Annotated in this window: 48 protein-coding genes; 26 read left to right on the top strand and 22 right to left on the bottom strand. The window is 54.3% G+C overall.

Annotation, left to right across the window (positions count from 1 at the left end):
* Positions 1 to 266: 266 nt before the first annotated feature.
* Positions 267 to 1541, bottom strand: coding sequence for a glycoside hydrolase family 10 protein (locus tag KXR87_RS19805; protein ID WP_437433928.1), 1275 nt, complete (start codon positions 1539 to 1541; stop codon positions 267 to 269).
* A gap of 292 nt (positions 1542 to 1833) precedes the next feature.
* On the opposite strand from KXR87_RS19805, the gene KXR87_RS19800 reads away from it, so the two are divergent.
* Positions 1834 to 2157, top strand: coding sequence for a hypothetical protein (locus KXR87_RS19800; protein ID WP_437433927.1), 324 nt, complete (start codon positions 1834 to 1836; stop codon positions 2155 to 2157).
* A gap of 95 nt (positions 2158 to 2252) precedes the next feature.
* Here KXR87_RS19800 and lysC read toward each other — a convergent pair whose 3' ends face one another.
* Positions 2253 to 3614 (bottom strand): lysine-sensitive aspartokinase 3, encoded by a 1362-nt coding sequence (gene lysC / locus KXR87_RS19795; RefSeq protein WP_437433926.1) that lies wholly within the window; start codon positions 3612 to 3614, stop codon positions 2253 to 2255.
* 616 nt (positions 3615 to 4230) lie between these two features.
* On the opposite strand from lysC, the gene KXR87_RS19790 reads away from it, so the two are divergent.
* The 6 genes from KXR87_RS19790 (at position 4231) to KXR87_RS19765 (ending at position 11775) form a co-directional block, all read left to right on the top strand.
* Entirely contained in the window at positions 4231 to 5616 is a 1386-nt protein-coding gene (locus KXR87_RS19790) for a diaminobutyrate--2-oxoglutarate transaminase (protein ID WP_437433925.1), read from the top strand.
* Between the two features lie 11 nt (positions 5617 to 5627).
* Entirely contained in the window at positions 5628 to 7091 is a 1464-nt protein-coding gene (locus KXR87_RS19785; protein ID WP_437433924.1) for a pyridoxal phosphate-dependent decarboxylase family protein, read from the top strand.
* Between the two features lie 635 nt (positions 7092 to 7726).
* The gene (locus tag KXR87_RS19780) at positions 7727 to 8725 is read left to right on the top strand and encodes an ABC transporter substrate-binding protein (protein ID WP_437433923.1); all 999 of its coding nucleotides are present in this window, start codon (positions 7727 to 7729) and stop codon (positions 8723 to 8725) included.
* On the top strand, positions 8725 to 9765 hold the full coding sequence (locus tag KXR87_RS19775) for a FecCD family ABC transporter permease (protein WP_437433922.1): 1041 nt from the start codon (positions 8725 to 8727) through the stop codon (positions 9763 to 9765). The genes KXR87_RS19780 and KXR87_RS19775 overlap by 1 nt, the downstream gene beginning before the upstream one ends.
* The gene (locus KXR87_RS19770; RefSeq protein WP_437433921.1) at positions 9762 to 10523 is read left to right on the top strand and encodes an ABC transporter ATP-binding protein; all 762 of its coding nucleotides are present in this window, start codon (positions 9762 to 9764) and stop codon (positions 10521 to 10523) included. Before KXR87_RS19775 ends, KXR87_RS19770 begins: the two co-directional genes overlap by 4 nt.
* Before the next feature lie 13 nt (positions 10524 to 10536).
* Entirely contained in the window at positions 10537 to 11775 is a 1239-nt protein-coding gene (locus tag KXR87_RS19765) for an MDR family MFS transporter (protein WP_437433920.1), read from the top strand.
* 4 nt (positions 11776 to 11779) lie between these two features.
* On the opposite strand, the gene KXR87_RS19760 is transcribed toward KXR87_RS19765, so the two are convergent.
* Complete coding sequence (locus tag KXR87_RS19760) at positions 11780 to 12061, bottom strand: VF530 family DNA-binding protein (protein ID WP_437433919.1); 282 nt, start codon at positions 12059 to 12061, stop codon at positions 11780 to 11782.
* A gap of 104 nt (positions 12062 to 12165) precedes the next feature.
* Complete coding sequence (locus tag KXR87_RS19755) at positions 12166 to 13077, bottom strand: LysR family transcriptional regulator (RefSeq protein WP_437433918.1); 912 nt, start codon at positions 13075 to 13077, stop codon at positions 12166 to 12168.
* A gap of 131 nt (positions 13078 to 13208) precedes the next feature.
* Between KXR87_RS19755 and KXR87_RS19750 the strand changes: the two genes are divergently transcribed.
* Both KXR87_RS19750 and KXR87_RS19745 read left to right on the top strand, forming a co-directional pair.
* Positions 13209 to 14630, top strand: coding sequence for an MFS transporter (locus KXR87_RS19750; RefSeq protein WP_437433917.1), 1422 nt, complete (start codon positions 13209 to 13211; stop codon positions 14628 to 14630).
* 22 nt (positions 14631 to 14652) lie between these two features.
* Positions 14653 to 15075: a GNAT family N-acetyltransferase gene (locus KXR87_RS19745; RefSeq protein ID WP_437433916.1), complete on the top strand. Its 423-nt coding sequence runs from the start codon at positions 14653 to 14655 to the stop codon at positions 15073 to 15075.
* A gap of 35 nt (positions 15076 to 15110) precedes the next feature.
* Here the strand turns inward: KXR87_RS19745 and KXR87_RS19740 are convergent, their stop codons facing one another.
* Positions 15111 to 16664: a diguanylate cyclase gene (locus KXR87_RS19740; RefSeq protein ID WP_437433915.1), complete on the bottom strand. Its 1554-nt coding sequence runs from the start codon at positions 16662 to 16664 to the stop codon at positions 15111 to 15113.
* 310 nt (positions 16665 to 16974) lie between these two features.
* On the bottom strand, positions 16975 to 18192 hold the full coding sequence (locus tag KXR87_RS19735) for a diguanylate phosphodiesterase (protein WP_437433914.1): 1218 nt from the start codon (positions 18190 to 18192) through the stop codon (positions 16975 to 16977).
* Between the two features lie 600 nt (positions 18193 to 18792).
* Here KXR87_RS19735 and KXR87_RS19730 point away from each other — a divergent pair.
* The 4 genes from KXR87_RS19730 to KXR87_RS19715 all read left to right on the top strand — a co-directional run bounded on the left by KXR87_RS19730 (position 18793) and on the right by KXR87_RS19715 (position 24585).
* Positions 18793 to 20331 (top strand): methyl-accepting chemotaxis protein, encoded by a 1539-nt coding sequence (locus KXR87_RS19730; RefSeq protein WP_437433913.1) that lies wholly within the window; start codon positions 18793 to 18795, stop codon positions 20329 to 20331.
* A gap of 208 nt (positions 20332 to 20539) precedes the next feature.
* Positions 20540 to 20674 (top strand): stationary-phase-induced ribosome-associated protein, encoded by a 135-nt coding sequence (gene sra, locus KXR87_RS19725; protein ID WP_437433912.1) that lies wholly within the window; start codon positions 20540 to 20542, stop codon positions 20672 to 20674.
* Positions 20675 to 20848: 174 nt separating this feature from the next.
* Positions 20849 to 22546 carry an NAD-dependent malic enzyme gene (locus KXR87_RS19720; RefSeq protein ID WP_437433911.1) on the top strand — a complete coding sequence of 566 codons (1698 nt, stop codon included), beginning with the start codon at positions 20849 to 20851 and terminating at the stop codon, positions 22544 to 22546.
* Positions 22547 to 22869: 323 nt separating this feature from the next.
* Positions 22870 to 24585, top strand: a complete 1716-nt coding sequence (locus KXR87_RS19715) for an ABC-F family ATP-binding cassette domain-containing protein (RefSeq protein ID WP_437433910.1) — start codon at positions 22870 to 22872, stop codon at positions 24583 to 24585.
* Positions 24586 to 24628: 43 nt separating this feature from the next.
* Here the strand turns inward: KXR87_RS19715 and KXR87_RS19710 are convergent, their stop codons facing one another.
* Positions 24629 to 25231 carry an inorganic diphosphatase gene (locus KXR87_RS19710; RefSeq protein WP_437433909.1) on the bottom strand — a complete coding sequence of 201 codons (603 nt, stop codon included), beginning with the start codon at positions 25229 to 25231 and terminating at the stop codon, positions 24629 to 24631.
* A gap of 122 nt (positions 25232 to 25353) precedes the next feature.
* Between KXR87_RS19710 and KXR87_RS19705 the strand changes: the two genes are divergently transcribed.
* Positions 25354 to 25791, top strand: coding sequence for a VOC family protein (locus KXR87_RS19705; protein ID WP_437433908.1), 438 nt, complete (start codon positions 25354 to 25356; stop codon positions 25789 to 25791).
* Between the two features lie 41 nt (positions 25792 to 25832).
* Here KXR87_RS19705 and araJ read toward each other — a convergent pair whose 3' ends face one another.
* Positions 25833 to 27008, bottom strand: a complete 1176-nt coding sequence (gene araJ, locus KXR87_RS19700) for an MFS transporter AraJ (protein ID WP_437433907.1) — start codon at positions 27006 to 27008, stop codon at positions 25833 to 25835.
* Positions 27009 to 27210: 202 nt separating this feature from the next.
* On the opposite strand from araJ, the gene ppk2 reads away from it, so the two are divergent.
* A complete protein-coding gene (ppk2, locus tag KXR87_RS19695) occupies positions 27211 to 28029 on the top strand; it encodes a polyphosphate kinase 2 (protein WP_437433906.1) in 819 nt (272 codons plus the stop codon).
* A gap of 65 nt (positions 28030 to 28094) precedes the next feature.
* Here ppk2 and fdnI read toward each other — a convergent pair whose 3' ends face one another.
* From fdnI to fdnG, 3 genes are read right to left on the bottom strand one after another with little or no spacing between them, the layout of a single operon-like run.
* Positions 28095 to 28748 carry a formate dehydrogenase-N subunit gamma gene (gene fdnI, locus KXR87_RS19690; RefSeq protein WP_437433905.1) on the bottom strand — a complete coding sequence of 218 codons (654 nt, stop codon included), beginning with the start codon at positions 28746 to 28748 and terminating at the stop codon, positions 28095 to 28097.
* The gene (gene fdxH, locus KXR87_RS19685; RefSeq protein WP_437433904.1) at positions 28741 to 29625 is read right to left on the bottom strand and encodes a formate dehydrogenase subunit beta; all 885 of its coding nucleotides are present in this window, start codon (positions 29623 to 29625) and stop codon (positions 28741 to 28743) included. Before fdxH ends, fdnI begins: the two co-directional genes overlap by 8 nt.
* Positions 29626 to 29636: 11 nt before the next feature.
* Positions 29637 to 32684: a formate dehydrogenase-N subunit alpha gene (gene fdnG, locus KXR87_RS19680; protein ID WP_437433903.1), complete on the bottom strand. Its 3048-nt coding sequence runs from the start codon at positions 32682 to 32684 to the stop codon at positions 29637 to 29639.
* Positions 32685 to 32910: 226 nt separating this feature from the next.
* On the opposite strand from fdnG, the gene parS reads away from it, so the two are divergent.
* Together parS and KXR87_RS19670 are read left to right on the top strand one after the other, a co-directional pair.
* Positions 32911 to 33357, top strand: coding sequence for a type II RES/Xre toxin-antitoxin system antitoxin (parS, locus tag KXR87_RS19675; protein WP_437433902.1), 447 nt, complete (start codon positions 32911 to 32913; stop codon positions 33355 to 33357).
* Positions 33357 to 33833: an RES family NAD+ phosphorylase gene (locus KXR87_RS19670; protein ID WP_437433901.1), complete on the top strand. Its 477-nt coding sequence runs from the start codon at positions 33357 to 33359 to the stop codon at positions 33831 to 33833. The genes parS and KXR87_RS19670 overlap by 1 nt, the downstream gene beginning before the upstream one ends.
* Here KXR87_RS19670 and KXR87_RS19665 read toward each other — a convergent pair.
* Positions 33817 to 35319, bottom strand: a complete 1503-nt coding sequence (locus KXR87_RS19665; RefSeq protein WP_437433900.1) for a SmvA family efflux MFS transporter — start codon at positions 35317 to 35319, stop codon at positions 33817 to 33819. The two genes, KXR87_RS19670 and KXR87_RS19665, sit on opposite strands and share 17 nt — an antisense overlap.
* A gap of 118 nt (positions 35320 to 35437) precedes the next feature.
* On the opposite strand from KXR87_RS19665, the gene KXR87_RS19660 reads away from it, so the two are divergent.
* The gene (locus KXR87_RS19660; RefSeq protein WP_437433899.1) at positions 35438 to 36028 is read left to right on the top strand and encodes a TetR family transcriptional regulator; all 591 of its coding nucleotides are present in this window, start codon (positions 35438 to 35440) and stop codon (positions 36026 to 36028) included.
* Here KXR87_RS19660 and KXR87_RS19655 read toward each other — a convergent pair.
* The 4 genes from KXR87_RS19655 to KXR87_RS19640 form a co-directional block, all read right to left on the bottom strand.
* Positions 36010 to 36852 (bottom strand): arylamine N-acetyltransferase, encoded by an 843-nt coding sequence (locus KXR87_RS19655; protein WP_437433898.1) that lies wholly within the window; start codon positions 36850 to 36852, stop codon positions 36010 to 36012. The genes KXR87_RS19660 and KXR87_RS19655 overlap by 19 nt on opposite strands.
* A gap of 75 nt (positions 36853 to 36927) precedes the next feature.
* Positions 36928 to 38583 carry an ABC transporter permease gene (locus KXR87_RS19650; protein WP_437433897.1) on the bottom strand — a complete coding sequence of 552 codons (1656 nt, stop codon included), beginning with the start codon at positions 38581 to 38583 and terminating at the stop codon, positions 36928 to 36930.
* Positions 38584 to 38625: 42 nt separating this feature from the next.
* The gene (locus KXR87_RS19645; protein WP_437433896.1) at positions 38626 to 39594 is read right to left on the bottom strand and encodes an ABC transporter substrate-binding protein; all 969 of its coding nucleotides are present in this window, start codon (positions 39592 to 39594) and stop codon (positions 38626 to 38628) included.
* Complete coding sequence (locus KXR87_RS19640; RefSeq protein WP_437433895.1) at positions 39591 to 40292, bottom strand: ABC transporter ATP-binding protein; 702 nt, start codon at positions 40290 to 40292, stop codon at positions 39591 to 39593. The genes KXR87_RS19645 and KXR87_RS19640 overlap by 4 nt, the downstream gene beginning before the upstream one ends.
* A gap of 244 nt (positions 40293 to 40536) precedes the next feature.
* Between KXR87_RS19640 and KXR87_RS19635 the strand changes: the two genes are divergently transcribed.
* Together KXR87_RS19635 and KXR87_RS19630 are read left to right on the top strand one after the other, a co-directional pair.
* Complete coding sequence (locus KXR87_RS19635; protein ID WP_437433894.1) at positions 40537 to 42330, top strand: diguanylate cyclase; 1794 nt, start codon at positions 40537 to 40539, stop codon at positions 42328 to 42330.
* A 43-nt stretch (positions 42331 to 42373) separates the two neighbouring features.
* Positions 42374 to 42946: a flavin reductase family protein gene (locus KXR87_RS19630; protein WP_437433893.1), complete on the top strand. Its 573-nt coding sequence runs from the start codon at positions 42374 to 42376 to the stop codon at positions 42944 to 42946.
* 103 nt (positions 42947 to 43049) lie between these two features.
* On the opposite strand, the gene pptA is transcribed toward KXR87_RS19630, so the two are convergent.
* From pptA to KXR87_RS19610, 4 genes are read right to left on the bottom strand one after another with little or no spacing between them, the layout of a single operon-like run.
* Positions 43050 to 43280, bottom strand: a complete 231-nt coding sequence (gene pptA / locus KXR87_RS19625; RefSeq protein WP_437433892.1) for a tautomerase PptA — start codon at positions 43278 to 43280, stop codon at positions 43050 to 43052.
* A gap of 55 nt (positions 43281 to 43335) precedes the next feature.
* Positions 43336 to 43953 (bottom strand): glutathione S-transferase family protein, encoded by a 618-nt coding sequence (locus KXR87_RS19620; RefSeq protein ID WP_437433891.1) that lies wholly within the window; start codon positions 43951 to 43953, stop codon positions 43336 to 43338.
* A gap of 25 nt (positions 43954 to 43978) precedes the next feature.
* Positions 43979 to 44512 (bottom strand): adenylate kinase, encoded by a 534-nt coding sequence (locus KXR87_RS19615; RefSeq protein ID WP_437433890.1) that lies wholly within the window; start codon positions 44510 to 44512, stop codon positions 43979 to 43981.
* Between the two features lie 3 nt (positions 44513 to 44515).
* The gene (locus KXR87_RS19610; RefSeq protein ID WP_437433889.1) at positions 44516 to 45529 is read right to left on the bottom strand and encodes a LacI family DNA-binding transcriptional regulator; all 1014 of its coding nucleotides are present in this window, start codon (positions 45527 to 45529) and stop codon (positions 44516 to 44518) included.
* Positions 45530 to 45851: 322 nt separating this feature from the next.
* Between KXR87_RS19610 and KXR87_RS19605 the strand changes: the two genes are divergently transcribed.
* From KXR87_RS19605 to KXR87_RS19585, 5 genes are all read left to right on the top strand, one after another.
* Positions 45852 to 47048 (top strand): L-talarate/galactarate dehydratase, encoded by a 1197-nt coding sequence (locus KXR87_RS19605; RefSeq protein WP_437433888.1) that lies wholly within the window; start codon positions 45852 to 45854, stop codon positions 47046 to 47048.
* A 433-nt stretch (positions 47049 to 47481) separates the two neighbouring features.
* Positions 47482 to 48792: an MFS transporter gene (locus KXR87_RS19600; RefSeq protein WP_437433930.1), complete on the top strand. Its 1311-nt coding sequence runs from the start codon at positions 47482 to 47484 to the stop codon at positions 48790 to 48792.
* Between the two features lie 375 nt (positions 48793 to 49167).
* Positions 49168 to 50664 carry an L-asparagine permease gene (ansP, locus tag KXR87_RS19595; RefSeq protein ID WP_437433887.1) on the top strand — a complete coding sequence of 499 codons (1497 nt, stop codon included), beginning with the start codon at positions 49168 to 49170 and terminating at the stop codon, positions 50662 to 50664.
* A 169-nt stretch (positions 50665 to 50833) separates the two neighbouring features.
* Positions 50834 to 51172, top strand: a complete 339-nt coding sequence (locus KXR87_RS19590; RefSeq protein ID WP_437433886.1) for a type II toxin-antitoxin system RelE/ParE family toxin — start codon at positions 50834 to 50836, stop codon at positions 51170 to 51172.
* Entirely contained in the window at positions 51165 to 51512 is a 348-nt protein-coding gene (locus tag KXR87_RS19585) for a DNA-binding protein (protein WP_437433929.1), read from the top strand. The genes KXR87_RS19590 and KXR87_RS19585 overlap by 8 nt, the downstream gene beginning before the upstream one ends.
* Positions 51513 to 51572: 60 nt before the next feature.
* On the opposite strand, the gene KXR87_RS19580 is transcribed toward KXR87_RS19585, so the two are convergent.
* A complete protein-coding gene (locus KXR87_RS19580) occupies positions 51573 to 52634 on the bottom strand; it encodes a YncE family protein (protein WP_437433885.1) in 1062 nt (353 codons plus the stop codon).
* Between the two features lie 257 nt (positions 52635 to 52891).
* Between KXR87_RS19580 and pqqU the strand changes: the two genes are divergently transcribed.
* Positions 52892 to 55000, top strand: coding sequence for a TonB-dependent receptor PqqU (gene pqqU / locus KXR87_RS19575; protein WP_437433884.1), 2109 nt, complete (start codon positions 52892 to 52894; stop codon positions 54998 to 55000).
* 675 nt (positions 55001 to 55675) lie between these two features.
* On the opposite strand, the gene KXR87_RS19570 is transcribed toward pqqU, so the two are convergent.
* Positions 55676 to 55898, bottom strand: a 223-nt coding sequence (locus KXR87_RS19570; RefSeq protein WP_437433883.1) for a hypothetical protein, incomplete at its 5' end; no start/stop codon positions are given.

Here is a 55898-nt window from a genome sequence, read left to right as displayed (position 1 = left end):
GGACGGCGAGTCAAACCGGCCGCAGGCTGAGGGCCGGGAGGTGAGCGCAGTGCGCAGCACCGGTTTCGGTGCGGGGCCGCGGGGATTGCAAAGGGGGCCGCGGTGGCCCCCTTTGCACGTTCACGGGTGACTGTTTCGGCATGTTCAGCTGGTCTGGAGGTGAACGTAACATACCTCAGCGCCGCCCGTTTCCCCTCACCCCGACCCTCTCCCCGGTGGGGCGAGGGGGAAAAGCGAGTCGCCGTCCGGCATCAGGAGGAGGGCGATTACTCACCCCACCGGTGCTTAAGGTAGCTGACCGCATCCCGCGTTTGCGGCTGATCCAGATAACCCTCTCTGAACAAAATGGTGCCGCTGATTTGCGGAATTGCGTCATTTAAATCCAGCTGTCTTTTCAGCTCCGGCACGCCGCCGCCCACCATCCAGTCAGGCTCATTTTTTGCTGCGAGACCGACTTTGTAGAGTGCTACGCCAATATAGAGTCGCGTTTTCGTCGGTTTTACCACCTCTGCCCACCATTTTGCGAGCACATCGTAACGGGCCGCATCGCGCGCAAATGGCCAGTAGATTTGAGGCGCAATGTAATCAAGCAACCCCTGTTGTACCCAGCGTCGGGTATCGGCGTAGGATTCATCGTAAGCCGCTGCCCCCCGCGTCTCAGACCCGGCCGGGTCGTGAGAGCGATTACGCCAGACGCCCGCCGGGCTTACGCCAAATTCCACGTTGGGATTGAGCTGTTTAATAGTGCGCGAGACCTGCTCAATCAGCAGTTGGGTATTATGTCGCCGCCAGTCAGCCTTAGAAACGAACCCCTGACCGTACTGCCTGAACGTCGTGCTGTCATTAAGCGCAGACCCTGCCGATTCGGTATAGAAATAGTCATCGAACTGCACACCATCGACAGGATAACGCGCCACTACTTCTGCAATGATGCTGGTTATCCAGTCGCGCGCTTCCGGGATGCCCGGATCAAGGACATAGCGATCGCCGGAGGTGCGGATCCAGTCGCGATGCAGAACAAAAACGCTTGCCGGATTCAGCGGCAGGGTACGGTTAAGCTCCGCCGCAGTGGAGGGTTTGATATTGGTGGAAACCCGGTACGGGTTAAACCAGGCATGTACGCGAATGCCGCGTTTGTGGGCTTCGTCCAGCATGAATTGCAGAGGATCATATCCCGGATCCATACCGATGGTGCCCGTCAACATATCTGACCAAGGCAGGATCTTCGACGGCCAGAGCGCCGTGCCGTCAGGTTTCACCTGAAAAAAGACCGTGTTGATGCCAAGGCTTTTCAGCTTATCGAGCTTCGCGATCAGCGCTGCCTGCTGAAGGCGAATACGCACGTCCGGGCTGCTCCCATTCACCGAATTTAACGGCGGCCAGTCAAGACGGGAGACCGTGGTTAACCATATCCCGCGCATCGGCTCTCTGTTCTGCTGCGATTTATCCGCAACAGGATGCGTGCTAACCGGAGGCAGTGGCGTAACAAGCGAGACAGGGGCTTTCGGAGTGCAACTGGCGAGTAAAAAGGCCGCTGCCATGTACGCACAACTTTTTTTCAGTTTCGTTAGCGGATAAAAACGACGCGAGCGGTTAATGGGATACTCCAGTTTTTCGTTTTCGGGTTGTCGCCTGGAGGCTCATTTTCGGCTTATTCAGGGGTAAGTCAATGATGTAAAGGCTGCATATATTATGAAGACCACCCGTCCGTTCCCGCGCTTTACGAAGGTCCATACAAAGTACCTACGTAAATTCGTAGGTCACCCAGGCTTGCACACCACTGAAATGTGGCCCTAAATGGTGCGTTTGAATCAATCCCAACAAGGAGATGTTATGAAGAAGCACACACGTCTTGCCCTCGCACTTATTTTCACCGTTCTGCCAGGTGTGGCCTTTGCAGGTGAGGCGCATGTCTGTAAGTCTGATACCGTTTCGCAAGCTTCCGGCAACGCCGCGCTTTCAGATAGTATCGTGTTCACCTGTGGCGCAGGTGTGTCGGGGACTATCCCGCAACTAGCCAAGTCTGGCTGGCAGATTGTTCAGGTACTGGAGCAGGCTGATACCTCCTCCCTGCGAGCCGCAATGCAGCCCGGAAAAGTCCCTTCCAACCCGGAAGAGTTAATGAAAGCTTACTGGCAGTTAGTCATTCAAAAATAGAGGGCAGGCGGCACACCCAGGCAAGGCTTAAAGAAGGAAGCAGGTATCAACGCATCGGCGGGCGAGTCGCTACTGACTCGCCCGTAAAACACGCGTTATTCAAACAGCGCGCGATGCAACGCCCTGACTGCGTTGTCTGAAGCATCTGCTGGCAGCAGGATACAGAGCGTCTGATCAGACGCACCGTGACAAATCATGCGCACATGATGTTTTTCCAGTTCGGTAAAGACATCTTTGCACACCCCAGATGCCTGGGTGAGCTCGTTGCCTATCAGGGTCACCAGATCCAGCCCCGTCTCCAGCTCTACGCGGCAGCGCGAAGAGAGTTCGGTCAGTAAGGCGGTGGTCAGCGAATCCACATTACCGGAGGTCGCACTGGAGGAGTTGAGAATCAGTGCAATGCTGGTTTCCGACGTTGTCACCAGATCCAGCGCGGTATGGTGGCGAGCCAGTACGGCAAACATCTCCGCCAGGAAGCTGCAGGCTGGCTGCGTATTCAGGCTATGAAGTTTGAGCAGCGTCTGTTTACGTCGCACCGCCAGTGCACGGTAACGGGGTGGGTTATCAGCATGCCGACAAACCAGCGTTCCGCCGGCCGAGGGCGTTTTGCTAGAGCCGACAAAAACCGGGATGTCTTTGCGTATCGCCGGGAGCATGGTCTGGGGGTGAAGCACCCTGGCACCAAAGGCTGCCATCTCGCTGGCTTCAGAGAAGGAGACTCTCTCCATGCGCTGCGCTTTGGGCGCGATACGCGGATCGGTTGTGTAGATCCCGGCAACATCTGTCCAGATATCCACGCGAGCCGCATGCAACGCTTCGCCAAACAGTGAGGCGCTGTAGTCACTGCCACCGCGGCCGAGCGTTGTCGTTTTGCCGGTCGTATCGCTGCCAATAAATCCCTGGGTTATCACCCGAACCTGCTCAGTACGCGGGCGTAACAGTTTTTCTGCCAGTTCAGCAGTTTCTGCTATCTGGGGTTCCGCACAGCCAAAGGCGTCATTCGTACGGATGACCTTACGGGCATCAAACCACTGCGTATCGATACCACGCTCACGCATGACTTCGACAAACAACAGACTGGACATCAACTCGCCATGACTGACCAGCGCGTCACTCAGCGCGGTCGTGGCACTGTGCTCTGCGGTTTCCGCCAGACGGCTGATGTTTTCCAGCAGCAGATCAATTTCCTGACCAATGGCTTCAGGCTGTTTCAGGCGGGAGATGATGTTGTACTGGATGGTACGCAGCGTTTCAATCTTGTCCAGCCGCTCACCGCCTGGCAGACCTGCGGCAAGTTCGACTAAGATATTGGTTACGCCTGCGGAGGCAGACAGCACGACGAGACGAACATCGCTGTCAGCAAGGACGATGGAGGCACTACGGTTCATCGCGTCAAAATCGGCAACGCTGGTACCGCCAAATTTGGCAACGACGATTTGTGGATAAATGCGAGTCATAACAATCTCATTTCAGGGCGCCATCACGAGATGGCAAGAAAATTTTCATTCTCGGCTTAAGGGAAGGTGACTTCGCCTTACGAAATGTCCGCCCGCGAACATTTCTAATTACAACCCAGGAGTACGGTCCTGTTGTCGATAACGTGTTTTGCCTGCACACGCTACGGGGTGTGATGCGCATTATATGGCTTAAATTATTGGTTTCCTTTTTCTTATCGGAATTGAGTTTTTACTCATTCGCAACCCGGAACGTTTGTCGTGAAATCGTCACGTCCGAACGTTAAAGTTCGGATCCGTTGTTGTTAAAAAAAACCTGTTGGCTCGCCGTCCAGGTATATTTAGCGCGGGCATAGTAAGTGATTTAACCGTTGGGATCGACGTTTTCCTTACTCTTTAAGATAAGCCGATGAAAAAAATAATAATTTTTATAAAAGAGGCTTCGTTGTTTGTGTTAAATAACGGTATGATTTGAAAGGAAATTTTTTGTAATAAACCGCAAGAAATAAAACGTTGAGTCCGCTGCTAAAACAACATATATTAGCCGCGTTTTTTTCAACCCTAACCATTAACCTTTATTCAACCCGGCGTTCTTGATACCCGCGGTTGTAGGAGTGATATGATGACGGATAAAGTCCGTATTGATTCTTTGAGTGCTAATTCATTACCGCAAAGCAATGAAACCTTTTTAGCAAGACAAGCTGAGTTTGAATCTAACGTCAGGAGTTATCCGCGTAAACTGCCTCTGGCAATTGCCAAAGCGCAGGGTGTCTGGATTACCGATGTTGAAAATAATCAATATCTTGACTGCCTCGCAGGTGCCGGGACTATGGCGCTTGGTCATAACCATCCTGAAGTGCTTCAAAGCATCCAAAGTGTCATTACCAGTGGCTTACCGTTACATACGCTCGATCTGACCACGCCGCTGAAAGATGAGTTTTCATCTTATCTGCTGTCGCTGCTGCCAGGTCAGGGCAAAGAGTACTGCCTGCAATTCACAGGACCTAGCGGCGCTGACGCCGTTGAAGCGGCGCTGAAACTGGCCAAAAAAGTTACCGGTCGTTCAGGTGTCATCAGCTTCTCCGGCGGTTACCACGGCATGACCCACGGTGCGCTCTCTGTTACCGGCAATCTTTCTCCAAAAGAAGCGGTGGACGGCATGATGCCGGAAGTGCAGTTCATGCCTTATCCGAATCAGTACCGTTGCCCGTTGGGTATTGGTGGTGAAGCTGGCGTAAAAGCGCTGACTTACTACTTTGATAACCTGATCAATGACGTTGAAAGCGGCGTGCGTAAGCCTGCTGCGGTGATCCTGGAAGCTGTGCAGGGCGAGGGCGGTGTTAACCCGGCTCCCGCTGAATGGTTACAGCGCATCCGTAAAGTGACCCAGGAACATGGCATTGTCCTGATCCTCGACGAAGTGCAGGCTGGTTTTGCACGTACCGGCAAATTCTTTGCCTTCGAACACGCAGGTATTGAGCCAGACATTATTGTGATGTCCAAAGCGGTGGGCGGCGGTCTGCCGCTGGCGGTTCTCGGTATCAAAAAACAGTTCGACGCCTGGGCACCTGGTCACCACACCGGTACCTTCCGTGGTAACCAGCTGGCGATGGCGACCGGCCTGACTACGCTTAAGATCCTGAAAGACGATGGCATTGCCGACAAAGTCGCCAGCCAGGGTGAGTGGCTGAAAGGCAAACTGGCTGAGCTGCAGAAACGTTACCCGGTCATCGGCCACGTTCGCGGCCTGGGTCTGATGATCGGTATCGAAATCGTTAAACCTGACGAAGCGCAGGATCATATGGGTTGCTACCCGGCGGATGGCGAACTCTCTGCGTTGTTGCAGAAAGAGTGCTTCAAGGCTGGTCTGATCCTTGAGCGCGGCGGCCGTCATGGTTGTGTGCTGCGTCTGCTGCCATCGCTGTTAATTTCCAATGCTGAACTGGAAATTTTCCTCGATAAATTTGAAAACGCAATGCTGGCTGCCGGCGTAAAACCTGTTTAATCGGAGTTTACATGTCTGATTTAAATCTGATTCTTTCAGGTTCTGCGCAAAGTATCGCTGCCTATCAGGACGCTATCGACCAAAGCACCCAGGCGGTGGTGGAGTGGTTGAAGCAACCTGAAATGTATCAGGGTAAAACCGTTGCGCAACTGCGCGAGCGCATCAACCTGGCGTTTACGTCTGAAGGCCTGGGTAACCAGGCCGCTATTGAACGTGCGGTTGAATACTTCCTGAAGGACAGCTTGTCCGTTCACCATCCACAATGTGTGGCGCATTTACACTGCCCGAGCCTGGTGATTAGCCAGGCCGCAGAAGTGTTTATCAATGCGACCAACCAGAGCATGGACTCCTGGGATCAGAGTCCATCCGCCACCATTATGGAAGTGAAACTGATTGAATGGTTGCGTGAGCAGGTCGGTTTCGCCGCCGGTGACGCGGGCGTGTTCACCAGCGGCGGTACGCAGAGTAACCTGATGGGCCTGATGCTGGCGCGTGATGCCTTTTTTGCCCGTCAGGGTCACTCCGTACAGCAGAACGGTTTGACCGGTGATCTCAGTAAGCTGAAAGTGTTCTGTTCTGAAAATGCACATTTTTCTGTGCAGAAGAATATGGCGCTGATGGGGCTGGGTTACCGTTCCGTTACTCTGGTGAAAACGGACGAATTCTCGCGCATGGACGTGAGCGATCTTGCCGAGAAACTTGCGCTGGCAAAAGCCAGGGGTGAGCAGGTCATGGCCATCGTTGCTACTGCCGGTACGACCGATGCGGGCGCTATCGATCCGTTAGCGGAGATTGCGGCACTGGCAGCAGCAGAGAATATTTGGGTGCACGTCGATGCTGCCTGGGGCGGTGCGCTGTTGCTGTCCGAGAAGTATCGTCATTACCTGAATGGCCTGGAGTTAGTGGATTCCGTTACGCTGGATTTCCACAAACAGTTCTTCCAGACCATCAGCTGCGGCGCGTTCCTGTTAAAAGATGCGCATCATTATCAGTTGATGCGTTATCAGGCAGCCTATCTGAACTCAGATTTTGACGAAGAGCAGGGCGTACCGAACCTGGTATCCAAGTCTCTGCAAACCACGCGCCGTTTCGATGCCCTGAAATTGTGGATGGGCCTTGAAGCGCTGGGTAAAAAGCAGTATGCCGAAATTATTGATAACGGCGTAACGCTGGCGCAGGACGTTGCGCAGTTCGTCACCGGGCAGCCACTTCTGGAACTGGTAATGAAGCCGCAGCTGGCGAGCGTGCTTTTCCGTTTCCGTCCGGAAAGCGGCGATACCGCATCTGTCGCGCTGCTCAATCAGCGCATCGGTGATGCCTTACTGGCATCTGGTGCGGCGAACGTGGGAGTAACGGAAGCAGATGGCGTAACCTGTCTGAAGCTGACCTTGCTGAACCCAACGGTAAACCTGGAAGATGTAAAAGTGCTTCTTGCCAGTGTGGAAGCGTGCGGTATGCAGTTGCTGAACGCCTGACAGCCCTGAGTGCCTGAATCAAGCCGGTTGCAGAAATGCAGCCGGTTTTTTTTGAATAACAGTTACGACAGGTTATGAGTAGAGAGAAAGGGTGCGGTAAGGTAAGCAAACAGCGTCAATGATAGTGCCCTCACTCCTTCATTTAACATAATATACATTATGCGCACCAAGGTAACGTAAGAGAGAATACGCTGATTTGTGCTCATGGTTGTGCTGCTCAAGAACCTCCATTTTGTCTCTCACTCTTAAGGCGGCTTCGTTATCTTTACCTACAATGCCCCTCAACACACTAAGCAGACTCCAGCGCGCGTTCACACCTTTGGAGAATTCATGTCACCTTTCAGCATGATTTTCGCGTGAATCCTTTAGCGGGACGTTGTCGCGTGGTCTGATATTAACCGCGTGAGTAATCATTGGTTTCGCATTAACAACAGAAACGGTTTTCTGTAGCCTGCGTAAAACGCTGTTTACCAATATCACCCGTCTAACTATTTAATTACAGCGCGTTAGATCTTCGTTTGACACGCTTTGTTCCGCATTGTATAAAACCGCGCCCAAGGTATTAATTATCATTTACATTTAAGTTAAGCCCGGATACAGGGTCGCCACTACCATTCAATGAAGGATAGCGTTCCATGAAAAAGGTCATCAGTGCGTTAGGTATGATATTCGCTTCGGTCAGTCCCGCTTTTGCGACGACTTACCCTGTTACTATTGAGAACTGTGGCTATCAGGAAACCTTTACTAAGGCACCGGAACGTGTGGTGGCTCTGGGGCAAAACACCGTGGAGATTTTATTACTGCTCGGGCTTGAGGACCACGTGGTTGCCAGCGCGTTCTGGCCGACAAAAGTCCTTCCTTCACTGGCCAAACAAAACGAAAAAGTTAAAACGCTGACCGTTGAAATCCCGACCCTTGAAGCCGTTCTATCCCAAAATCCCGATTTTGTTCCTGCCCAGTTACCGCTGTTACTGGGGCCTGAAAGTAAGGTTGCTAAACGCGAAGATCTCGCGACTGTTGGCGTAAACAGCTACATGTCTCCGGGAATGTGTGCCACGAAAAAAGCGACCGGCGACATGTACGGCAGCCGCCAGAAACTGTGGGATATGACCTTCCTCTATAAAGAAATCGCTGATTTTTCAACTATTTTTAATGTAGAAGATCGTGGCCGTGCGCTGGTTGAAGATTTTAAACAACGCGAAAACGCCCTGCGCACGGAATTTGGCAAGCATAAAAAAGATCTCTCCTTTGTGTTCTGGTTCTCCAGTTCATCGCCCTCCTCTGACGCCTACGTTGGAGGTAAAAACAGCGCCTCCGGCTTTATTGCCAATGTATTGGGTGGGCATAACGCCATCACCTCTGAAACTGAATGGCCAACCGTGGGCTGGGAAAGCATCATCGCCGCAAACCCGGACGTCATTGTGGTGTCCAGCCTTGACCGTAATCGTTGGGCACTGGATAACGCAGAAGAAAAAATCAAATTCCTGAAAAGCGATCCTGCAGTCAGCCAGCTTGATGCGGTCAAAAAAGGCCACATTGTGGTGATGGATGGTCAGGCAATGAACCCAACCATTCGCACCATTTATGGCGCAGAACAAATTGCTGAACAGCTCAGAAAAATGGGGCTTAACTGATGGTTCAGGCGGTAAAACAGGCCCGGCAGGGCCTGCTACTCAGCATCTCCTCCGTGCTGGCGCTGGTCTTGTTACTGCTGGTTATCGCCGTGGGTGTCAGCGTTGGCGAACTCTCTATTCCACTTGGCAGCGTGATCAGCGCAGTTACCAATCGCCTTGGTTTTACCGATGTGCCCCTCAATCGAATCTATGAAAGCGTTATCTGGGACTTTCGTTTAAGCCGTGCGCTGGTCGCGGCCTGTTGTGGCGCAGGACTGGCTATCTGTGGCGCGGTACTGCAGAGCTTATTAAAGAACGCACTGGCGGAACCTTATGTTCTTGGGGTGTCGGCCGGAGCCTCAACCGGTGCGGTGTCCGTCGTAGTATTAGGGATAGGAACCGGCGCGGTCTCTCTCTCTGCGGGCGCGTTTGCCGGTGCGTTTACTGCCTTCGCCTTTGTGGCGTTACTGACCAACGGCGCACGTGGCGGTAATGAACGGACCATTCTGGCAGGTGTGGCCGCTTCACAGCTCTTTAACGCCATCACCGCCTATACCATCAGTACGTCAGCCAGTGCGCAGCAGGCACGAGATGTCATGTTCTGGCTGCTGGGCAGCTTTAGCGGCGTGCGCTGGCCGGAATTTCAACTGGCACTGATAGTTATCCTGCTTGGTCTGGCGGTCTGTCTCTACTACTCTCGTGCGCTGGATGCTTTCACCTTCGGGGATGATGCCGCTGCTTCGCTCGGTATCAATGTCTCCTGGGTACGCCTGATCCTCTTTACCGCAACTGCACTGATGACGGCCACCATTGTCAGCATGGCGGGTTCCATTGGTTTTGTCGGTCTGGTCGTGCCGCATATGATGCGCTTCTTTTTCGGCCCGCTTCACCGCACTTTACTGATTGCCAGCGCGCTGGCAGGCGCCATCCTGATGGTGCTGGCTGATATAGCCTCACGCTTGTTGATCGCGCCACAAAGCCTGCCGGTTGGCGTGGTTACCGGCCTGGTCGGCGTACCGTTTTTTGCCGTTATTATCTATCGCTCAAGGAACAGGTCATGAGCATTGCTGCTGAAAATATTAGCTGGAAGGTAGGTAAAAAGGTCATTGTAAACAATGTCTCGCTTACCGTATTACCTGGGCAAACGGTGGGATTGCTGGGGCCGAATGGTTCAGGAAAATCCTCATTACTGCGTGTGCTCGCCGGTTTGCGCCGCCCTCATGCTGGCACGGTTACGCTTGATGGCAATAACATTGCTCGCCTGCCTAAAAAACAGCTTGCACGGCGGGTAGCGTTCGTCGAACAGCACGGCATGACCGAATCAAACATGCGCGTCAGGGATGTGGTTAAACTGGGGCGAATTCCCCACCACACCGCCTTTTCCGGCTGGAGTAAGGAGGATGACGAGAGGGTAAATGCGGCGCTTATGCGGGTGGATATGCTTGATAAAAGCGATCAGGGCTGGCTGAGTTTATCGGGTGGCGAGCGCCAGCGTGTGCATATCGCCAGAGCACTGGCGCAGGCGCCGAGTGAGATCCTGCTGGATGAACCGACTAACCACCTGGACATTCACCATCAAATGCAGTTGATGAAACTCATCAGCGATCTGCCGGTGACCAGCATTGTGGCCATTCATGACCTGAATCATGCCTCTATGTTCTGTGACGCATTAATTGTGATGCAACAGGGCCAGGTGGTTGCGAGTGGTTCACCGCAAACGCTCCTCACCGAAGAGCTGTTGTGGGAGGTCTTCAGGGTAAAAACCCGCATTGAAACCTCGGCATTTCATGGCAAGAAACACATCCATTACTTAATCTGAAAAGACGAGCGGTATGCCTTTTCCTCGCCCTGCTTCCCGACTCTGGCTTCCCGTTTTACCCGGCAGCCAGTTTGTTTTCAACATCGGCTTCTATGCTGTTGTCCCCTTCCTGGCGATCTTCCTTCGCGATGACATGTTGCTGTCTGGGGGGATGATTGGTCTGATTCTTGGGCTGCGTACCTTTTCGCAGCAGGGAATGTTTATTCTCGGTGGCGCGCTCTCCGATCGCTTCGGTGCCCGCACTGTCATCCTTTGCGGCTGTGTTGTCCGGGTAGTGGGTTACCTTTTACTGGCGCTGAGTGAAAGCGTTGCGCCGGTTATTCTCGGTGCCTGTCTGACGGGCATTGGCGGCGCCCTTTTCTCTCCATCGATTGAAGCGTTACTGGCGAAGGCGGGAACAGAGAGTGAGAGTCAGGGAAAACGCAGCCGTGCGGAATGGTTTGCACTTTTTGCCGTCTGTGGCGAACTGGGTGCCGTACTCGGCCCGGTGGCCGGTGCGCTGCTGGCAGGACTGGGATTCCGGCAGGTGGCCATCGCAGGGGCGGTGGTTTTTGTGATTGCACTGGTTGTGCTGCACTTTTGTCTCCCAGCCGACAGACGCTCTGTACAAGCGTTACAGATCACGCCCTGGTGGAGAACCTTCCGCCAGCCACGCTTTGTCGCCTTCATTGTTGCCTATAGCTCATGGTTGTTGAGCTATAACCAGCTTTATCTTGCCTTGCCGGTTGAGATAGCACGGGCCCGGGGGAGTGAGAAAGATCTCGGCCCGTTATTTATGCTGGCATCGCTGCTGATTATTCTTTTACAACTGCCGCTGGCCCGCTTCGCGCGGCGTATTGGAGCACGTCATATTCTGCCGGCAGGCTTCCTGCTTCTGTCTGCGGCCTTTCTGAGCATTGCCCTTTTTGCCGCTACTCCGCCGCCAGATTCCTGGCATCGCCTGTTACCTGCGGCGAGTTTTGTTACCCTGCTGACGCTGGGGCAAATGTTACTGGTGCCGGCGGCAAAAGATTTGGTGCCGTCTTTTGCCACGCCTTCAACGCTTGGTGCCCACTATGGTGCGCTGGCAACGGCGGGCGGCATTGCCGTTCTGGCAGGCAATTTACTGCTGGGCGATATGCTTGATAACGCATTAACCCCCTCGACGAAGGCCATGCTCCCCTGGTTGCAGTTAGCCCTTTTCCCACTGTTAAGCGCCATCGCAATGTGCTTTATTTGCCGCCCTTTGCGCTCAACCTCTAAAGATAAGTAAGAGGTTAAGACTTACCCTGCCAGTTGCCCCACGGGTTTTCCGCTTCGGCTTCAGGTGACGCAGCTGGCGTGTTATCACGCAGAGAAGCAATATAAAGCGCTTCAACTTCACGGCGTGCCCAGGGGGTACGGCGTAAAAACTTCAGGCTGGACTTAATGCCAGGGTCTGTTTTGAAGCAGTTTATATTGATGCGCTTCGCCAGCTCAGCCCAGCCATACCGGCTGACCAGCGCGTTAAGTAATGCTTCCAGCGTAACGCCGTGTAAGGGATCTTTATCGGCATGCATACAGCGGTTTCCAGTGAATCGTGAGAGATGGCGGACACCATACTGGCTAAGCGGAGGATGTGCAATAAATGCAGCATGTCGCCATTGCGCTAATTTGCCTGCCGTTAATCGGGCACTAACCGGCGACAGAGATCGCGCATAAATTGTCGTAACCAGCGATGCGTCGGATCGACTTCCGAGCGCGGGTGCCACATTTGCGAGACGGTGATACCTGGCGTCTTCACCGGCAGCTCAAACGTGAACAACGCTTCCGGCGCGGCCGCGTTTATCAGAAATGAGGCCGGAACCAGCGCGATGAGATCGGTACTGCGGGCCACCGCCAGCGCCGCCGGAAAACCCGGGACAATAGCCGCAATTTTGCGCCCTGAACCGAGTTGCGCCAGCCCCTCATCAACCGGCCCCAAAAACAGACCGCGACGGGACGTCACTACGTGCGGCCAGTGGACAAATTGTGACACCGTCACCTTTTGTGTATCCGCCAGTGGATGCGAACGACGTACTACGCCTACAAATCTGTCCCTGAACAGCGCCTGAATGCGGATCTCCGGCCCCATTTCGCCCTGCACACCGATTTCCAGATCGACCAGCCCTTCCCGTAAGGGTCTGGCGCTTTTTTCAGGTTTCGCAGCGAAGCGCAGCGTCACACCAGGGGCGATGGCGGCCATTTCCGCAATCAACGTCGGCCCAAAAGCCTCAACAAAGCCCTCGTTGGCACGCAGGGTAAACCGTTGCTCAAGTGTTGCGATATTCAGCTCAGGGGCGGTCGGGCGCAGCACCATCTTTGCTTCAAAAACGGCACGCTGAGTCCGCTCACGAATGGCCTCAGCATAAGGCGTCAGCACCATATTTCGCCCTGCCCTTACCAGTAACGGATCGCCGGTGGTTTCACGTAGTCGACTCAGGGTACGGCTCATGGCTGACGCGCTAAGCTGTAACCGCCGGGCGGCTCCCGCGACGCTCTGTTCAGCCAGCAGTGCATTAAGCGCGAAAAGCAAATTAAGATCAGGTTCAGTCATTGTTGGCACGTCCGGATGGCGTATCGGTCAGATATGGCGTTTGATGCAGGTTATATCTGCAACTGCTGCGTCTTCCGCCTTATATTACCCGACAGTATAGTGACCTCAAATGCATTAACGCAGAGGTTGCAATGGAATTATTTACCGACAAACCTGGTGATGAGGGGCTGCCCGGTCGCGAACGCTGCCTGGCAATGTTTACCGTCATGATCTGCACAACCATGGCCGTGTTTGACGGCGCGATGGTCAATATTGCCTTGCCGCGCATTGCCGGTGAGCTTCAGGTTGGCGCGGGCGAGGCGGTATGGATCGTCAACGGTTATCTCCTCACCACCGCCATGACGCTGGCGATATTCTCCGCCCTTGCCGTCAGAACGGGATTCCGGTTGTTATTTTCTGCCGGCGTCACGCTCTTTACCCTGGCGTCGCTGGGGTGCGCCCTGTCTGGTTCGCTGGAGATGCTGGTCGTCATGCGGTTGTTACAGGGGATTGGCGGTGCGGCGACCCTCAGTATCGCGCCCGCTATCCTGCGGTCGATTTTCCCCAACCGGCTGCTGGGCCGGATCCTGGGGGTTAACGCCTTACTGATTGCCACCAGTACCGCGCTGGCCCCCGTCCTCGGCGGTGCCATGCTCAGCGCAGTGGGCTGGCCGTGGTTGTTCGCTATTAACATCCCGCCTGGCGTGATTGCTCTGCTCCTTGCCCTTCGCACTCTGCCCGATAAACGCACTCTCGCCCCCGGCCCTTTTGACGTGGCCGGGGCTCTCTGGTCGGCGACCATGCTGGGGGCGGTGATCATGGCCTCGACGGCCTTTTCTGACGCCGGCACGCAGAGTGCGCATTCGCTGATCACCGCCAGTATCTATGGATGCATCGCGCTTACGGCTGGCGTACTCTTTGTACGCCGCCAGCAGCACGCGCCTCAACCGCTCTTGCCGTTGACCTTATTTTCCTCAGCACGCTTTTCACTGGCGGCATTAACGTCGCTGGCTTCGTTTATCAGCCAGGGAATGACCTTTGTGGCTCTTCCTTTTCTGTTCCAGAGCGTCTACGGGTACAGTACGTTTACCTCCGCCCTGCTTTTTACCGCCTGGCCCGTTGGCATCATCCTTGCGGCTCCACGTGCCGGACGTCTTGCCGACCAACATTCACCGGCGCTGATTTCAACCATCGGGCTGGTCATTTTTACTGGCGGGTTGATACTGCTTGCACTCCTGCCAGATTGGGCATCGTGGTGGGACATCAGCCTGCGCGCACTGATTTGTGGTATCGGATTCGGCACATTCCAAAGCCCGAATAATCGTGAGATGCTGGCCAGTGCATCCCGTGAGCACAGCAGTTACGCGTCCGGGGTGCTGGCGATTATGCGAACCTTCGGTCAGTGCCTGGGTGCCGCACTGGTTGGCGTTATCTTCTCCGTCTATGCAGGCTCAGGTCTTTTCGCCGGGCAGGAGCAGGCAGTAAAGCTAACGCTCTGGCTGTCTGCGGCAGCCACGCTAATGTCGATAATTTTCAGTATAGGGCGCCTCAAAAGCGCCAGAGAGTCTGGATAACTGTCAAATCAGGGAGTGTGTGATGTATTTACGTGTGACCACTGAGATAACCGAGCACGAACAGGAAGCATTACTGGACGGTCTGCGGGCTTATAATACCCCTTTTCTCACTAAGCATAACCGGGGCGAGCTGGGCGTCTTTTGCTATGACGGTGAGGAAAAAATGACCGGCGGCTTGATAGCCAGCTGCAAAAGCGAATGGCTTTGCATCAGCTATTTATGGGTGAGCGACACGCTTCGTGGTTCAGGACTGGGAAGTGAGTTGATGCGGCGGGCTGAAAATGAAGCCGCGAAAATGGGCTGCGTGAAGGCGCTGGTTGATACGTTCAGCTTTCAGGCCCTGCCGTTTTATCAAAAACAGGGCTATCTCCTGCAAATGACCCTTGATGATTTTCCTGAAAAAGGCATTCAGCGCCACTATCTCACCAAAACGCTGGTTGAATAAGCACCGCCCTCTGCCTTCGTGCAGAGGGCGTCTGGTCATTCAGGCTCTGCCGCTGCCCGATCCCTGCCCTGTATTTTCGCCAGATACATTGCCCTGTCTGCCCCCTCTTTCAGCCGATTCGCCTCTTCATCTGCGCCAGACCCAATCAGTGAGAAACAGCCTGCGCTGATGGTCACCACTTTTTGATCCGAACCCGATTCAGCATGAGGGATTTTCGCCATTCGTACCGCCGTCACCGCCTGGCGGGCGACAAACAGCGCCGCCTCAGGACCGGTGTCCGGGAGGATAATCGCAAACTCTTCACCGCCATAACGGGCAATCAAATCAGAACTCCTTAGTTTCAGTTTCTGAATGATCTCGCCCACCATGCGCAGGCAGTTGTCTCCGGCAACGTGACCGTAGAAATCGTTATAGCGTTTGAAATAATCAATATCCAGCATCACCAGCGATACGGGCCTTTTATTCAGTGCCGAGGACTTGAGACTTTGCGCGAGGAAGAGATCAAACTGTCGGCGGTTCGCAAGGCCGGTAAGACCATCGGCGAGCGCCATGAGCTGCAATGTGTGATTAATACTGGTCAGCTCATCCCGCAGCGCGGCGAGCTCCGTCTGATTTTTCACATTCATTCGCACCTGACGGAAAACAATGGTGCCCATCAATAGCGTCCCCAGCAGCAGCATGGCGTTGAGCACAATATCCGGCAAGCTATCTTTCAGCCAGTGAGACCAGAGCGCAGGTTTGTCGTAACCGGCTGCGACCACCAGCGGGTAACGTTCAAGCCGCGCGAAGCCAAAGATGCGCTCAACATGATCCAGTGCAGAGACCCAGGTCGCGTTTCCCCTGTCCTTTTGCGCCAGTTCGCGGGTGAACAGTGGGCTCGCCGAGAGGTTTTTATTAATGACATCATCCGGGAAAGGACGGACGTATAACGCTGTGCCATCAGTTATCATCAGCGCCAGCAAATCACGGTTTTCGAGTTCGAAGTAACTGTAAAAATGCCGGAAATAATCTATTCGTATTGTTGCCAGTACCACCCCTGCAAATCCGCCTGCGGCATCGCTAATACGCATCGATACCGGAATCACCAGCTCCCCTGTCGTACGGCTGCTGATAACCTGGCTGATGTGAACATTATTATGGCCGTTACGTTGGTGATAGCGAAAATATTCTCTGTCGCTATTATTGGTTATCTGCGGAAATTTACCGAAGGCGGTGGCTTTCATGTTCCCCTGGGCATCATAAATAAAGAGACCATGAAGCTGTGGAAGACGCTCCTTCAGGTCGGTCAGGAAACTATCGAAACGGGTAGAATCAATGGCTGAAACCCCCTCTGCCGGAATGGTGCGGCGAATATCCCGCAGTGCAAGCTCCGCCTGCAGAAAGGTGTCTTCTGCCTGCCGCGCCTGGGAAACAGAAAGGTTAATGGCGCTACGCTCGGTATCCTCTATTGCCCGCTCCCATGAGCGCGTTAATGTCCAGCTACTGGTCGCAACGCCTGCCAGCAGCAGGGCAATCATAAAGAAGGTGATGCTACGACCCAGGGAAGAATCCAGCGCCAGCGCGCCCGATATCATTTTATTAATTCTCATAGTGACTCCCTCCTGTAAACTCCCTGTACACCACGTCATGCATGAAAATAGGATGATTTTTAGACAAGATTAATTTCGTGGCGGCTAAAGTATGATGGCAAATATCGTTTTCTGCGAAATATTGACTTTCTTTAAGTTAAATATCGCATGAAAAAGAGCGTAAACTACAACCCTAAGGTCTTTCTCATCACATGCCTGCTTCTGGATAAGTTAATCCTCAAGCTCGTGAATTCATCGCGATGAAATAACCCTGATGTAGCTCAGGAAGCCTGATGAGTGGAGAATAACGCGCTATTCTCCGGGTGATAGATTAACGGGAAATACGTTGCGGCCAGCAGATATCAGAAACCCCATTCAGCACCGGACGGGCAAATAAAAAGCCCTGGAAACGCTGAATACCGGCCGCTTCGAGCCAGCTCCACTCTTCAACTTTCTCAACGCCTTCGGCCACAACCGCAATTTGCATTTCAGCGCAGCAGTCAATAATTGCTTTTACAATTGCCTGCTTGGGACCGTGCTGATGAATATCCGTAACGATACTGCGATCGATTTTAAGTTTGTCCGGCTGAAACTTTGCCAGCAGGGAGAGACCGGCAAAACCCGATCCAAAATCATCAATAGCAAGGCCGATACCTGCCGCACGTAGCTGACGGATAGCGGAGGTAAACTCATCATAGCCGGAGATCACTTCGTCTTCCGTTACCTCCACAATCACCTGTTCGGGATCGAGTTTATTGCGGGTAATGTGATCGAGCAGAATGTTGACCGCACCGGGAATTTTCACCAGTGACATCGGCAGCAGGTTAATCGCAATTTTATGATTGCCAATACCCAACTGGCGGGCCATAGCCAGTGCCCAGCCTTTAGAGGCCAGATCGGCTTCATGCAGTTTATGCCCTGGGATCGTGGCAAAATACTCCTGCGGGCTGCCGCCGTTAGGCCCACGGATCAAAGCTTCCAGTGAAGATATATTACCGCGTAGCGTTTCAATAATTGGCTGGAAGGCAAACTGGCAAGGTTGATTCGCCAGTACCGGTACACTCATGTTTTCGAAGGGGGAGACCCGGGTATCCAGACGCCAGCGCGCAGGCGTAACATTTTTGACCAGCGATTTTGGCAGCGGCGCAGAGACGAAATTTCGAATGAATTTATAGACCCTGTCGTTACAGGCAAGATGATATTTTAACGTGCCGAACCGTAGAATTGACCGCAGCACGACGCTGGGTTTGTTCGTGCGTAAGTCAAATAACACCAGACCGTGATTCAGAAAACGGCGTTTAGGCGCAAAGTCGCGCATCAGTTCGACAATATCTGCATGGCGTTCATCGCCGCGGATGCGGTCATACACGGCATTCACCGCAGATACGGGGCCTTCGAGCACCTGCAGGAACTGATTACCGTCGAACAGCAGCACGCCTGTAACATTAAGCCCGGTGTTTCGAACACTCGCCCGCAGGGCAAGTTCGGACAATTGTGAAGGATCCAACGCATAGTGGAGCCGGCTACGGTAGATCAAAGTCGCTAACACTGGATACTTCCCTCAAAAAAAGTCTACACACAAAGAGTCTGACTGGGCGCTGTTACAGTAATGTAGCAAGAGAGGAGCTAATCCCGTTCACCGATTAGGGCCTTTATTCCGCACGTACTCTTCAGGTTGTTTGTCTCACCTTATCGGACGGGCAGGCAGGATAGTTTACCCACACATCAACCTTAGTTTAGCTACACTTTATTACCAATAGATTTTCTGTCAAAAGGATTGTGGCGGATTATGTCAAAATTTTGAATCACGCGTGGATATATTAGCCTGGTATGTTAATTTTTTTAGGCTATAACGGATTATCTGGCTTTGTGCATCGGGATTACACTTTTAATTTGCATTAAGTGTTTAGAATTTACCACCAGCTATTTTTTGGATGTTTTTTCCATTGCAAAAACATAACAATATTTAAATAAACCAGAGTAAGCCTCGCTAAAAAAATATTTATCCTTACTACTTTCAGTTGTCACAGCATTGATAGAAAATACTGCCGAAAAAAAATTCCAACTGACTGGTAAATAAAAATGCCATTACTGGCAGGAACTTTCCTGTTTATTGCACGATTGCACGCAGTTCATTATGGGGTTATWCATGAAGCGTAACACTCCCGTTACACAGAAAGAGCTTTTGCTTAACGAAGGCACGACGTTATTATCCACAACAAACACACACAGCCATATTACCTATGCGAATAACGCTTTTATTGAAGCGAGTGGGTTCGCTGAAGACCAGCTGGTGGGCGAACCCCATCACATCATTCGTCACCCCGATATGCCTCCTGCCGCCTTTGCAGACCTATGGTTCACCATCCAGCAGGGAGAGAGCTGGACCGGTATGGTTAAAAACCGCCGCCAGAATGGTGACCATTATTGGGTACGTGCCAATGTGACCCCCGTATATCAGCAGGGGAATTTAACCGGTTATATTTCGGTGCGTAATATTCCATCGCGACAGGAAATTAATGCCAGCGATGCGTTGTATAAAAAAGTTAATGAAAATAATTTGCGCGGTTTTCGTTTTTATAAAGGATTAGTCGTCAGACGTGGCCTGTTTTCATTTTTATCCCTTTTTCAGCGCATCAGCGTGCGTGCCCGGATGAATGCCGGCGTTATCGTTGCCGCGGCGGTAGTAATGGCCGCGCAGTTTCTTTCGCTGGCTGCGCCGGAGAAAGCCGGTCTTACGCTGCTTATGCTGGCCCTGCTCGCCTGTTACCTGCATATGCAGATAACCCGGCCCTTAAAAACCATTCTGGGGCAGATGCAGAACGTCGTTTCAGGGCGAAAATCAGACTACCACGCCTTTAACCGGGTCGATGAGATAGGCATGCTGCAACGGCTGGTAAACCAGTCTGGCCTGAATCTCAGTTCACTGGTCGGCGATGTCTCGGTTCAGATAACGGGTATTCGTAACATCAGCCAGCGCATTACGGAGGAAGGCGAATCGCTGCAAAAGCGCACCGAAGAGACCTCCGCAGATTTGCATCAGACCGCCGCGGCCGTGGAAGAGATTGCAAGCGCGGTGAGACAAACGGCGGAAACCGCAGCCGAAGCCATGAGTCGTGCCGACGAAACCAGCATCAATGCCACCAATAGCGGCAACGTCATGAAGCAAACCATTGCCATGATGCAGTCGGTATCTCAGGACAACAACAAAATTGTCGACATCATCGGTGTCATTGACAGCATCGCATTCCAGACCAACATCCTTGCCCTTAATGCGGCGGTGGAAGCCGCGCGCGCAGGCGAATCTGGCCGTGGCTTTGCCGTGGTTGCAGCCGAAGTGCGTAACCTGGCGCAGCACTCTGCTTCTGCCGCCAGGGAGATCCAGAGCCTGATTGAACAGAACGTGGCGAATGTAAAAAGCGGTGTCGAGATGGTGGAAAATACCGAAACGCATCTGACGGCGATGATCGACAATGTGCTGAATATGTCGACAATGATTAAAGAGATAGGCACGGCGACCCACGAGCAGACCCTTGCCCTTGAGCTAATCAACAAATCGGTATCCCGGATAGGCCGGATGACGCACAACAATACCGGCATGGTTGAAAACGTGACCGTCACCGCTGAAGATCTTTCAGAACGAGCCGCGCGCCTGCACCGCGCGGTGCATGTGTTTGGCGGAAGCTGATTATGGCCTGGCGGTAACCTCGTCTGATGACTGACCGCGCCGCCATTGTGCCGGACTGTTCCGAATTCGGCCTCTTGCGGTTGCACTGGTGTTACAGATAGCAGACGATGGATGTCGCGCGATGACTTGTACCGCGCCGAATGAGATGACACTCTCCTGCGTACCTCGCAGGCACCCCTTGAAACATGAACTGGATTAAGGAGCACCTATGAAGTCGAACCGTCAGGCACGTCATATTCTTGGAATGGATTACAAAGTCTCGAACATCAGGAAGATTGTGAACAAAGACGATAATGAAACCGTCGTCACCCACCGTTCTGGTCGTCAACGCCGCGAAGACTAAGAGTTTGCGTTTTCCTGCCACCCCGCCCGGGGTGGTATTTACTCCATAAAATTCATCTCCTAAATCCTGCACTCGTCAAGTATTTGGCATTTTGATGCTTTATACTGGCGCGCGCTGCAGTACACCGACGCGGCCACGCCATCGCGACGGGTTCAATGAATCAGGAGTTGTTAGATGTATTCGAAGCATAATAAAAATCGTTCTTTGTATATTCCTTATGCAGGGCCACTATTACTTGAATTCCCGCTCCTCAATAAAGGCAGCGCCTTTAGCGTCGAAGAGAGAAGCAACTTCAATCTGCTGGGATTATTGCCGGAAGTGGTGGAAACCATTGAAGAGCAGGCAGAACGTGCCTGGCTGCAATACCAGGGATTTAAAACCGACATTGATAAGCACATTTACCTGCGCAATATTCAGGATACCAACGAAACCCTTTTCTACCGCCTTGTGGAAAATCACCTCGATGAGATGATGCCGGTGATTTATACCCCAACCGTTGGCTGGGCATGTGAACGCTTTTCTGAAATATACCGCCGCGCGCGCGGTGTCTTTATCTCCTGGAATAATCGCGGCAGCATGGATGACATCCTGCAAAATGTGCCGAACCATAACATCAAAGTCATTGTCGTCACCGACGGTGAACGTATCCTGGGTCTGGGCGATCAGGGCATTGGCGGCATGGGTATTCCTATCGGCAAGCTTTCGCTGTACACCTCCTGTGGCGGTATCAGCCCGGCGTACACCCTGCCGGTGGTGCTGGATGTCGGCACCAATAATCAACAGCTGATTAACGACCCGCTCTATATGGGCTCACGCCACCCGCGTATTACCGGGGATGAGTACACCGCGTTTGTCGACGAATTTATTCAGGCCGTTACCCACCGCTGGCCGAACGTGTTGTTGCAGTTCGAAGATTTCGCGCAGAAAAATGCTATGCCACTGCTGGAACGTTATCGCGATCGCATTTGCTGCTTCAACGACGATATTCAGGGTACGGCGGCGGTGACGGTAGGGACGCTGATTGCGGCCAGCCGCGCGGCGGGTAGCCAGCTGAGCAGTCAGAAAATTGTCTTCCTCGGCGCGGGCTCTGCAGGCTGTGGTATTGCAGAACAGATTATCGCGCAGACCCAACGGGAAGGACTCAGTGAGACGCAGGCCCGCCAGAACGTCTATATGGTTGACCGTTTTGGCCTGCTGACCGACGAAATGCCGAACCTGTTGCCCTTCCAGAGCAAGCTGGTGCAAAAACGTGAACATCTGGAGCACTGGGATACCAGCGTGGGCTCCCTGTCGCTGCTGGATGTTGTGCGTAACGTGAAGCCGGATATTCTTATTGGCGTTTCCGGTCAGACGGGTCTCTTTACCGAAGAGATTATCCGTGAGATGCATAAGCACTGCCCGCGTCCTATTGTCATGCCGCTCTCCAACCCGACCTCACGTGTGGAGGCCACACCGCAGGACATCATTAGCTGGACTGAGGGTATGGCGCTGGTCGCGACCGGTAGTCCCTTTGCACCGGTGATGTGGAATGACAAAATCTATCCTATTGCGCAGTGTAACAACTCCTATATCTTCCCCGGTATCGGGCTGGGGGTTATCGCGTCAGGGGCTTCACGCATCACCGACGATATGCTGATGTCGGCCAGTGAAACCCTCGCTAAATACTCGCCGCTACTGAACAATGGTGAAGGGCTGGTCCTGCCGGAACTGAAAGACATCCACGTGGTGTCCCGTGCCATTGCTTTTGCCGTGGGCAAAGTGGCGCAGCAGCAGGGGCTCGCCGTGAAAACGTCTGAAGAGGCACTGTTGCAGGCCATCGACGATAACTTCTGGAAACCTGAGTATCGTAGTTACCGCCGCACGGCCATCTAATCGTCCCCCCGTGCCGGGTAAAGAGGTACTCTACCCGGCACGTTTTCTCTCCTGCCTTCTGATGTGGCAAAATCGCCTCTCCCACGCTACACTCCTTTTTCCCATCAACTAACTGAATAAAAGGAGGATAATTATGTCGTACTGTGAACGTTTTCTCGTTTCACATGCGTTTGGTGATCGCACCAGCTCAAGCGTTATCGGTCTCGTGCTGCGATAACTTTGGCTTGAGCGAAGCTAACTCCACTCCCTTCTCTCGGGCTTACCGGGTTATCGTCAGCGATGTTTGACGAGGCGTTATCACGCCTGTAACTCTTGAGTAAGCAATGAGCACATTACTGTCTGCACAATCATTACGTGTTGAAACGGCCTTTGGCCTCTTATTTTCCGATCTCACTTTTACCCTCAGGCAAGGCGATCGCCTTGGGCTGATTGGCGACAATGGCTGCGGAAAAAGTACGCTGTTAAAGGTGCTTGATGGCACCCTGTCTCCGGTTAACGGCTCGGTTTCTCTTGCCAGGCACTGTCTGCTGGCGCGGGTCGAGCAGCATCTGCCTGAATCTCTCCTCGCCCTGACCCTGCTGGACGCGGTCCTGGCGCAACTCCCTCAGGGCGAGCGGGAAACGCTTCGCTGGCGGGCTGAAGCCCTGTTGGCCAGCATGGGACTCAGCGAGCAGGAAATTACACTGCCTGCGGCAACCCTGAGCGGCGGGCAACATACCCGCTTACTGTTGGCGCGTGCGCTGATAACCGAGCCGGATTTGTTGCTACTCGATGAGCCCAGCAACCATCTCGACCTCCCCACACTGCTCTGGCTTGAGCATTTTCTGCAAGGCTGGCCCGGAAGTTTTGTTCTGGTCTCGCACGATCGCGTATTGCTGGACGCCGTGACGAACGGAAGCTGGATTTTGCGCGACCAGCGTCTGCACTACTTTGCCCTTCCCTGTTCCGCCGCCCGTCAGGCGCTGGATGAGCGGGATGCCAGTGATGCGCTGCGTCATAAAGCGGAGCAAAAGGAGATTGACAGAGTGACCAGCAGTGCAAAACGGCTGGCCAACTGGGGACGCGTGTATGACAACGAAGATTTGTCACGCAAAGCAAAGCAAATGGAAAAACAGGTTGAACGCCTCAAAGAGAGCCAGACGCAGCTGACAGCGGGAAGCGCCTGGCGACTCACGCTCCACGGCGAACCGCTTGTTGCCGACCGCTTACTGGAGATGGAAAACCTGCCGGTGTCTGCCGCGCCAGGACTGCCAGCACTCTTTACCGTTCCCCTTGCGCGGATAAAAACCGGCGAGAGGGTCGCGATAATCGGGCAGAATGGCTGTGGCAAATCCTCCTTGCTTCGCCATATCTGGCGGCAATGTTCAGCCAATCCCGGCGAGGCGACATTGAAGCTGCATCCGCGTTTGCACAGTGGGTACTACGACCAGACCCTCGAACAACTGTCGGATGAGGCAACGCTGCTGGAGGCACTGGAACCCTTTGCCCCCTCAGCGGAACTGCGCAAAATGACGCTTATCAGCGCGGGCTTTCCCTGGTCGCGGCACGGCCAGCGGGTGGCGTCCCTCAGCGGAGGCGAGCGTTCACGCCTGCTGTTTATCGGCTTGTCGCTGGCGCGGTACAACCTGCTGTTGCTGGACGAACCGACGAACCATCTCGACATGGCGGGCAAAGAGGCGCTGGCGCAAACGCTTTCCCAGTTCAGCGGTGGCGTGCTGCTGGTCAGCCATGACCGCGATCTGATTCGCACCAGTTGCAACCGCGTCTGGATGATTCATGGTGGTGAGTTTAGCGAGTGGCTGGATATGGACGCGGCTTACGCTTTGCTGCGCGAAACGCCCCGGTCCCTGCATGCGGCCTCGCCTGCTCCTGAAGCCTGCGTTAAACAGCAGGAGGATGCGCTGGCGTTACTCGAACGGCTTATTGCCCTTGAAACCTTGCTTCAGCAGGACCTGGCACGTAAAACGGCGCATCAAAAACCCGCCCTGCAGGCGCAATGGAAGCAGGAGATCGAGCGGATTACAGCAATACTGATGTAAGAGGTAACAGACAAAACAGGCGCCCTGGCGCCTGTTTTTTTGCTTATTGCTGCGGATGTTGCCCTTTCCAGGCCTCAAAGGCGGATTTGATCTCCTGCTTTGCGTTTGCCGCGTCGTTATAGCCATTCAGCTCAACTTTTTTACGGCCTTCCGGCAGGTCTTTGTAAACGCGGAAAAAGGCCTGCAGGCGCTCCTGCTCAATCTTCGGCAGGTCGGCTACCTCTTTGATGTCATCCCAGGTAGGGTCAACTTTGCTGACCGGAACGGCGATAATTTTGTCATCTTTTTCTCCGCCATCGATCATTTTCAGTACACCAATGGCGCGCAGTTTAATAAGCGTGCCGGGTGTTAGCGGGGCGCGGGTATAAAAAATGACATCCAGCGGGTCGCCATCACCGGCAAGGGACTGTGTCAGCGAGCCATAGTTGGCCGGATAGGCCACCGGCATCGACTGGAAGCGATCGGCAATAATAAAACCGGTTTTTGCGTCGGTTTCATATTTTATGATGCCGCCCGCCGGGATCTCAGTAACGGCATAGAACTCTTCCGGATTATTGTCAGGCTGAGGAAAGTCGAGGATATTGTCTGCCTGCACTGAAGCGGAAAGGAAAAGGCTGACAGCAAGGATTTTTTTAACCAGATGCATTGATGTTGGCTCTTTGTTATTGAAAAAAAACAAAATAAGCGCTAATAGTGACGAATTCATGACAATAGCGGTGCATTTCAGTGACCTGCTGGCGCACTTCTTATCACCTGGCTGGAGAACATATGGCTACCTCATTGACCGGACTGGATGTTCTGTTTATCGCGGGCTTTGGTCCCATTCCCCGCGATGTGCAGGAGAGTAAACAGCTCTATCAGGGCGCGCTGGGTCTTCCTCTTACGGGAATGGAGGGCAATGAAGAGTATCTGGTGGTCGAACATGGCGCCCTGGATGGTGCAAAACATTTCGCACTCTGGCCTCTGCACCAGGCCGCAGAATCCTGTTTCGGTACTACCGAATGGCCGGCAGATATTCCGGTCCCCCAGAGCTGGATAGAGTTTGAAGTTCAGGATCTGGCGAGTGCGACCCGGGTGCTCAGGGACAGGGGCTACCGGTTACTGGTAGAGAATCGTCAGGAGCCCTGGGGTCAGAGCCTCACGCGGCTGCTGAGTCCGGAAGGGATGCTGGTAGGCTTAAGCATCACGCCCTGGATGAGAGACTGATATTTCAAACGCAGGCCGCAGTCACCCTGCGGCCTGAAACTTCAGGCCAGTGCGCGTCGTTCCGCATGGCTACGTTTTGCTACCGTACGTCCGTACATCAACAGTGACGACATGGCGGAAAACGACAGCAATGCCGCCGGTAACGTAACATAGTCCCAGCTCAGCCCGAGCGTAATCATCAGTCCACCGCTGTAGGCACCGAGCGCACTGCCAAGGTTAAAGGCAATCTGGCCACCAGCCGCCCCCATCAGCTCCCCGCCTTTCGCATTCTGTATGAGCAAAATTTGTAACGGTGCGGCAAGGGCAAACAGACCGGCACAACAGATAAAGCCCATCGACAGGGATGCCAGTTTGTTCTCACCCAGGGTAAACAGCAGGAGTAAGGAAAGCACGATCACAAGATCGGTGGTCGCAGCAATACGCAGCGGACTAAAGCGCCCCGACAGCCTGCCACTCATCAGATTGCCCAGTACCATACCAAGACCCATCAGCATCATGATGATGGTCATAAACAGCTCTGAGAAACCCGAAACGTTCAACATAAAGGGTTTGATGTAGCTAAACCAGGCAAACACCCCGGCATTGCCGAACAGGGTGGCAGAGAAAATGAGCCAGGGTTCAGGCTTTTTCAAAAAGCGAAACTGCTCAGACAGGCGCGCCTCTGATTTGTCATACAACGTTGGCACCCAGAGTATGACTGACAGGATAACCAGAACGTTAAAGACGGCAATAATAAAGAAGGTGTAGCGCCAGCTAAAGGTATGGCCTAACCAGGTTCCGAACGGCACGCCCGCCAGATTGGCGACCGTCATCCCCGCCACCATCCCGGCGACGGCCATTGTCACTTTCCCCGGCGGGGCTATCTTCGACAACAGGATGGTGCCGACGCCAAAAAATGCCCCATGAGGGAAACCGGAAACCAGTCTGCCGATGGCCAGCATGGTGTAAGAGGAAGAAAAGGTAAAAATCACGTTACCTACGGCACACATCGCCACCAGAAATAACAGAATACTTTTCAGCGAAAATTTTCCTGAAAAGAGCGCAATAATCGGTGCGCCAATGACAACGCCAAAGGCATAGAAGGCAATCATATTACCGGCGGAAGGAAGAGTGATGCTGACATCATTTGCCAGCTCGGTGAGCACACCCATGATGCCAAACTCCGCCATGCCAAGGCCAAACGTGCCGAGCGCCAGTGAAAAAATTGTTTTTTTCATCCCACAACCACATGTTTAAAAATTGCAGCGGGCATTATCAGCTATTCCTGAAGTGTGAACCAGATCAAATCTACTGCCTGCCCGCTTAGTCCATAAAATCGCAACAGATCGTGAATGTCCGGCGCTGTGTTACGCGAACTTCCTGACTCAGGCTTACACTGATTAAGACCTGTCATTGTTAATCAGCGAAAGGAAGTACGTCATGGGAAATAAGAAAAAGATCAACACCCTTCCGGCGGCGCCGGCGGCTCCGGCGCTTAAAAATAAAGCCTATGAGAAAGAGCTTCGTCATCAGCATGAGGAGCTGGTGAAACTCCAGCAATGGGTGGTGGCAAAGGGTCTGAAAGTCTGCATCGTGTTTGAGGGACGCGATGGCGCCGGTAAAGGCGGCACCATTAAAGCTATCACCGAGCGCGTCAGTCCACGGGTTTTTCGGGTGGTGGCACTGCCGGCACCGACCGAGCGTGAGAAAAGCCAGCTCTACCTTCAGCGCTATGTCCCCTACCTGCCCGCTGCCGGAGAAATCGTGATTTTCGATCGCAGCTGGTATAACCGCGCGGGCGTTGAGCGGGTAATGGGGTTTTGTACTCCTGAGCAAGTCGACAAATTTCTCGAAAGTGCGCCAATGATGGAGCGCACCATAGTCGAGTCCGGCATTATTTTGCTCAAATACTGGCTGGAAGTCTCGCCACAGGAGCAGGAGCGCCGCCTGCGCGATCGCATCAACGACGGGCGTAAAATCTGGAAACTGTCGCCGATGGATATCAAATCGTTCGATCGCTGGGATGACTACACCGTCGCCCGTGATGCGATGTTCGCAGCAACCGATACTTCCTGGGCCCCCTGGTTTGTTGCCCGGTCGGAAGACAAAAAACGCGTGCGGCTGAATATCATTACTCACCTGCTCTCTCAGGTTCCTTACGAGGCGCTGCCCGCCGATGCGGTTGACCTGCCGAAACGTAAAATAGGCAAAGCCAAACCCAGCAATTATCCCTTCCGAATTATTCCGGAACCGTTCTGACGCCACCGCGATGTTCGCGCGCGTCGCCCCGCTCCAGGGAACGCCCCGGAGCGGAGAAGAGATGCTTATTTGATGCCCTCGGCACTCTCTTTTTTCGCTTCCATGCGCTCAACGTCACGATACCAGCGCGGGTGGTGTTTCTGTGCCCAGCGGCGGCTCACCTTCCCTTCGATCATCCCCTTTATCGACCCTTTTACCCAGAACGCCATATACATATGGATAAGAATGGCGTGGATGAGAATGATAGCCGAGGTCGCGTGAATCAGCAGGCTGTAGCGAATGACCTGAATCGGGAAATAGTGGGCAAACCAGGGACGCCAGATAATAATGCCCGTCACCAGCAGCACGAACATCATGCTCATGATGGTCCAGAACATCATCTTTTGCCCCGCGTTATATTTGCCGACTTTTGCGACCTTATGCTCGTTCCCTTTCAGCACTTCAACAATGCCTTTCACCCACGGAATATCCTGCCTGTCCGGGATGTTGTGGTGTACGAAGCGCACGAACATAAACATCAGCAGCACGAAAACCAGCACGCCGAAGAATGGATGCAGAATGCGCCCCATCTGCGGCGTCCCAAAGGTTTCCGTCAGCCACTGCAGGGTCGGAAAGAAGAATGAAATTCCCGATACCGCCACCAGGAAAAAGCAGATAACTACCGTCCAGTGACAGGCGCGGTCGATAAACTTCGTGCGCACAATCCATGATTTACTCATGATGCTCCTCCTCGTCATCATCCACCTCTTTGTTCGGCCCGATACCGATGTAGTGATAAATCAGCCCGGCAAAGGTGGCGATAAAGCCCATTGCGGAGAGCGGCTTGAGTGCCCCTTTCCACAGACTAATCGAGGTGTCGATCGCCGGATCTTTCGGCAGGTTATGGTACAGCTCCGGCTGGTCGTTATGGTGAAGCACATACATGACGTGCGTTCCCCCCACGCCCTGCGGGTTATACACGCCTGCGTTTTCGTAGCCGCGCGCTTTTAGCTTATCCACACGCTGCTGCGCCACCTCCAGCATCTCGGTTTTAGTACCGAAGTGGATGGCCCCGGTCGGGCAGGTCTTCACACAGGCAGGCTCCTGCCCGACGCTGACGCGATCCACACACAGAGTGCATTTATAGACCCGGTTATCCTCTTTACTGAGGCGCGGGACGTTAAATGGACAGCCCGCGATGCAGTAGCCGCAGCCAATGCAGTTATCCTGCTGGAAATCCACGATGCCGTTGGCGTACTGTATAATCGCCCCGGCAGACGGACAGGCCTTAAGGCAGCCCGGATCTTCACAGTGCATACAGCCATCTTTGCGGATTAACCACTCCAGCTTGCCATTCTGGTCGGTTTCGCTAAAACGCATCACCGTCCAGGATTTGGCGCTCAGATCGGCCGGGTTGTCGTAAACCCCGACGCAGTGACCCACCTCATCACGGATGTCGTTCCACTCCGAACAGGCCACCTGGCAGGCTTTACAGCCCACGCAGGAGGAGACATCGATAAGCTTGGCGACTTCTGCCTTGTAATCCCGCGCACGAGGCGCGGGCGTCAGCGCGTTTGTCGCGGAGCGTTTAATAATGTCCTGTGTTTCCATCGCCATTTATTCGCTCCTTACGCTTTCTCGATGTTCACTAAGAACGCTTTGTACTCCGGCGTTTGCGAGTTGGCATCCCCGACGTTAGGCGTCAGGGTGTTGGCGATATAGCCCTTCTGCGCCACCCCTTCAAAGCCCCAGTGCAGCGGAATACCGACGGTTTCCACCTGCTGCCCATGCACGTTCAGGCTCTGCAGACGGCGGGTCACCACTGCCACCGCGCGAATAAAGCCGCGCTTGCTGCTCACCGTCACGCGATCGCCATTGGCAATCCCCTTCGCTTTCGCCAGCGTTTCACTGATCTCCACAAACTGTTCCGGCTGCGCGATGGCGTTTAGCCGCGCATGTTTGGTCCAGGTGTGGAAATGCTCGGTCAGGCGGTAGGTGGTCCCCACGTACGGGAACTTGTCCTTCTTGCCTAAACGCAGCACGTCGTCTTCGTAGATACGCACCACCGGGCTTGAGACCACGTTCGGGTGCAGCGGGTTGGTGCCAAGCGGCGTTTCCATCGGCTCGTAGTGTTCCGGGAACGGCCCTTCCGCCAGCTTGTCGAGGGCAAACAGACGCCCCAGCCCTTCCGGCTGCATGATGAACGGCCCGGTTTTGCTGCCCGGTGCGGCGGTGTTGAAGTCCGGGATATCATTTCCCGCCCACTTCGATCCGTTCCACGCGATCAGCATCCGTTTGGGATCCCACGGCTTGCCGTTGATGTCCGCCGACGCACGGTTGTACAGCACCCGGCGGTTAAGCGGCCACGCCCATGCCCAGCCCAGCGTATTGCCAAGGCCTGACGGGTCGGCATTGTCGCGGTTAGCCATCTGGTTACCCTGCTCGGTCCAGCTGCCAGCATAAATCCAGCACGAGGAGGCCGTGGTGCCGTCATCACGCAGCAGCGCAAAGCTGTTCAGCAGCTGGCCTTTCTTCGCCAGCAGGGTGCCGTTGGCGTCATAGAGATCCGCCAGCGCCACGCCGTTGTTCTCTTTGGCCACTTCCTCTGACTCAGGATGGTCCGGCTGCTTATAGTGCCAGCTCATCTTCAACAGCGGCTCGACCCCTTTCCCCCCTTGTGTGCGGTACATTTCACGCAGGCGATGGTAAATGCCCGCGAGAATTTCGCCGTCGTTACGCGCTTCACCCGGTGCATCCTGGCCCTTCCAGTGCCACTGCAGCCAGCGCCCGGAGTTGGCAATAGAGCCGTCCTCTTCCGCAAAGCAGGTGGACGGCAGACGGAACACTTCGGTCTGAATCGAGGTCGGATCGACGTCGTTGGATTCCCCGTGGTTCTGCCAGAAGGTCGAGGTTTCGGTCACCAGCGGATCGATAATAACCATGTACTTCAGCTGACTCAGGCTGCGCACCACTTTGTTTTTATCCGGGAACGACGCAACAGGGTTAAAGCCCTGGCAGATATACCCCGTCACGTGGCCCTTATCCATCATGTTGAAATACTTGATGACGTCATACGACTGATCCCACTTCGGCAACCATTCAAAGCCCCAGTCATTCTCCTTTTGCGCTGCATCGCCGTAGAAGGATTTCATCAGACTGACGGCAAACTTCGGATAGTTACTCCAGTAGTTCACCTGGTCCGGCAGCGTGGCTTTTGGCGTATTCGCCGTAATCCAGCTCTGGAAATCGGACTGTTTTTCTGATGGCAGCGTCAGATAACCCGGCAGGCTGGTGGAGAGCAGGCCAAGATCGGTTAACCCCTGAATGTTGGAGTGACCGCGTAGCGCGTTCACGCCGCCGCCCGCCATACCCATGTTACCGAGCAGCAGCTGGATCATCGCCATGGTGCGGATGTTCTGCGCACCCACGGTGTGTTGCGTCCAGCCCAGCGCATACAGGAAGGTGGTGGTCCTGTCTGCGGCACTGGTCGAGGCCAGCACTTCGCACACTTTCAGAAAATCCGCTTTCGGCGTACCGCAGATATTCTCCACCACGTCAGGGGTATAGCGCGAGACGTGCTGTTTCAGCAGGTTCCATACGCAGCGCGGGTCGGTGAAGGTTTCATCGCGTTTCGCGTAGCCGTCTTCGTCGAACTGATAGTTCCAGGATGACTTATCGTACTGGCGTTTTTCGGCGTCATAGCCGCTGAACAGGCCGTCTTCGAAGGCAAAATCGTCCCGTACCAGCAGACTGGCATTGGTATAGTGTTTAACGTATTCAGCGTTGATTTTGTTGTTTTCAATAAGGTACAGCAGCACGCCGGAGAGGAACGTAATGTCCGTACCGGAGCGGATCGGCGCATAGATATCGGCCACCGACGCCGTACGCGTAAAGCGCGGATCGACGACGATGAGTGTCGCATCGTTGTTGTTTTTTGCCTCCATCGCCCAGCGGAAACCCACCGGATGGGCTTCAGCGGCGTTACCGCCCATCACCATCACGACGTTAGCGTTTTTGATATCAACCCAGTGGTTGGTCATCGCACCGCGACCAAATGTTGGAGCAAGACTTGCTACCGTTGGTCCGTGTCAGACGCGTGCCTGGTTGTCTACCGCCAGCATGCCGAGAGAGCGCACAAACTTTTGCGTCAGCATGCCGGTTTCATTGCTGGCCGCCGAGGCACAAAGCATCCCGGTGGAGAGCCAGCGGTTGACCGTGACGCCCTGCGCGTTCTTTTCAATAAAGTTGGCGTCGCGGTCGGCTTTCATTAATTTTGCAATGCGGGAGAAGGCCTCATCCCAGGTGATACGCTGCCATTTGTCAGAACCTGGCGCACGGTATTCGGGGTAGCGCAGACGGTTTTCGCTGTGAACGTAATCCAGCAGGCCTGCCCCTTTCGGGCACAGCGCCCCACGGCTTACCGGATGATCCGGATCCCCTTCAATATGGTAGATAGCTTCTCTGGCGTTCTTCGCACCATCGCCCAGGCTGTACATGAATAACCCACAACCTACGGAACAGTAGGTGCAGGTGTTTCGAATTTCTTTTGCGCGAAGTAATTTGTAATTACGCGCCTGAGCCAGCGCCATTTTTGGCGCAAAACCCAGTGCGGCGACCGTGGTGCCGGCCATACCTCCCGCGCAGATTTTAAAAAATTGTCTGCGACTGACGTCCATTGCTTTCCTCATTGTTTTCAGGCAACTTCGCGCAGAAAACTAACAGCAATATCCCTGCTTAATTTGCGGCAAATCAAAATCGCAGTGGACCAACTTCTTAATAGTCTTTTTCATCGCATTTCCCTACCTCTTTTGAGGTGGAAATCCGGGCGTGTCGATGGCGATGATTGCGCCACCTGTTCATTTGAACTAAAATAATTTTCAAATGAACAACAGGAGCGCTTCCATGCAACTCTATACACCTTCTGGTCGGGCTATTCCGCATGACCTGCTCAGTATGCTGGGCCTCCCCGCAACGGCTATCGCCGCGCATGACAGCATCAGCGTGGGTCTGGATGCAGGTGTAGTCCGTGACATTGCCGGTGCTGTGGCGCTGGACGAAGTCACCCTCTGCAGAATGGCGGGCATTGATCGTAATACCTACAATCGCCGCCTGAACAGTGCTGAAAAACGCTTTTCTCCGGAACAAAGCGCCAGGGTCTATACCCTCGCCAGAGTCATCAGTGCCGCCCGGGAACTCTTTAATGGCGACAGTGAAAGAATGGCAACCTGGTTAAACAAACCGGCAAAAGGGTTAGGCGGAAAAAAACCGGCGGAGCTGCTCTCCACCCCTGCTGGTGCGGAAGCGGTGCTGGCACTGATTGGCCGTATTGAACACGGTGTTATCGGGTAATGGAGAACATCACCTTCTGGCGGCTGGTGAAAGACAAATATGCCACAACCGCCTTTGATGGCTATGGCGCACGCACCTTTGGCGGGCGCTGGAATTCGCCGGGACAGGATTGCGTCTATCTTGGTTCCTCGAAAGCGCTTTGTGTCCTTGAAACGCTGGTGCATCTGGAAATCGAAGATATCGCCCTGGGTTACTGCTTTTTGACCATCAATGTGCCGCGCACCCTGGTGGCGACGCTCGATCTGGATGCCCTGCCCGCCGACTGGCAATCCGACCCTGCCCCTGTATCAACGCAACATATCGGCGATGACTGGCTGGCCTCCAGCAAAAATGGTCTGGTACTGCGCGTTCCAAGCACGATTACGGGTGAGTGGAACGCGTTATTCAACCCGGCACACCCGCAGGCGGCGAAGGTGCTTAAAAGCCTGCAGGCAGAACCTTTTACGCTCGATCCCAGGCTCAGTCGGCCGTGCTAACGTTTTTACCGATCCCCGCCAGGCTGAACCAGACCGTTATCGCGACCAGCATCAGTAGTGCTCCAGCCGTACCCAGCGCCACACTGTGGGAGGAGATAAATGCCGTTTTCGCCGCAGAAATCACCGCCTCTCCCAGCGGCACTGGCAGATCCGACGCCAGCTGGAATGCCTCGCCAACAGATGATGACGCCTGCCCGGCCTGTTGTTCGCTCAGGCCGTCTGGCAGCATAATGGACGACGAAAAGCTGCGGGTCAGAATCAGGCCAAACAGTGCAATACCCAGCCCTGCGCCCAGTTCATAACCCATAGTTTCAATGGCTCCGGCGGCGGCGGCTTTCTCTTTCGGGGCCGCGGCCATAATCGCCGCAGTGGACGAAAGCAAGGCGCTGGCGGCACTGAATCCCAACAGCGCCATCAGAATCCAGGCCTGAGTTTGTTGCGTCGAAAAGTCGGTGACAGAGAGCCCGAGAAAGCTGACGCCGCTTAATGTCATCCCCCCTGCAGCCACCTGACGCAAACCCAGACGGGAGACCAGCATACCGGCGATGGGACCGCTAAAACCACTTGCTACCATGACGGGCAACATAAACAAACCGGCAGCAAAGGGGGTAAACCCATGCACGAACTGCAACTCCTGGGCCATTAACAGCTCAAACCCCACCAGCGCAACCATTGCGGCTAACGCCATCGCGACGCCGGAGAGGATAACCCGGTGGGTAAACAAGCGCAGGTCAATCATCGGCACCGTGGCGGCAAGCTGCAGGCGTACAAAGGCCAGTAATAACACTGCGCCCGTCAGAAATACCGCCGCCACGCCCCAGGTGGCAACACTTCCTTTGAGCGCTGTTTTTGCACTCCACACCAGCATAAGGATGGCGGCGATTAGCATTAAAGCCTGCATCAGGTGCAGAGGTTGTTGTGCACTTCCCCGCTCTGTCGGCACAAAACGCGCGGTCAGCGCCATCACCAGCAAAACGAGAGGCACGTTCACCAGAAAAACAGCACCCCAGTGAAAATGCGCCAGTAACCAGCCACCGATCAGCGGGCCGAAGGCCGCACCGCCGGAACCCACCGCAGCCCAGACCCCCAACGCCATATTCCGGTGCTCTTCCCTGGAGAAGGTGGTGCGGATCCCGGCAAGGGTAGCAGGAACAATCATCGCTGCTCCCACCGCCAGCAGCGCCCGTGAAGCAATAAGTTGTTCTGCGCTGGCCGAGAAGGCCGCCAGAAGTGATGCCACGCCAAACAGCCCACTGCCCAACAGCAGCAGGCGTTTGAAACCAATACGGTCGCCCAGTGCTCCCATTGGCAGCACCATACCCGCCATGACCAGAGAATAGATATCGATAATCCATAGCAACTCGTTTCCACTGGTTGCAAGCTCCGCGCTTAAGGTGGGCGACGCCACATGCAGCACCGTGGCATCAATCGCCACCGGAATGTAGACCAGCACAATAATGACCAGCGTTAACCACTGACGAAACATAACACCCTCTTTTCAGTATCAATGTTGGACCGATGTCCAGAATCACGATCCTACGGAATGTTGAACGACTGTCCAGCTTTTTGTTAAACTTCGTTCAATCAACATTTAAGGAGGTCAGATGGCTTATCTGCATCGGGATGAACGGCGGGAGCACATTGTGCAGGCGGCAATGCGTGTCGCGCTCGCCGAAGGGTTCAGCGGTATGACGGTACGCCGCATTGCGGCAGAAGCGGGCGTGGCGACAGGCCAGGTACACCATCACTTCTCCTCCGCCGGGGAGTTAAAATCACAGGCGTTTATTCGCGTTATCGCTGAACTGCTTGAGGCGGATGTGGTGCCCCCCTCCGCCAGCTGGCGGGCACGGTTACATTCGATGCTGGGCAGTAATGAAGGGGGTTTTGACCCCTATATCCATCTCTGGCGGGAAGCGCAGCTTTTGCTAAATAAAGAGCCCGACCTGAAAGGCGCTTATGCACTGACGATGGAGATGTGGCACCGGAAGGTGGTGGATATTCTGCACGCGGGGGCAGAGACGGACGAATTTACGCTTACGGATACAGCAGACAATATCGCCTGGCGCTTGATAGCCCTCGTCTGTGGACTGGACGGCATCTATGTGCTGGGCATGTCAGATGTCGATGATGCAGCGTTCGATCGACATCTGGATGCCATGATCACCCGGGAGCTGTTTTACGCCCCTTCCCCATGAAGATTAAAACGTGACATTGTCACCTCAAGATCATCCACGCTGAAGCCGTACCGCGGATCGTCCGTTCCCAGCCCAAAACGCTGCTGCAGCAAGGCATGCAGCGCTTTCGCATCCGGCGCAACATACTCTTCTGTCACATGGCCGTTCTGCCAGGCGGTGAAGTGATAGTTTGTCAGCGTCAGTTTTACGCCGTCAGGCAGATGGCGGCACATCAGCAGGTGATGCCGAAAATGCGACTGTGGCCAGTGTGCCGAATGGAAGTTACCCATCACAAAATCCGACTGATACTGCTCTACCATCTCAAGCCGGTACATCGACTGCCATTTTTCATGATGGCGGAACTGTAAAAGCCAGTCAGGGCCGTCCTGCTGTAAGCGATAAAGTCCGTGCGGCGTCGGCTGCTCGATGTCGGCGATCAGACGCACCGGTGCGGTCAGCGTCTGCCCGCCAAAGCCAACATCCGCCAGCCAGTGTTCGTCCCCCAGCGTCACCAGCACCACGCGATGGGTGCGCGGCGGCATATGCGCAGGATTAGACATCACCACCCGGCCAAGCAGGCTACGGACCGTAAAACCGATTTCACGCAGCACACGCTCGAAGAGTCCGTTCTGCTCGAAACAGTAGCCACCACGGCGGGCCACCACCAGTTTGTTAAAAATGGCCTCATCGGTCAGTTCAATTTCCCTCGGCAGCACCACGTCCACATTTTCAAAAGGGATCGCCCCGTTGTGATGTAAATGCAATGACCGCAGCGTCTCGATGTTAACGGCGGCTTGTTCTGTAAAGTTAATACGGGCGAAATAGGCGTCCAGAAAAGGGGTCATGACCAGCTCCTGCAATTGATGTCCTTCTGTTATAACGCATTTTTTCCGCCCGACAGGCGATTTTGTGCTCTGCATTTATCGTTGTGTGCCACGCTGCATAATGGCCAACGCGGTCAGCATGAGCACCAGACCGGTTATCAGTGTCAGCGTTGCCATTGCCATGCCCTGCCCGACCGAACCTTGCTCAAACTGTCGCCAGATAAAGACGGCCACAGTCTGCGTACCGGCAGGCGCCAGCAACAGCGAGGTGACCAGCTCGCGCGAGGCGATAGCAAACACCATCAACATGGCGGCTAACAAGGCCGGAAATACGAGCGGAAGCACGATAAAACGCAGTGACTGAAAGGCGCTGGCGCCGTGCACGCGCGCCGCCGGTTCAAGGTTCCCCCCCAACTGACGTAAGGCACTGCCGACATAGCGCACCGGCCAGGGCAACAGCAGGCAGCAATAGGAGAGCAGTAAAATAGCCCAGGTGTTATAGGGGGAGACGGGCCAGAAGGTGCGGTTCCACAACAGAATCAGCCCCACGCCCACCACAATTCCCGGCAGTGCGGCAGGCATTAATGAGAGCGCATCAATAATGCGGCGACCTTTAATCTGCTGGACCACGACCAGCCAGGCTGCAAGCAGCCCGACAAACCCGGTAATCAGCGCCGAACCCAAGGCCAGCGACAGGCTGGTACCCAGTGCCGTTAAGGCATCTCCCTGCTGGGCAAAGAGCGCGCTGTAATGCGCCGTGGTGGCATTGGCCAGCGATAAACCACCCGATAAGGTAGACATAATTCCCGTCACCGCCATTGACAGCCCTGGCACCACGACCGCAAGAAAACCAACCAGCGCCATCGCCAGCACCACGGGAACGGCTGCCATACCCAGCGTCGCGCCGCTATTTTCGGTGGGTTTACCCGTCACACTGGTGACGTCTTTACCGCCAGTCAGCTTACCCTGCAACCACCAGGCGCTGAGGGCGATTGCAATCAGAACGAGCGACAGCACAGAGGCACCCGGCAGATCAATCGGCCAGTCCGCCAGCCGTTTTTCAATGCCGACGGTGAGCATTACCACCCCGGCGCGTGTGCCAAGTGCAGCTGGAACGCCGTACTCTTCAATCGCCAGGGTAAAGGCCAGCAGCATGCCTGCCGCCAGCGACGGCGACAGCATCGGCAGGGTCACATGAATAAACGCCCGCCACGGTGTGGCTCCATGCACCCTGGCGACCAGCGCCAGCCGTTGCCCGCTGGCAAGCAGGCTGCGGGAGACGGCGAAGTAGACGACCGGGAAAATGTTCAGCGTCATCACCAGCACGATTCCGCTTTTACTAAAGAGGAGCGCATTAAGATCGAAGCCGAGCAACTGGGCCAGATAACCATTGGTTTGCAGCACCAGCATCCAGGAGAGCGCGGCGATGTAGGGCGGCGTCAAAAACGGAATAAGGAACAGCAGATCCCAGAGTTTAGGGCATGGCACATTAAACAGACCACGCGCCACGCCAAGCGGCAGACCGAGACAGGCGCTGAGCAATGCCACACCGGCGGCGATTTGTAGCGTGCCGGCAAACATTGCCGGGAGCTGAGGCTCAGTAAACAGCGGCATGATGCCGGTAAACGCCCCTTCCAGCGATCCGGCGCTGAAGTGGGGAAACACGGCCTGCAGAATAATAAAGAAAAGTGGTAATGCGACCAGTATCACCAGAATGGCGACGGTCGCCACAGAGAGAAATCGTTGATTCACAGCGGCTATCCAAAAGACGGGGTTGCCCCCGTCTGCTGATGATTACTGAGCGAAGAGTGTATTGAAACGCTTGAGGACGTCGGCACGCTCACTGGTGCCATCGCTTCGGGTCGGCAGCACGTTCAGCTCCGTGAACAGCGGACGTTTGGCCTGCACATCGGTGCGGGCCGGCATCAGCCAGGCATCCGCAACCATTTTCTGCCCTTCAGGCGACAGCACATAATCAACAAACGCTTTAGCATCGGCTTCATGCTGCGTGGTTTTCAGGATCATCATCGGACGCGGCGCAATGACGGTGCCGCTGGCCGGGAAGATAACCTTGAGGGATTCACCCTGTTCAATGTTGCCATAGGTCACGTAGTCCACCGCGCCAAAGACAGCGGCTTTCGCCCCCTGCATTACTGGCGTAACGGCCTGGGCGTTCGGGCCGCTGACCACCATGCCATTTTTCTTCAGCGCCTCAAACAACGCCCAGGCCTGGTCGCCCATACCGTTTTGCAGACCTATCAGCAGATCAAGGGAAGCGCCAGAAAGCGCCGGATCCGGCGTGGTCACTTTGTCTTTAAACGCAGGTGTGGTCAGATCCTTCCACTCTTTCGGTTCAGGCGTGCCGCTTTTAGTATTCCAGACGATGCCAAGCGCAGAGATACCCTGCGCCACATAATCGGCGCTTTTCAGCGTATCCGGCACATTACCAGCGTTAGCGCTCTGGTACGGCAGCAACCAGCCGCGGTTGTGGAGATCTTCTGCGGTATCCCACGAAGCAGAAATAAGGATATCGGCCTGCGGATTAGCCTGCTCGGCCTCCAGTCGAGCCATCACTTTTCCGGTAGTGGCCTGAAAGATATCCACTTTCACGCCGGTTTTCTTCTCAAAACCACTGGCAAGGCCTTTTGCCAGCGAACCCGGCCCTGCGGTGTAAACGGTAAGCGCATGTGCGCTGGACATCATGACAGACGATAACACCATGGCTAACGCAACTCCTTTCTTCACGGACAGTCTGGCTTTCATGCAATTTCCCCTGAGGATGATGTAACAGTACGAATAGCGTCTACCCGTCCGGCAGACAAATGAACAATTCGGTCGGCGAGTATCTCGGCTTCACGACGATCGTGGGTGACATAGACGGCGGTGATGACGAGCTGGCGAAGCAGTGTGGCCATTTCACGGCACAACGATTCACGCAGTTCGCTGTCGAGATTGGAAAGCGGTTCGTCAAACAGCAACACCCGCGGTTCAGCGACAATCGCCCTGGCAAGCGCCACACGCTGCTGCTGCCCACCGGAGAGACCGGAAGGTTTGCGTGTGGCAAATGCATCAAGGCCGACGCGTGCTAACGCTGCGGCAACACGGATTTCACGTTCAGCCCGTGGCACATTGCGCATTTTGAGCGGGAAGGCGACGTTATCTTCCACCGTCATATGCGGCCAGAGGGCATAGTCCTGAAAGACCATGCCAATGTTGCGTAACTCCGGCGGCATCGCCCACCCCGCTTTCGCCACCAGGCGTGAGCCAAACGAAATGGTGCCGTCCGCGGGGTGAGTTAACCCGGCAAGCAGACGCAACAGGGTGCTTTTGCCACAGCCTGAGGGGCCGAGCAGCGCCACGATGGTGCCTGCGGGAATCTGAAGATCGATCTGATTGAGAACCGTGTGCGTACCAAACGCATACGACACGCCGTCGAGGCGGATTTCAGTGAACGCGTCCATTAGCGCCCTCCCGGAATGAGAAAGCGAATGACACCCGTGGTCTGCAACCGACGGGGCGCGTCCACCTGCACATAAGTCAGGGGAGAAAACATATTGTTATCCTCTTTGGGATTTGATGCCGCTGACTATAGGCAGGATATGTGACGAATAAATTACGTTTATGTTGCGGCTTGATTTATAAAGAAGAGTGGTAAACGATTAGAGGATCCCTCACCCATTTCCCTTAATGAAAAAAGGTGATTATGTGCGTATCGCAACAATCACAAATTTTGCGTACATCTCCACGGTCATACTGACACTTGCCTCCGGTGCGGCCCTCTTTACCGCTTCCAGTGCAGAACGGGCGGAGCGCGAGGCGATTGCCCATAGCCGGGTTTCTGACACCCTGATCGACGAACTGGAAAAAGATGCCTACGCCCTGACCGACCTGGCGCGGGAAGCTGTAGTAAGACGCCAGCCGGCGCAGATTGAGGCCTGGCGACAGCAGCTGGATACTGATATCAAGCTTGAGGATCGCCTGGTACGCCTGCGTGACCACAATGCCACTACGGAGGAGATTCTGATTCTGCGCGATGGCATTAAAGTGCTCAGAGAGCTTGAAGATGAACAGCAGCAGGCGGTTGCCGCCGTGGAGGCTGGTGACGTTAATAAAGGCATTGATCTTCTGTTTGGTCAGTCTTACGAGGATGAACTTGACCAGGCGGAATACCGCTTTGCCCATTTTCGCAGCCTCTCTGACCAGCGAACCGATGCCGTTATTGCTGAAGCCACCGCCTTCTCGCAGCGCCTGCGCACCCTCTCAGAGGTCATGGTCGGCATCACGGCACTGCTCTTTTTGTTTGTCCTGGGATTTATTATCAAGCACCGTATTCTGCGCCCGGTGGTTACGCTCAGCGATGTGGTAAACCGCCTCGCAACCCAGGACTATGCGGTGGAGACGCCAGTGCTTGCGCAGGTGGACGAAATTGGTGATATGGCGCAGGCCATCCATATTTTTCGTGAAAATGGCCTCGCCCGGCAGCGGCTGGAGCAGGAGCGTGATGCTGAATGGGCGTCACGTACTTTGCTTGCGCGAATGACCCAGCGTTTGCAGGGGTGTGACTCCTACAGTGCGATTATTCGTGTGGTGAGCCGTTTCGCCCCTCAGATCATTGCGGATATGGGGGGACGCCTCTATATCCTTGATTCACGTACCGGTCGAATGAAGTCAGCTGCACGCTGGCTGTTACCACCGGGTGAAGACAGCTCCTTTACCCCGGATGCCTGCTGGGCGCTGAAGCGTGGTCAGTTGCACTGCCCATCCCGCGACTCGGTGGATATGCCATGCGAACACATAGCGCCAGAAGTTGCCGCCCGTGCCATCTGCATTCCGCTCATTGCCCAGAACAAAACCATCGGCCTCTTGACCTTCGACCAGTCCGATCAACAGAAAGAACCACCTTATGCCTACCTGGAACTGATGGCAGAAACGCTGGCACTGGCGCTGGCAAACCAGAGTCTGCGCGATACCCTGACCGAAAAGGCAGCACATGATCCGCTCACCGGTCTGCGTAATCGACTGAACCTGGAAGAGACGCTGCGCGCAATGGTGGACCAGGCAATGAACACCAACAGTTGCCTGAGCTGCCTGATGCTGGATATCGATTATTTCAAAAAACTCAATGACAGCCACGGGCATGAGGCGGGTGACAAAGTGCTGCGTGAAATTGCGCAGGTGCTGGTAGAGACAGTGGCTGACCGTGGGACGGCCTTCCGCTATGGCGGCGAAGAGTTCCTGATTATGCTGCCGGACACGACTGAATCTGACGCGCGCAAACTGGCAGAGCAGCTGCTGCGCAATGTCCAGTCACACCATATTCTTTATGAATCACGGGATATCGGCCCGGTATCGGTTTCCATCGGTCTGGCCACCTGGCCTCAGCATGCGCGGGCGACTAATCTGATTCGCGCAGCCGACGTTGCTTTGTATCTGGCAAAAGAGCGCGGGCGGGGACAGATAGTGATTGCCCGCGCAGGCCAGACGAATGTAGCGCCGTAAGGCCTGAATTTACCTGCCATCATGATGACATCAAGGAGCCATTATGAATGCTTTTCGTCCGGTTTCATTGAATCACGCAAGCCGCCTGTTAAACCACGGGCCAACGGTGCTTATCACCAGCCGCGATGAAAGTATCGACAGGCGCAATATCATGGCTGCCGCCTGGTCGATGCCCGTTGAATTCTCCCCTGCGCGTATTGCCATCGTGGTGGATAAAAGCACATGGTCCCGCGAGCTGATTGAACGCAGCGGGATGTTCGGCATCGTTGTATCGGGTGTGGCTGCCACCAACTGGGCATGGGCGGTTGGGAGCGTGAGCGGGCGTGAAGAGGATAAGTTCAACTGCTACGGCATACCGGTGATTGCAGGCCCGGTGCTGGGTCTCCCGGTCGTTGAGGAAAAATGCCTTGCCTGGCTGGAGTGCCGCCTGTTGCCTCCGACCGCTGCGCTGGAAAAATATGACACCCTGTTTGGTGAGGTGGTCTCTGCGGCTGCAGATGAGCGCGCATTTGTGAATGGTCACTGGCAGTTTGATGAGGGTCAGCTCAATACGATCCATCATCTGGGAGGCGGCAATTTTGTCACCAGCGGGAGAGCGATTAAAGCGCCGGAGTAATCTCTTTCCCCTCACCCGGAAAATACGTGCGCGGGGTTGCCTTTCTCGCTCCCCTTTTATGGAGAGGTTCAGGGTGAGAGGCAACGCCCTCCCCCTGCGCCAGTTACATCTCGTAACCCGGCTTTTTAATCAGCGTAGACAGATGCGGGGCAATTTCGGTGTCCCAGACTTCACTTTTCCATGCGTCAGGCTCGACCTGATTCAGGGCAATGCTGATGGAACTGTCTTTACTGCCGAGATGGCGGGCAATGGCCTCCGCTATGTCTGATGCCAGCGCACTTTTTTGCTCATCATTCAGGTCACGGGGAAAACATTGGATATCAATATGCGGCATGGTGTGCTCCTTGTAATAGGATGTTCAACCTACCACAGGCAAAAAATGTCAGTTATCAAATAATGTCGTTTTCACGCAGAACCTTATTCAGCTTCGGCACTGCACACACGGCATCGGCGACGGTGGTGATATGCGGTGTGTTCTCGTGAAACCAGCGGTGTCGGGGTCCCCAGGTACGCATTACGCAAAGATAAATATCCAGCAACGTTAATTGCTCACCAAAAGCATAAGGTGTGGCTTTGAGCTGCTGATCCAGCCAGAGATATAACCGTTTGCGGTGATGAACAACCTGTTCGCGCAACTGCTCAGGCGCCTGTGAAACGAAACGCTCAGGGTAATCCGCGTAGGTGAAGGTGGGATAGATATTGGCGACCAGCCAGATGAGCAAACGCCAGAACTGCTGGCGTTCCGGCGTGCCTTGCGGTGGCGCGAGCTCCGGTCGGATATCGAGAATCATTAGCGCGATAGCCGCTGATTCGGTCATAACGCTGCCATCGTCAAGTTGCAGCGTTGGCACCTGGCAAAGCGGGTTAAGACTGAGCAACCTGTTCTGCATGGGACCGGGTTTATCAAACCCTTCTACGTTCTCGAAATGATATGGAATCTCTGCCAGGGTCAGCATCAGTTCAGCAATAGCAGACCCCCAGCCGGGTGCGCCATAGACGGTGATCATAAGACCTCCTCGCTTGCGAATAAAGCTACAGTTTAGTCAAACTGGCAAGGAAGGCGTCGGCCTCATGGTCATTCGTGATGCGCACAAAACGCAGATGCTGATAGCGCGGATCCGCCATATCGGCGGCGTAGCGGATGCGATTCTTACGCCAGGTTTTGAGCGTCCAGATGATGATAGAGTCGCGAGTCAGAAAAGCGCGGCGAAAACTTTCGCGGTTTCCCGTGCCCGCCCAGAGTTCGTTCTTATGCCAGGCACGTTTGATGGCACGCCAGACACACTGGCGCAGCGTGCGCCAGAAACCATAATCCACCCAGACGATGACGTCGACGTCCCGCCATTTAATGTCACGGGTGCGATTGTAGTTGCCGTCGAGTACCCAGCCGGGACTGTCCAGCGCCGCCACCAGCAGTGCATTCATCTCCGCGTCGGTGCGTCCCTGCCAGTCGGAGAGCCAGTAAAGGCTGTCCATTTCTATCCAGGGTACATTAAGCAGCGTTGCCAGACGACGCGATAATGTCGACTTCCCACTGCCGCTGGTGCCGATAACGTTGATTTTCATGATTCAGGCTGACTCGCGTTCAACTAAATGAAAACCGATGTCTACCACCCCATCCTGCGGCGATATCCCTTCGATCCGGTCGGCAAGGAGGGTTGCAGCACGGTATCCGATGGCCTGCCGGTCAACGCTGATAGTGGTAATCGAAGGCCAGGTGTCGGCAGCAAAATCCAGATCGCCAAAGCCAATCACCGCCAGATCGTCCGGCACCTTCAGACCACGTGACTGGGCTTCAACGATGGCTCCCTGCGCCAGGGTGTCTGAACTGCAGACGATGACATCATATTCTCCCGCCTTAAGCAGATCGCTGAGCCCCTGGCGACCCGAGACAAAACGGGCCGGTAAGGCGACATCAACAGCAGGCGGATTCATCACGCCATTACGCGCCAGCGCATCGGTCAACCCACTGCGACGAAGGGCGGCACGGTTATCCACCGTCCAGAGTAAACCCGGCCGACGATAGCCTTTACGCAACAGATACTCTGCCGTGGCCTCCCCCACTTTTTCATGAGAAAAACCCACCAGCATATCCAGTGGCGTGGGGGTTAGATCCCAGATCTCCACCACCGGCACGCTGGCATTCAGGATAACGCGCTTAAGCTCGGTAGAGTGGTGAATACCCGTCAGCACAATGCCGTCGGGGCGGCGGGATAAAAGTGTCGCCACCAGCTCCGCTTCGTTTTCCTGCGTATACCCGGCAACGCATAGCAGCATATGGTAACCACGCTCAGCCAGTTCATCGCTGATGGTTTGTATGGTATCGACGAACATGCTGTTGTTGATTTGCGGCACCACGACGGCAATCAGTTTGCTTCGACGCGAGGCCAGCCCGCCCGCCAGCGCATTGGGGATGTAGCCCGTTGCTTTTACTGCAGCGAGCACCTTCTCTACGGTTTTTGGACGAACCAGTTGGGGCGTGTTCAGCGCGCGGCTGACGGTCATCGAAGACAAACCCGCCGAGCGGGCGACATCTTCAAGCGTCGGCGCGCGCGGAGGGGTGGGACGAGAGGGTTTCGACATGATTGCTCACTGCGGCATTTTTTTGTGAGCGGAATTATAAGCGATTTGTCAGATTTATTCGCGGGCTAACTGCCTGCGGCGAAACCTTCATAATCAGCGTGTTAACTCACCAGCCCCAGGATTTTTGTTAACGCTATCATTTTTATTATCGCATGGGGCTTTGTCATTAAAAAGTGTGGACTGGTTCAGCCTTTAAAAGAAAGCGAGCTATTTTATTGTGATCTACTGTACATTTTGACGGCAAATCAGTAGCGGCCAGGACATGGCTAAATTATAAATGTTAGCGCAAACATTATTCCAGTTTAAGCTACAGGAGTTAATCATGACCGTGAGTGCAAATTCTGATGCCGTTACCTACGCAAAAATGCAGGGTGCAAAAACCGCTGCGGAAACCGGCGACCGTATTGAGTGGGTTAAACTCTCCCTCGCCTTCCTGCCACTGGCGACCCCTGTCAGTGATGCGAAAGTCCTGACCGGACGTCAGAAACCGCTGACCGAAGTCGCGATTATTATTGCCGAAATTCACACGCGTGACGGGTTTGAAGGCGTTGGCTTCAGCTACTCCAAACGCGCCGGCGGCCAGGGAATATACGCTCACGCCAAAGAGATTGCTGACAATCTGCTTGGCGAAGATCCTAACGACATCGATAAGATCTACACCAAACTGTTATGGGCCGGCGCTTCGGTAGGACGTAGCGGTATGGCGGTACAGGCCATCTCCCCTATCGATATCGCGCTCTGGGATATGAAAGCCAAGCGTGCGGGACTGCCGCTGGCAAAACTGCTCGGCGCGCACCGCGATTCGGTTCAGTGCTACAACACCTCCGGTGGCTTCCTGCACACCCCGCTGGACCAGGTGCTGAAGAACGTCGTTATCTCCCGCGAAAACGGCATCGGCGGCATCAAAATCAAAGTTGGCCAGCCGGATACCAAAGAGGATCTGCGTCGCCTGACGGCGGTACGTGAAGCCCTGGGTGACGACTTCCCGCTGATGGTGGATGCGAACCAGCAGTGGGATCGCGAAACGGCCATCCGCATGGGGCGTCAGATGGAGAAATTTAACCTTATCTGGATCGAAGAGCCGCTGGATGCCTACGATGTGGAAGGTCATGCCCAACTGGCGGCAGCACTCGATACCCCAATTGCCACCGGTGAGATGCTGACCAGTTTTCGCGAGCATGAACAGCTGATCCTCGGTAACGCCAGTGACTTCGTTCAGCCGGATGCGCCGCGGGTGGGCGGTATCTCGCCGTTTCTGAAAATTATGGACCTTGCAGCGAAACATGGTCGTAAGCTGGCGCCGCACTTTGCGATGGAAGTGCACCTGCACCTCTCCGCTGCTTACCCCATTGAGCCGTGGCTGGAGCATTTCGAGTGGCTCAACCCGCTGTTTAATGAACAACTGGAGCTGCGCGACGGACGCATGTATGTCTCTGACCGTCATGGGCTCGGCTTTAGTATCAGTGAGCAGGCACGCGCCTGGACTCAGCAAAGCTGTGAGTTTGGCAAACGCCCCTAGTCGTCACAGGCGGGTTAATGTCCCGCCTTTCTTTATTGATGCAGAATTCTGGCGCACCCTGCGCTCCGCTGCTTCGCCATAATGGTTGTACTCCCGACGTAGCAGCGATTTTTATAGTCATCGGCATTCTGGATCCTGTTTTCAGGCATGATGACATCATCAGTAATATTGTATTGATATGCTTTTAACTATTTATTGCGGAAACAAAATGGCATTTGAAATTCATAATAGCGGGAGTAATTATTAATAACGCTGATAAATAACGTTTGAACTTACATGCGACGTTCATTAACTATTGCCAAAGAAAGACAAAAATGAAAAGGATCCAAATATTCATAACGCACCAGGATGGGTGCGAAGGTTATCTCTGAAAGAAAACGTACTTTTCTGTTAATCATTACGACGGGGTGACGCCCCCGCCAAGGAATCGATGATGAGTAATGTTATTAAGCGCACAAACGTGCGCCACGGTATTCTTATTTTCTTATTTCTGGCCACCGTGTTTAATTATGCTGACCGGGCAACGCTTTCAGTGGTTGCCCCCATTATGAGTAAAGAGTTAGGTTTTGACCCCGAAGCGCTGGGACTGGCGTTTTCTGCGTTTGGTATTTCCTACGTCATTATGCAAATTCCGGGTGGCTGGCTGCTGGATAAGTATGGCTCACGTCTGGTGTATGGCTGTGCGCTGATCGGCTGGTCAATCGTCACCATGTTTCAGGGCACGATCTACCTGTTCGCCAGCCCTCTTATTGTGCTGGTGATTTTACGCCTGCTGATGGGGGCCATAGAAGCCCCGGCGTTTCCGGCCAATAGTCGCTTAAGCGTGCAGTGGTTCCCGAATAAGGAGCGCGGATTCGTTACGGCGGTCTACCAGGCAGCACAATATATTTCGCTCGGTATTGTCACGCCGTTAATGACGCTGATTCTGCATAATATGAGCTGGCATTATGTTTTCTATTATATTGGCGCCATTGGTGTGGTTCTTGGCATCGTCTGGCTGGCAAAAATCCGCGATCCACTGCAACACAAAAAAATTAACCAACAGGAACTGGATTATATTCGTGAAGGCGGGGGCGAACCATCGCTGGGCAGTGCCACGAAGAAAGAGAAAATCACACTCTCGCAAATTAAGAGCGTGTGCGTCAATCGCATGATGATCGGTGTATATATCGGCCAGTTCTGCGTAACCTCTATTACCTGGTTCTTCCTGACCTGGTTCCCCACCTATTTATACCAGGCAAAAGGCATGTCTATCCTGAAAGTTGGCTTTATTGCCAGTATTCCCGCCATCGCCGGATTTATTGGCGGCCTGATGGGAGGCGTATTCTCTGACTGGTTATTAAAACGTGGTTATAGCCTAACGACCGCGCGAAAATTTCCGGTTATCTGCGGCATGTTACTCTCCTGCGTTATCGTAGTGGCCAATTATACCCGATCTGAAGTAGTGGTCATTGCCGCCATGAGCCTCGCTTTCTTTGCCAAAGGGTTTGGTAATTTAGGCTGGTGTGTGCTGAGCGATACCTCACCAAAAGAAGTACTGGGTGTTGCCGGTGGCGTCTTTAACATGTGCGGTAATCTGGCGAGCATCATTACGCCGCTGGTAATTGGGTTCATCCTTTCCAGTACCCAGTCGTTTGATTACGCTATTTTGTACGTCGGCTCTATGGGGTTAATCGGCCTGTTCTCCTACCTGTTTATTGTGGGTTCCCTGGAACGCATACAGCTCACCCGACCTGGGGTCTGAGCATAAAAACGCGGCTTCGCCATGCGGGCCGCGTTTCAGTAAACCTTTCAGAACCCCTGGCACAAGTGCTGCGCCTTCCCGCCCCTGTTTTTGGCGGCATATGCGTTAATTGTGCCGCCAGTTGCCTCCTGCGGAATCGGTTAACCTACTGACTGCTGCTGACTTCACAAATTCCACTAATCAGGTGCAGTTTTTCCGCTTGTATCTTTTGCGTCGGTAAAAAATTGCGGGTAGGATGCTGCGCCATGTTTTGTCTTATTCATACGCAGAATGATTGAAAAGGCAGGACACTTTCCCGGCGGAGCAAACGTTTGGTTTTAGTTCTGTCGGGGGTGAGGAATTCCCAAAAGGTTCAGACAGGTCAACAGGTACATAATGAAAAAAACCGAGCATAACGCGGCCGAGCATCAGGCCGCGAAACGACGTTGGTTAAACTCTCATGAAGAGGGGTACAACAAAGCAATGGGTAACCGCCAGGTGCAGATGATTGCCATTGGTGGTGCGATTGGTACTGGCTTATTTTTAGGCGCGGGTGCGCGTCTGCAGATGGCAGGGCCGTCACTGGCTATCGTCTATCTGGTCTGCGGTATCTTCTCCTTCTTTATTTTACGCGCACTGGGCGAACTGGTTTTACACCGCCCTTCGAGTGGCAGCTTCGTCTCCTACGCCCGTGAGTTTCTGGGTGAGAAAGCCGCCTACGTTGCAGGCTGGATGTATTTCGTCAACTGGGCGATGACCGGTATCGTCGATATCACCGCCGTTGCGTTATATATGCATTACTGGGGCGCGTTTGGCGATGTGCCACAGTGGGTCTTTGCACTGGGTGCGCTGGCGATAGTTGGCACCATGAACATGATTGGCGTGAAGTGGTTTGCCGAGATGGAGTTCTGGTTCGCCCTGGTGAAAGTGCTGGCAATTGTCGCCTTCCTGGTGGTCGGGACAATTTTCCTCGGCTCCGGAAAACCGCTGGATGGCAATGCGACCGGCTTCCATTTGATAACCGATAACGGTGGCTTCTTCCCGCACGGCCTCCTGCCAGCGCTGGTGCTTATCCAGGGGGTGGTCTTCGCTTTTGCGTCTATCGAATTTGTCGGTACGGCTGCGGGCGAGTGTAAAGACCCGGAGAAAACCGTGCCGAAAGCGATTAACAGCGTTATCTGGCGTATCGGCCTTTTCTACGTCGGCTCCGTTGTGTTGCTGGTCCTGCTGCTGCCGTGGATGGCTTACCAGCCAGGCCAGAGCCCGTTTGTGACCTTCTTCTCAAAGCTTGGTGTGCCTTATATGGGCGATGTGATGAACATCGTCGTTCTGACCGCTGCGCTCTCCAGTCTGAACTCCGGCCTTTACTGCACCGGACGTATCCTGCGCTCGATGTCGATGGGCGGTTCTGCACCGAAGTTCATGTCCAAAATGAGCAAACAGCACGTGCCCTATGCAGGCATTCTTGCCACCCTGGCGGTCTACGTGGTGGGCGTGTTCCTGAACTATCTGGTGCCTGCTCAGGTGTTTGAAATTGTGCTGAACCAGGCGTCCGTCGGCATTATTGCCTCCTGGGCCTTTATCGTGGTTTGCCAGATGTGCCTGCGTAAAGCCATTAAAGAAGGTCGTGCGGCTGAAGTGAGCTTTAAGATGCCGGGGGCGCCGTTCACCTCCTGGTTAACCCTGCTGTTCTTGTTAAGCGTTCTGGTTCTGATGGCGTTCGACTACCCGAACGGCACCCTGACCATTGGATGTCTGCCGGTACTGGCGCTGCTGCTGGTTGCAGGCTGGTTTGGTGTGCGTAAGCGCGTTGCCGCTATCCACAGCACCGCACCGGTTGCGCAGGCGTCCCCTGCCGCTGATGCCACGCTGGTAGAAAAACCCGCAAAATAATCAACTGCGTTTAACGTTACAAAAAAACCAGCCGGGTATGCACCGGCTGGCTTTTTTTTGCCCCGTCCAGGCACTATTCTGATACTCCCCCTAAATGCACCTCAATAGTTTGTCACGCTGTCTTTTATAAGTGACAATAATCCGCTAATCTTCTGCACAGGGCCAGGGAATGCCTTATACAACGGTGCGTTATCAAAAGCGTGACGGAAACATTCCGTACGCGGAATGGATGAGTTTGTTGCAGTGGAAAGATATTCGCGCAGCCGCAAAAATCGATATTTGCATTAACCGGGCGCGGGCAGGAAACTTCGGCGATCATAAGTTTGAACGTGACGGTGTTTGGGCGCTTTGTATTAACTATGGGCCAGGCTATCGCGTCTATTATTCGGTGAGAAATGGCACAATGATTCTTTTACTCGTGGGCGGTGACAAAAAATCGCAGCAGTGCGATTTAAACAATGCCGTTGATTACTTGAGAGACTATGAAGCGAGGAAAAATGATGACTGAGTCTAAGAAAAAGATAAATGAAGCGTCTACATTTCTCCCGTTTGTTGATCATGATGAGGCCATGATTGAAGAGCTTCGGGATAACCCGGCCTATGCAGAAATGTATTTGCAAATGGCCCTTGACGAGATTTATGAGCCGGGAGGGGTACCTGCATTTCTGATTGCTCTTCGTCACGTCATTGAAGCACGAGGAGGGGTTAGCGAAATTTCTCGCAAATCAGGACTCGCTCGCCAACACATTTATCGTGCGCTTTCAGAACATGGCAATCCAACCATAACCACCATCACTGAAATTACCCGTGCCGCAGGGGTCCGACTTGCCTGTTCACATCGTGCCTAAGCGCTTCTCGGTCATTACGAAAGCCAGCCGGGTACCGGCTGGCTTTTTTATAGGTACGGATTAGAGCGCTATACGAATCACGTCATCGGGATCGGTGGCCTCTTTCTCTTTTGTGGAGGCCTGTTTTACGCTGACATACAGCGTTTTACCATCCGGGGAGAGCACCAGGCTGTTCGGGTTGGTTGGCGTGTCGAACGTTTTCACGACCTTATAAGTTTTGCCGTCGATGACGCTCACTTTCCCCGCTTTACGATGGGTCACGTAGGCCTCATTGCGGGTAGGGTTGAACAGCACCGCCAGTGACTCAGGCGCAGCCACTTTCTCCAGCACTTTGCCATCGCGAATATCCACGACCAGCACTTCAGGCTCTTTGGAGTCAGTGATAAAAGCACGATGACCGGCGGTATCCAGGCTGAGGTTCAGATAGAAATGCTCTTTACCATCGTCCTGCAGTTTTTTGCGACTTAACACCTTGTTGGTGGCGGTATCGATAGTCACCAGTTCACCGTCAGCGTTGGTGCTGTAGAGGCGTTTGGCTGACGAATCTACAGCAAGTCCCGTGCTGAAGGTGCCGGTACCGGCAATGGTCGCTTTCAGTTTCATCGACTCCCCGTCGACAACCCAGATAACACTCTCTTTACCGATGCCGGTGATATAAACGGTATTAGTCGTTTCATCTACCGCCAGCTGGCGCGGTTGCAACGGGCGTACCGTGTCGCTGCGTTTACGTTCATCCAGCACCAGGCGGCCTTTTACTTCACCGGTTTTGGCATCAACCGCAGTCAAGGCGCTGTTAATGGTGTTTCCAAACCACAGGGTCTGCGTGCGGTTGTTGATGGTTGCGCCAAAGGGTTTCAGGTCATTGTGAATAATCTGGGTCACTTCCAGCGACACCGGATCCAGACGGTAAACCACGCCACCTTTGTCGAGCTTACGGCTTTGCGAAGTGGCGACCCAGAGCGCATTTTCCTGTTGACTGAAGGCCATTTCGTAAGCGCCTTTACCGACGGCTTTGCGTAGCATCTCATCCGCTGCCTGTGCGCTGAATGCGCCTGCGAACAGTAATGAACCGAGTAACAGAGAACCACTCAGGCGTGGCGAACATAAATGACGTAAAAACATGACGACTCCCTTTGATAAAAATGTATACAGCTGCTTCACATGCTTGCCTGCCGACGACGTCATGGCATCGTCTTGTAACTGAGAATAGTAATCATTATATGTAACAATGTGGAGCATAAATTACCGTTCCTTTACCCTTCTCCTTTTTTCCTACACTTTGTATTAACGTAATGTGCCGTTTAAGTTTTCATATTTTGTTTAAAACATTAACATTACGGACATGTTCCATTTGGTTCGCCCCTCAATCTGGTCTACACATGAACACTTTCGCTCTTTCAAGAATTGCGCTTCTTTTGCCTGTCCTGGCCGCACCTGCCGCCTGGGCTGATGATAACCAGCAGACCATGATCGTCAGCGCCGCGCCAGAAGGGGTATCTGAACTGGATACACCCGCTGCCGTCAGCGTGGTCAACGGCGAGGATATTCGCCACGCCACGCCACAAATCAACCTTTCAGAATCACTGGCGAGCGTGCCGGGATTACAGGTGCAGAACCGGCAGAATTACGCTCAGGATTTGCAGCTCTCGATTCGCGGATTTGGCTCTCGTTCAACTTATGGTGTGCGCGGCATTCGTCTTTATGTTGATGGTATTCCCGCCACCATGCCGGATGGCCAGGGTCAGACATCGAATATCGATCTCAATAGCGTGGACAGCGTTGAAGTCCTGCGCGGCCCCTTCTCTGCCCTCTACGGCAACGCCTCGGGCGGAGTACTCAACGTAAAAACCGAAACCGGCCGTCAGCCGACAACCCTTGAAGCCAGCAGTTATTACGGCAGCTATGGAAGCTGGCGCTATGGCACCAAAGCCACTGGTGTCGTCGGTGACGGTACGCAACCGGGTGATGTGGATTACACGGTTTCCACCACCCGCTTTATTACCCACGGCTACCGCGATCGCAGCGAGGCGCGCAAAAATCTGGCTAACGCCAAACTTGGCGTGCGCATTGATGATGCCAGTAAGCTGACGCTGTTATTCAATAGCGTGGACATTAAGGCAAACGATCCGGGTGGGTTGACCCGTGATGAGTGGCGCGATAACCCCCGCCAGTCACCCCGCGCCGAACAGTACAATACGCGGAAAACAGTAAAACAGACCCAGGCAGGATTGCGTTACGACAGGCAGTTTAGTGAGAAGGATGATGTCAGCGTTACGATGTATGCCGGCGAGCGTGAAACCACGCAGTTCCAGTCCATCCCCCGCGCGCCACAGCTGAATCCGACACACGCTGGTGGCGTGATTGATCTGACGCGTCACTATCAGGGCATTGACAGCCGCTGGACGCATCGCGGTGAACTGGTTGTCCCGGTAACGGTGACCGGTGGCCTGAACTATGAAAACATGAGTGAAGCGCGTAAAGGCTACGAGAACTTTGTGATGGTCAACGGCGCGCCGGATTATGGTCGTGAAGGCAATCAACGCCGTAATGAGCGCAATCTGATGTGGAACCTGGATCCTTATCTGCAGACCAGCTGGCAGCTTACCGGGAAGCTCTCTCTCGATGCCGGTGTGCGCTACAGCAATGTCTGGTTTGATTCAAACGATCACTACGTTACCGCACGCAACGGCGATGACAGCGGCGAAGCAAACTATCACAAATGGCTGCCTGCGGGCTCGTTGAAATACGCGGTCACCGACGCCTGGAATCTCTATGCCGCTGCGGGACGTGGTTTTGAAACCCCAACCATCAATGAGCTCTCCTACCGTTCCGATGGTCAGAGCGGGCTGAACTTTGGTCTTAAACCAGCCACCAGTGATACGGTAGAGATAGGCAGTAAAACGCGCCTTGGTAATGGCTTACTCAGCGCCGCGCTGTTCCGTACTGATACCGACAACGAGCTGGTGACGGATACCAGCAGCGGTGGACGTACCACTTATAAAAACGCTGGTAAAACCCGTCGTCAGGGGGCGGAGCTGTCGCTGGATCAGCAGTTCGCCGGGAACTGGCGGGCCAAAGCTGCCTGGACCTATCTTGACGCCACCTATCGCAGCGATGATGTCTGTGGCAACGGCGACTGTAACGGTAATCGTATCCCCGGCATTGCCCGCAATATGGGGTTTGCTTCATTAGGCTACGTACCTGAAGAAGGCTGGTATGCAGGTGCGGATATTCGGTATCTGAGCAATATCGCAGCTGACGATGAAAACAGCGCCGTAGCCCCCTCCTGGACCGTGGTCGGTCTGAACACCGGCTATAAATTCAACTACGGTAACTGGGGCATGGATCTGTTTGGCCGTGTCGATAACCTGTTCGATCGCGAATACGTCGGCTCGGTTATCGTGAATGAGTCGAACGGCCGTTATTACGAACCGGCGCCTGGAAGGAATTATGGAGTTGGGCTGTCGGTAGCCTATCGGTTTGAGTGATGACGGTCAGTGGTTGTCGAGGTATGGGTAACTTTTGACCGGGTAAAAGGGTTCCACTCACCTTGCGTGTGGTCTGCTTCTGATGCCTGTTCACACGTGAATAGCGTTGTGATGAACAGGAATATGCCAGGAAGGCGGAGTGTCCCGTTCACTTTACGTGCCGTGTGCCTCTGATGCCACTCCACACGCGAACAGCATGGCGGTGAATAGCATATGTGATGCAGGCGGAGAGTTCCGTTCACTTTACGTGCCGTGTGCCTCTGATGCCGCTCCACACGTGAACAGCATGGTGGTGAACAGGAATATGTAACGCAGGCGGAGTGTTCCGTTCACTTTACGTACTGTATTTCTCTGTTGCCGCTCCACCCGTGAACGTGCAAGGGAGGCTCGCCGCCGCCTCCCTTGCAACCCGGGCTCCCGGCAAGGAAAATCGCCGCTTCGTGGCATTATTCGCCCCATCCCTGGGGCTCACCCCTTCGGGGCTGGCGCAGGCGCTATTCAAAATTGCTCCCGGCAATTTGTCGCCTTATGCCGTCTGACTGTCGGGTCGGGGAGCAGCCTGCGTTCCATGCAGGCTATCTCCTCCGCCGGCTTCCCTGCGGGCGGACCCGGTCAGCCGTCAACGCCGCATCGATTTTCATCCGGACCACAACACCCTCGCTGCACGTTACAGTATTAAAAGAAACGTCGGTTTCGCTTTTCTAAAAACGCGACAGCTGTACCTTTTTTCATCAGGCTACTGGCTTGCAGCGAGGGGGTTGAGTCCCCGCTGAAACCGGCGAGCCGGAGGCCGGAAGACAAGGACTGGCCGCCAGGGAGGGCGGACAGAGGTTTGTCGAGCCAGGACGGCGAGTCAAACCGGCCGCAGGCTGAGGGCCGGGAGGTGAGCGCAGTGCGC

The organism is Yokenella regensburgei (genome assembly GCF_051486985.1).
In the GTDB taxonomy this organism is placed as follows: Bacteria; Pseudomonadota; Gammaproteobacteria; order Enterobacterales; family Enterobacteriaceae; genus CBFFRJ01.
This window is presented reverse-complemented; position numbering and strand designations above follow the sequence as displayed.

Bases quoted from the DNA above. Each gene is read 5' to 3' on its own strand.
- pqqU (WP_437433884.1), top strand. From the start codon at position 52,892: ATGAACACTTTCGCTCTTTCAAGAATTGCGCTTCTTTTGCCTGTCCTG.
- KXR87_RS19585 (WP_437433929.1), top strand. From the start codon at position 51,165: ATGACTGAGTCTAAGAAAAAGATAAATGAAGCGTCTACATTTCTCCCG.
- KXR87_RS19750 (WP_437433917.1), top strand. From the start codon at position 13,209: ATGGAATTATTTACCGACAAACCTGGTGATGAGGGGCTGCCCGGTCGC.
- KXR87_RS19620 (WP_437433891.1), bottom strand. From the start codon at position 43,953: ATGATCACCGTCTATGGCGCACCCGGCTGGGGGTCTGCTATTGCTGAA.
- KXR87_RS19630 (WP_437433893.1), top strand. From the start codon at position 42,374: ATGAATGCTTTTCGTCCGGTTTCATTGAATCACGCAAGCCGCCTGTTA.
- fdxH (WP_437433904.1), bottom strand. From the start codon at position 29,625: ATGGCGATGGAAACACAGGACATTATTAAACGCTCCGCGACAAACGCG.
- KXR87_RS19775 (WP_437433922.1), top strand. From the start codon at position 8,725: ATGGTTCAGGCGGTAAAACAGGCCCGGCAGGGCCTGCTACTCAGCATC.
- KXR87_RS19790 (WP_437433925.1), top strand. From the start codon at position 4,231: ATGATGACGGATAAAGTCCGTATTGATTCTTTGAGTGCTAATTCATTA.
- KXR87_RS19670 (WP_437433901.1), top strand. From the start codon at position 33,357: ATGGAGAACATCACCTTCTGGCGGCTGGTGAAAGACAAATATGCCACA.
- KXR87_RS19655 (WP_437433898.1), bottom strand. From the start codon at position 36,852: ATGACCCCTTTTCTGGACGCCTATTTCGCCCGTATTAACTTTACAGAA.
- lysC (WP_437433926.1), bottom strand. From the start codon at position 3,614: ATGACTCGCATTTATCCACAAATCGTCGTTGCCAAATTTGGCGGTACC.
- ansP (WP_437433887.1), top strand. From the start codon at position 49,168: ATGAAAAAAACCGAGCATAACGCGGCCGAGCATCAGGCCGCGAAACGA.
- pptA (WP_437433892.1), bottom strand. From the start codon at position 43,280: ATGCCGCATATTGATATCCAATGTTTTCCCCGTGACCTGAATGATGAG.
- KXR87_RS19615 (WP_437433890.1), bottom strand. From the start codon at position 44,512: ATGAAAATCAACGTTATCGGCACCAGCGGCAGTGGGAAGTCGACATTA.
- araJ (WP_437433907.1), bottom strand. From the start codon at position 27,008: ATGAAAAAAACAATTTTTTCACTGGCGCTCGGCACGTTTGGCCTTGGC.
- fdnI (WP_437433905.1), bottom strand. From the start codon at position 28,748: ATGAGTAAATCATGGATTGTGCGCACGAAGTTTATCGACCGCGCCTGT.
- KXR87_RS19705 (WP_437433908.1), top strand. From the start codon at position 25,354: ATGGCTACCTCATTGACCGGACTGGATGTTCTGTTTATCGCGGGCTTT.
- KXR87_RS19665 (WP_437433900.1), bottom strand. From the start codon at position 35,319: ATGTTTCGTCAGTGGTTAACGCTGGTCATTATTGTGCTGGTCTACATT.
- KXR87_RS19580 (WP_437433885.1), bottom strand. From the start codon at position 52,634: ATGTTTTTACGTCATTTATGTTCGCCACGCCTGAGTGGTTCTCTGTTA.
- KXR87_RS19800 (WP_437433927.1), top strand. From the start codon at position 1,834: ATGAAGAAGCACACACGTCTTGCCCTCGCACTTATTTTCACCGTTCTG.
- KXR87_RS19745 (WP_437433916.1), top strand. From the start codon at position 14,653: ATGTATTTACGTGTGACCACTGAGATAACCGAGCACGAACAGGAAGCA.
- KXR87_RS19710 (WP_437433909.1), bottom strand. From the start codon at position 25,231: ATGCATCTGGTTAAAAAAATCCTTGCTGTCAGCCTTTTCCTTTCCGCT.
- KXR87_RS19645 (WP_437433896.1), bottom strand. From the start codon at position 39,594: ATGAAAGCCAGACTGTCCGTGAAGAAAGGAGTTGCGTTAGCCATGGTG.
- KXR87_RS19720 (WP_437433911.1), top strand. From the start codon at position 20,849: ATGTATTCGAAGCATAATAAAAATCGTTCTTTGTATATTCCTTATGCA.
- KXR87_RS19760 (WP_437433919.1), bottom strand. From the start codon at position 12,061: ATGCATGCCGATAAAGATCCCTTACACGGCGTTACGCTGGAAGCATTA.
- KXR87_RS19755 (WP_437433918.1), bottom strand. From the start codon at position 13,077: ATGACTGAACCTGATCTTAATTTGCTTTTCGCGCTTAATGCACTGCTG.
- KXR87_RS19605 (WP_437433888.1), top strand. From the start codon at position 45,852: ATGACCGTGAGTGCAAATTCTGATGCCGTTACCTACGCAAAAATGCAG.
- parS (WP_437433902.1), top strand. From the start codon at position 32,911: ATGCAACTCTATACACCTTCTGGTCGGGCTATTCCGCATGACCTGCTC.
- KXR87_RS19600 (WP_437433930.1), top strand. From the start codon at position 47,482: ATGAGTAATGTTATTAAGCGCACAAACGTGCGCCACGGTATTCTTATT.
- KXR87_RS19590 (WP_437433886.1), top strand. From the start codon at position 50,834: ATGCCTTATACAACGGTGCGTTATCAAAAGCGTGACGGAAACATTCCG.
- KXR87_RS19805 (WP_437433928.1), bottom strand. From the start codon at position 1,541: ATGGCAGCGGCCTTTTTACTCGCCAGTTGCACTCCGAAAGCCCCTGTC.
- KXR87_RS19660 (WP_437433899.1), top strand. From the start codon at position 35,438: ATGGCTTATCTGCATCGGGATGAACGGCGGGAGCACATTGTGCAGGCG.
- KXR87_RS19765 (WP_437433920.1), top strand. From the start codon at position 10,537: ATGCCTTTTCCTCGCCCTGCTTCCCGACTCTGGCTTCCCGTTTTACCC.
- KXR87_RS19610 (WP_437433889.1), bottom strand. From the start codon at position 45,529: ATGTCGAAACCCTCTCGTCCCACCCCTCCGCGCGCGCCGACGCTTGAA.
- ppk2 (WP_437433906.1), top strand. From the start codon at position 27,211: ATGGGAAATAAGAAAAAGATCAACACCCTTCCGGCGGCGCCGGCGGCT.
- KXR87_RS19770 (WP_437433921.1), top strand. From the start codon at position 9,762: ATGAGCATTGCTGCTGAAAATATTAGCTGGAAGGTAGGTAAAAAGGTC.
- KXR87_RS19780 (WP_437433923.1), top strand. From the start codon at position 7,727: ATGAAAAAGGTCATCAGTGCGTTAGGTATGATATTCGCTTCGGTCAGT.
- KXR87_RS19730 (WP_437433913.1), top strand. From the start codon at position 18,793: ATGAAGCGTAACACTCCCGTTACACAGAAAGAGCTTTTGCTTAACGAA.
- KXR87_RS19715 (WP_437433910.1), top strand. From the start codon at position 22,870: ATGAGCACATTACTGTCTGCACAATCATTACGTGTTGAAACGGCCTTT.
- sra (WP_437433912.1), top strand. From the start codon at position 20,540: ATGAAGTCGAACCGTCAGGCACGTCATATTCTTGGAATGGATTACAAA.
- KXR87_RS19785 (WP_437433924.1), top strand. From the start codon at position 5,628: ATGTCTGATTTAAATCTGATTCTTTCAGGTTCTGCGCAAAGTATCGCT.
- KXR87_RS19640 (WP_437433895.1), bottom strand. From the start codon at position 40,292: ATGGACGCGTTCACTGAAATCCGCCTCGACGGCGTGTCGTATGCGTTT.
- KXR87_RS19740 (WP_437433915.1), bottom strand. From the start codon at position 16,664: ATGAGAATTAATAAAATGATATCGGGCGCGCTGGCGCTGGATTCTTCC.